49 protein-coding genes, 3 tRNA genes, 2 pseudogenes and 2 riboswitches are annotated in these 49,836 nt (G+C 67.1%); of the genes and pseudogenes, 35 read left to right on the top strand and 19 right to left on the bottom strand.

Going from position 1 to position 49,836, the window contains the following annotated elements:
• Positions 1-717: pseudogene (locus ASG79_RS08155) on the bottom strand (DUF222 domain-containing protein); the annotation flags it as partial.
• 189 nt (positions 718-906) lie between these two features.
• Entirely contained in the window at positions 907-1,545 is a 639-nt protein-coding gene (locus ASG79_RS08150) for a VOC family protein (protein WP_026266126.1), read from the bottom strand.
• 219 nt (positions 1,546-1,764) lie between these two features.
• Positions 1,765-1,879, top strand: a riboswitch (SAM riboswitch).
• Positions 1,880-1,922: 43 nt separating this feature from the next.
• Here ASG79_RS08150 and ASG79_RS08145 point away from each other — a divergent pair.
• From ASG79_RS08145 to ASG79_RS08130, 4 genes are all read left to right on the top strand, one after another.
• The gene (locus ASG79_RS08145) at positions 1,923-3,245 is read left to right on the top strand and encodes a bifunctional o-acetylhomoserine/o-acetylserine sulfhydrylase (protein ID WP_056390026.1); all 1,323 of its coding nucleotides are present in this window, start codon (positions 1,923-1,925) and stop codon (positions 3,243-3,245) included.
• A gap of 100 nt (positions 3,246-3,345) precedes the next feature.
• A riboswitch (SAM riboswitch) is annotated at positions 3,346-3,461 on the top strand.
• A 12-nt stretch (positions 3,462-3,473) separates the two neighbouring features.
• Positions 3,474-4,589, top strand: coding sequence for a homoserine O-acetyltransferase MetX (gene metX / locus ASG79_RS08140; protein ID WP_056390024.1), 1,116 nt, complete (start codon positions 3,474-3,476; stop codon positions 4,587-4,589).
• Positions 4,590-4,755: 166 nt separating this feature from the next.
• A complete protein-coding gene (locus ASG79_RS08135) occupies positions 4,756-6,138 on the top strand; it encodes an MFS transporter (protein ID WP_018771618.1) in 1,383 nt (460 codons plus the stop codon).
• 8 nt (positions 6,139-6,146) lie between these two features.
• The gene (locus ASG79_RS08130; protein ID WP_056390021.1) at positions 6,147-7,292 is read left to right on the top strand and encodes a zinc-binding dehydrogenase; all 1,146 of its coding nucleotides are present in this window, start codon (positions 6,147-6,149) and stop codon (positions 7,290-7,292) included.
• 34 nt (positions 7,293-7,326) lie between these two features.
• Here ASG79_RS08130 and ASG79_RS08125 read toward each other — a convergent pair whose 3' ends face one another.
• Positions 7,327-8,229: a LysR family transcriptional regulator gene (locus tag ASG79_RS08125; protein WP_026266127.1), complete on the bottom strand. Its 903-nt coding sequence runs from the start codon at positions 8,227-8,229 to the stop codon at positions 7,327-7,329.
• A gap of 141 nt (positions 8,230-8,370) precedes the next feature.
• Here ASG79_RS08125 and mmsB point away from each other — a divergent pair, with 141 nt between their 5' ends.
• A complete protein-coding gene (mmsB, locus tag ASG79_RS08120) occupies positions 8,371-9,291 on the top strand; it encodes a 3-hydroxyisobutyrate dehydrogenase (RefSeq protein ID WP_056390018.1) in 921 nt (306 codons plus the stop codon).
• Between the two features lie 34 nt (positions 9,292-9,325).
• The gene (locus ASG79_RS08115; protein ID WP_018771622.1) at positions 9,326-10,810 is read left to right on the top strand and encodes a CoA-acylating methylmalonate-semialdehyde dehydrogenase; all 1,485 of its coding nucleotides are present in this window, start codon (positions 9,326-9,328) and stop codon (positions 10,808-10,810) included.
• A gap of 64 nt (positions 10,811-10,874) precedes the next feature.
• On the opposite strand, the gene ASG79_RS08110 is transcribed toward ASG79_RS08115, so the two are convergent.
• Both ASG79_RS08110 and ASG79_RS08105 read right to left on the bottom strand, forming a co-directional pair.
• On the bottom strand, positions 10,875-11,480 hold the full coding sequence (locus ASG79_RS08110) for a hypothetical protein (RefSeq protein WP_056390012.1): 606 nt from the start codon (positions 11,478-11,480) through the stop codon (positions 10,875-10,877).
• Between the two features lie 49 nt (positions 11,481-11,529).
• On the bottom strand, positions 11,530-12,399 hold the full coding sequence (locus ASG79_RS08105) for an SGNH/GDSL hydrolase family protein (RefSeq protein ID WP_018771624.1): 870 nt from the start codon (positions 12,397-12,399) through the stop codon (positions 11,530-11,532).
• Positions 12,400-12,477: 78 nt separating this feature from the next.
• Between ASG79_RS08105 and ASG79_RS08100 the strand changes: the two genes are divergently transcribed.
• Positions 12,478-13,128 carry an alpha/beta hydrolase gene (locus ASG79_RS08100; RefSeq protein WP_056390009.1) on the top strand — a complete coding sequence of 217 codons (651 nt, stop codon included), beginning with the start codon at positions 12,478-12,480 and terminating at the stop codon, positions 13,126-13,128.
• An 84-nt stretch (positions 13,129-13,212) separates the two neighbouring features.
• Here ASG79_RS08100 and ASG79_RS08095 read toward each other — a convergent pair whose 3' ends face one another.
• Positions 13,213-13,446 (bottom strand): RNA-binding S4 domain-containing protein, encoded by a 234-nt coding sequence (locus ASG79_RS08095; RefSeq protein ID WP_056390008.1) that lies wholly within the window; start codon positions 13,444-13,446, stop codon positions 13,213-13,215.
• Between the two features lie 32 nt (positions 13,447-13,478).
• On the opposite strand from ASG79_RS08095, the gene ASG79_RS08090 reads away from it, so the two are divergent.
• From ASG79_RS08090 to ASG79_RS08080, 3 genes are all read left to right on the top strand, one after another.
• Entirely contained in the window at positions 13,479-14,477 is a 999-nt protein-coding gene (locus tag ASG79_RS08090; protein WP_018771627.1) for a DMT family transporter, read from the top strand.
• A 132-nt stretch (positions 14,478-14,609) separates the two neighbouring features.
• Positions 14,610-15,995, top strand: a complete 1,386-nt coding sequence (locus ASG79_RS08085; RefSeq protein ID WP_018771628.1) for a glycine--tRNA ligase — start codon at positions 14,610-14,612, stop codon at positions 15,993-15,995.
• A 2-nt stretch (positions 15,996-15,997) separates the two neighbouring features.
• Positions 15,998-17,038 carry a GNAT family N-acetyltransferase gene (locus tag ASG79_RS08080; protein ID WP_018771629.1) on the top strand — a complete coding sequence of 347 codons (1,041 nt, stop codon included), beginning with the start codon at positions 15,998-16,000 and terminating at the stop codon, positions 17,036-17,038.
• A 69-nt stretch (positions 17,039-17,107) separates the two neighbouring features.
• Here ASG79_RS08080 and ASG79_RS08075 read toward each other — a convergent pair whose 3' ends face one another.
• From ASG79_RS08075 to ASG79_RS24080, 3 genes are read right to left on the bottom strand one after another with little or no spacing between them, the layout of a single operon-like run.
• Positions 17,108-17,965: a lysophospholipid acyltransferase family protein gene (locus ASG79_RS08075; RefSeq protein ID WP_018771630.1), complete on the bottom strand. Its 858-nt coding sequence runs from the start codon at positions 17,963-17,965 to the stop codon at positions 17,108-17,110.
• A gap of 10 nt (positions 17,966-17,975) precedes the next feature.
• Positions 17,976-18,701, bottom strand: a complete 726-nt coding sequence (locus ASG79_RS08070) for an alpha/beta hydrolase (protein WP_018771631.1) — start codon at positions 18,699-18,701, stop codon at positions 17,976-17,978.
• Complete coding sequence (locus tag ASG79_RS24080) at positions 18,653-18,871, bottom strand: hypothetical protein (RefSeq protein ID WP_056390007.1); 219 nt, start codon at positions 18,869-18,871, stop codon at positions 18,653-18,655. Before ASG79_RS24080 ends, ASG79_RS08070 begins: the two co-directional genes overlap by 49 nt.
• Here ASG79_RS24080 and ASG79_RS08060 point away from each other — a divergent pair.
• The 11 genes from ASG79_RS08060 (at position 18,857) to ASG79_RS08010 (ending at position 29,110) form a co-directional block, all read left to right on the top strand.
• On the top strand, positions 18,857-20,410 hold the full coding sequence (locus tag ASG79_RS08060; RefSeq protein WP_235509763.1) for a YibE/F family protein: 1,554 nt from the start codon (positions 18,857-18,859) through the stop codon (positions 20,408-20,410). The two genes, ASG79_RS24080 and ASG79_RS08060, sit on opposite strands and share 15 nt — an antisense overlap.
• A gap of 154 nt (positions 20,411-20,564) precedes the next feature.
• Positions 20,565-21,743, top strand: coding sequence for a tRNA dihydrouridine synthase DusB (dusB, locus tag ASG79_RS08055; protein ID WP_018771634.1), 1,179 nt, complete (start codon positions 20,565-20,567; stop codon positions 21,741-21,743).
• Positions 21,727-23,040 carry a deoxyguanosinetriphosphate triphosphohydrolase gene (locus ASG79_RS08050; protein WP_051081449.1) on the top strand — a complete coding sequence of 438 codons (1,314 nt, stop codon included), beginning with the start codon at positions 21,727-21,729 and terminating at the stop codon, positions 23,038-23,040. Before dusB ends, ASG79_RS08050 begins: the two co-directional genes overlap by 17 nt.
• Before the next feature lie 118 nt (positions 23,041-23,158).
• Positions 23,159-23,512 (top strand): hypothetical protein, encoded by a 354-nt coding sequence (locus tag ASG79_RS08045; RefSeq protein ID WP_056390000.1) that lies wholly within the window; start codon positions 23,159-23,161, stop codon positions 23,510-23,512.
• A gap of 1 nt (position 23,513) precedes the next feature.
• Positions 23,514-24,650, top strand: a complete 1,137-nt coding sequence (locus ASG79_RS08040) for an FAD:protein FMN transferase (RefSeq protein ID WP_056389998.1) — start codon at positions 23,514-23,516, stop codon at positions 24,648-24,650.
• Complete coding sequence (locus ASG79_RS08035) at positions 24,643-25,200, top strand: ferric reductase-like transmembrane domain-containing protein (protein WP_223994590.1); 558 nt, start codon at positions 24,643-24,645, stop codon at positions 25,198-25,200. The genes ASG79_RS08040 and ASG79_RS08035 overlap by 8 nt, the downstream gene beginning before the upstream one ends.
• On the top strand, positions 25,197-26,519 hold the full coding sequence (locus tag ASG79_RS08030; protein WP_056389996.1) for an NADH-ubiquinone oxidoreductase-F iron-sulfur binding region domain-containing protein: 1,323 nt from the start codon (positions 25,197-25,199) through the stop codon (positions 26,517-26,519). Before ASG79_RS08035 ends, ASG79_RS08030 begins: the two co-directional genes overlap by 4 nt.
• Positions 26,516-26,776, top strand: coding sequence for a ferredoxin (locus ASG79_RS08025; RefSeq protein WP_018771640.1), 261 nt, complete (start codon positions 26,516-26,518; stop codon positions 26,774-26,776). The genes ASG79_RS08030 and ASG79_RS08025 overlap by 4 nt, the downstream gene beginning before the upstream one ends.
• A gap of 28 nt (positions 26,777-26,804) precedes the next feature.
• Positions 26,805-28,751, top strand: a complete 1,947-nt coding sequence (gene dnaG / locus ASG79_RS08020) for a DNA primase (protein ID WP_056389994.1) — start codon at positions 26,805-26,807, stop codon at positions 28,749-28,751.
• Positions 28,752-28,840: 89 nt separating this feature from the next.
• Positions 28,841-28,913 (top strand) — tRNA-Asn (locus tag ASG79_RS08015).
• Positions 28,914-29,037: 124 nt separating this feature from the next.
• A tRNA-Asn gene (locus ASG79_RS08010) sits at positions 29,038-29,110 on the top strand.
• A gap of 72 nt (positions 29,111-29,182) precedes the next feature.
• On the opposite strand, the gene ASG79_RS08005 is transcribed toward ASG79_RS08010, so the two are convergent.
• The 3 genes from ASG79_RS08005 to ASG79_RS07995 form a co-directional block, all read right to left on the bottom strand.
• Positions 29,183-29,590, bottom strand: a complete 408-nt coding sequence (locus ASG79_RS08005) for a hypothetical protein (RefSeq protein WP_018771642.1) — start codon at positions 29,588-29,590, stop codon at positions 29,183-29,185.
• A gap of 65 nt (positions 29,591-29,655) precedes the next feature.
• Complete coding sequence (locus ASG79_RS08000; RefSeq protein WP_056389991.1) at positions 29,656-29,880, bottom strand: hypothetical protein; 225 nt, start codon at positions 29,878-29,880, stop codon at positions 29,656-29,658.
• Positions 29,881-29,982: 102 nt separating this feature from the next.
• Complete coding sequence (locus ASG79_RS07995) at positions 29,983-31,206, bottom strand: multidrug effflux MFS transporter (protein WP_056389990.1); 1,224 nt, start codon at positions 31,204-31,206, stop codon at positions 29,983-29,985.
• 181 nt (positions 31,207-31,387) lie between these two features.
• Between ASG79_RS07995 and ASG79_RS07990 the strand changes: the two genes are divergently transcribed.
• The 6 genes from ASG79_RS07990 (at position 31,388) to ASG79_RS07965 (ending at position 36,629) form a co-directional block, all read left to right on the top strand.
• Complete coding sequence (locus tag ASG79_RS07990) at positions 31,388-32,239, top strand: phage holin family protein (RefSeq protein WP_056389987.1); 852 nt, start codon at positions 31,388-31,390, stop codon at positions 32,237-32,239.
• A 66-nt stretch (positions 32,240-32,305) separates the two neighbouring features.
• Positions 32,306-32,929 carry a CDP-alcohol phosphatidyltransferase family protein gene (locus tag ASG79_RS07985; protein ID WP_056389985.1) on the top strand — a complete coding sequence of 208 codons (624 nt, stop codon included), beginning with the start codon at positions 32,306-32,308 and terminating at the stop codon, positions 32,927-32,929.
• Positions 32,929-33,837, top strand: coding sequence for a DMT family transporter (locus ASG79_RS07980; protein ID WP_018771647.1), 909 nt, complete (start codon positions 32,929-32,931; stop codon positions 33,835-33,837). The genes ASG79_RS07985 and ASG79_RS07980 overlap by 1 nt, the downstream gene beginning before the upstream one ends.
• A gap of 112 nt (positions 33,838-33,949) precedes the next feature.
• On the top strand, positions 33,950-35,146 hold the full coding sequence (locus ASG79_RS07975; protein ID WP_018771648.1) for a glycosyltransferase: 1,197 nt from the start codon (positions 33,950-33,952) through the stop codon (positions 35,144-35,146).
• Positions 35,147-35,220: 74 nt separating this feature from the next.
• Positions 35,221-35,294 (top strand) — tRNA-Ile (locus ASG79_RS07970).
• Between the two features lie 144 nt (positions 35,295-35,438).
• A complete protein-coding gene (locus ASG79_RS07965; protein ID WP_056389982.1) occupies positions 35,439-36,629 on the top strand; it encodes an acyl-CoA dehydrogenase family protein in 1,191 nt (396 codons plus the stop codon).
• A gap of 119 nt (positions 36,630-36,748) precedes the next feature.
• Here the strand turns inward: ASG79_RS07965 and ASG79_RS07960 are convergent, their stop codons facing one another.
• A complete protein-coding gene (locus ASG79_RS07960) occupies positions 36,749-37,360 on the bottom strand; it encodes a M23 family metallopeptidase (RefSeq protein ID WP_018771650.1) in 612 nt (203 codons plus the stop codon).
• Between the two features lie 458 nt (positions 37,361-37,818).
• Here ASG79_RS07960 and rpsB point away from each other — a divergent pair, with 458 nt between their 5' ends.
• The 6 genes from rpsB to ASG79_RS07930 all read left to right on the top strand — a co-directional run bounded on the left by rpsB (position 37,819) and on the right by ASG79_RS07930 (position 42,824).
• Positions 37,819-38,676 carry a 30S ribosomal protein S2 gene (rpsB, locus tag ASG79_RS07955; RefSeq protein WP_056389980.1) on the top strand — a complete coding sequence of 286 codons (858 nt, stop codon included), beginning with the start codon at positions 37,819-37,821 and terminating at the stop codon, positions 38,674-38,676.
• Positions 38,677-38,804: 128 nt separating this feature from the next.
• The gene (gene tsf / locus ASG79_RS07950; protein ID WP_018771652.1) at positions 38,805-39,641 is read left to right on the top strand and encodes a translation elongation factor Ts; all 837 of its coding nucleotides are present in this window, start codon (positions 38,805-38,807) and stop codon (positions 39,639-39,641) included.
• 134 nt (positions 39,642-39,775) lie between these two features.
• Positions 39,776-40,513: a UMP kinase gene (gene pyrH, locus ASG79_RS07945; RefSeq protein ID WP_018771653.1), complete on the top strand. Its 738-nt coding sequence runs from the start codon at positions 39,776-39,778 to the stop codon at positions 40,511-40,513.
• Positions 40,514-40,642: 129 nt separating this feature from the next.
• On the top strand, positions 40,643-41,200 hold the full coding sequence (gene frr / locus ASG79_RS07940) for a ribosome recycling factor (RefSeq protein ID WP_056389976.1): 558 nt from the start codon (positions 40,643-40,645) through the stop codon (positions 41,198-41,200).
• Positions 41,200-42,120: a phosphatidate cytidylyltransferase gene (locus ASG79_RS07935; protein ID WP_018771655.1), complete on the top strand. Its 921-nt coding sequence runs from the start codon at positions 41,200-41,202 to the stop codon at positions 42,118-42,120. The genes frr and ASG79_RS07935 overlap by 1 nt, the downstream gene beginning before the upstream one ends.
• A gap of 119 nt (positions 42,121-42,239) precedes the next feature.
• The gene (locus tag ASG79_RS07930) at positions 42,240-42,824 is read left to right on the top strand and encodes a DivIVA domain-containing protein (protein WP_056389973.1); all 585 of its coding nucleotides are present in this window, start codon (positions 42,240-42,242) and stop codon (positions 42,822-42,824) included.
• Positions 42,825-42,844: 20 nt separating this feature from the next.
• On the opposite strand, the gene ASG79_RS07925 is transcribed toward ASG79_RS07930, so the two are convergent.
• Genes ASG79_RS07925 through ASG79_RS07905 form a run of 5 tightly spaced genes read right to left on the bottom strand, consistent with a single transcriptional unit; the run spans position 42,845 to position 47,357 of the window.
• Positions 42,845-43,537, bottom strand: coding sequence for a hypothetical protein (locus ASG79_RS07925; RefSeq protein WP_056389971.1), 693 nt, complete (start codon positions 43,535-43,537; stop codon positions 42,845-42,847).
• A gap of 4 nt (positions 43,538-43,541) precedes the next feature.
• Complete coding sequence (locus ASG79_RS07920; protein ID WP_414730910.1) at positions 43,542-45,005, bottom strand: cation acetate symporter; 1,464 nt, start codon at positions 45,003-45,005, stop codon at positions 43,542-43,544.
• A gap of 52 nt (positions 45,006-45,057) precedes the next feature.
• On the bottom strand, positions 45,058-45,429 hold the full coding sequence (locus ASG79_RS07915; protein WP_018771659.1) for a membrane protein: 372 nt from the start codon (positions 45,427-45,429) through the stop codon (positions 45,058-45,060).
• A complete protein-coding gene (locus ASG79_RS07910; RefSeq protein ID WP_018771660.1) occupies positions 45,426-46,142 on the bottom strand; it encodes a LytR/AlgR family response regulator transcription factor in 717 nt (238 codons plus the stop codon). Before ASG79_RS07910 ends, ASG79_RS07915 begins: the two co-directional genes overlap by 4 nt.
• 33 nt (positions 46,143-46,175) lie before the next feature.
• Complete coding sequence (locus ASG79_RS07905) at positions 46,176-47,357, bottom strand: sensor histidine kinase (protein WP_056390028.1); 1,182 nt, start codon at positions 47,355-47,357, stop codon at positions 46,176-46,178.
• Between the two features lie 232 nt (positions 47,358-47,589).
• Here ASG79_RS07905 and ASG79_RS07900 point away from each other — a divergent pair, with 232 nt between their 5' ends.
• Together ASG79_RS07900 and ASG79_RS07895 are read left to right on the top strand one after the other, a co-directional pair.
• Complete coding sequence (locus tag ASG79_RS07900) at positions 47,590-47,970, top strand: DUF485 domain-containing protein (protein WP_056389964.1); 381 nt, start codon at positions 47,590-47,592, stop codon at positions 47,968-47,970.
• Positions 47,967-49,583: a cation acetate symporter gene (locus ASG79_RS07895; RefSeq protein ID WP_018771663.1), complete on the top strand. Its 1,617-nt coding sequence runs from the start codon at positions 47,967-47,969 to the stop codon at positions 49,581-49,583. The genes ASG79_RS07900 and ASG79_RS07895 overlap by 4 nt, the downstream gene beginning before the upstream one ends.
• 120 nt (positions 49,584-49,703) lie before the next feature.
• Here ASG79_RS07895 and ASG79_RS23040 read toward each other — a convergent pair.
• Positions 49,704-49,802: pseudogene (locus ASG79_RS23040) on the bottom strand (IS3 family transposase); the annotation flags it as partial.
• Positions 49,803-49,836: the final 34 nt, after the last annotated feature.

Raw genomic sequence — 49,836 nt, 5'->3', positions numbered from 1 at the left:
GGCGGTGTCGCCGGGGAGGTAGAGCGAGAGCCAGGCCATGCCGTCGCGGTCGGGGGTGTATTCCATCCGCCGGTCCGCGACGCCTTTGGCGTGGCGTTTKKCGAGGGTTTCGGGGTGGTGGCGTTCCCGCCAGGCGCGGACCTTGGCGCGGAACCGGGCAGGGACGAGTTCACCGGGCGCGGCGCCGCGGGCGGGGTTGGGCGCGTCGGGGTCGAAGAAGTGCGCCACCAAGGCAGCAGCCCCGTCCGGGGTGAGCCCTTCGGTTTCGTCGGCGACAATCCTGGCATGCTGCCACGACAGGTCACCGGCTGACAGGGCGCCCAGGAGCGGCGGCAGGGAACACACCCGCCGGGATTGTTCCACCAAAGCACCTGCGGCCGCGGAACTGATGCTCAGGACACCGGCGATCTCCTCCACCGTTGACATCTCCGAAAACATGCGCTCATCCACCGGGGCGTCGGGGGCAAGCAGTGCCTGCTGGATCTCGACCGCTTCTGCCGCGTCACGGGCCTTCACCGCCGCGAGCTGAGCCTCGACCCGGGAGACTGCCTCCAGCCGTTCCAGCCGGAGCTCATACCGCCGCTGCAGCACATCGACATCAGCGCCAACACCGGACCCGGCGGCAAGGAAATGATCCTCACGGTCCAGCGCATCGAGGGCAGCAACAGAGGCAGAAACACCCTCCAAAACCACCCCAACATCCGTGCCGATTCCCATACCCACATCATCCAGCGAGGCACCGACATTCAGACCTGGATCGCCGCGATGTAGGAAGCAGCCACTTAAATGAATTCGGCCGCCATCGGGTAGTGACGCCGTTGTCACCACCTGATGGCGGCCGAAGCTGATCCGGGTACTGGCCCGGCGAACCCCCTCCCGGACATTCCGGGAGGCTGGGGTGGAGCGTCAGATGGTGACGGCTCCGTTGGCGGTTTCAAACGTGACCGACAGGATGCCCGGAGTTCCATGCGGGGCGACCCACTCCACCGCAACGTCCTCAAGCGGCTTCTCCACCGGTTCACCCAGCCACTCGGTCACGCGGGACGCGGAGCCGGCGATGGTCAGGCAGCTCATCTTAAGATTGCTGGGGTAGGCGTTGGACGGGTGCAGTGCCGGGTCGCCTTCCCACTTGAGCATGTATGGCACCTGGGGATCTGCGATAAGGCCAAGGATGCCAATCTGTTTCCAGACCAGCTCCCGGCCGTCCGGGAACTTGCGGTTGCCGTTCACCGCGGCGCGGCCAAGGCGTGCCTCGAACGGGGCGAGGTCGTCCACTTCGACACACCAGCCCATCCAGCCACCACCGGCCGCGGAACGGGCACGCACTGCCTGTCCGAACGGTGCCTTGTCCGAAGCCGGGTGGTCCAGGACCTCTACGACTTCCAGGTACTTGTGCCCGGCGAGCGGGATGATCATATTCCGGGTTCCGAACCGGGGGTGCACCCCGCCCTTCACTGCCTCAACGCCGAGGGCAGATGAAATACGTTCGGTAGTGGCCGCGAGGCCATCTTGTTCACAGGCGTAAGAGACGTGATCCATGCGCATGGCAACATCTTGGCACTTTGTGATGCGGCTCTCAGCTAAGGGTACCCTTACTGGAAAGGCGGCCGGGAAAAGGGCCGGGAACATGGGCACGAAGGACGACGGCGGCGTCCCCGGCCGGGTGCGGGGCGGCCCACCTGTGGCGGCTCGAAAGCCATGCAGGGCGACCTTGTTCGTCACAATGCTGTCCACGGCGACTACCCCGTTCCTAGACTGGGCGCAGGTCATGAGCGCCAGCGCCAAGCCCCGGCTCGCTGGCCGGCAACCCTCCACCCGCGGTGGGGTGCCCCGGGTGAGGACCTGGCTGTCCGGCAAGAGCCGGAAGCAAGCGCGGCCCGTACTGCCCCACGCATTCCGGGCCCACGTCAAAGGAGATTTGGATGTCCAACGGATGGTCTTTCGAAACCCGCCAGATCCATGCCGGCCAGGAGCCCGACAGTGCCACAGGAGCCCGCGCGCTCCCCATTTACCAGACCACGTCCTTCGTGTTCCCCAGCGCCGAAAGCGCAGCCAACCGCTTTGCCCTCGCCGAACTTGCACCCATCTACACCCGGATCGGCAACCCCACCCAGGATGCCGTCGAACAGCGGATCGCCAGCCTTGAGGGGGGCCTGGCCGCATTGCTGCTGAGCTCTGGCCAGGCCGCCGAGACGTTCGCGGTGCTGAACATTGCGGAGGCGGGGGACCATATTGTGGCGAGCCCCAGCCTTTACGGCGGAACGTACAACCTGTTCGCCCACACCCTGAAGAAGTTCGGCATCTCGGTCACGTTCGTCCAGGATCCCGACAACCTGGACCAGTGGCGCGACGCCGTCCAGCCGAACACCAAGCTCTTTTTCGGTGAAGTGGTGTCCAATCCCCGCCAGGACGTCCTGGACATCGAAGGCATCTCCGAGGTGGCCCACCAGGCAGGCGTGCCACTGATCGTGGACAACACCCTGTCCACGCCCTACCTGATCCGCCCACTGGAGTGGGGTGCGGACATCGTGATCCACTCCGCCACCAAATACCTGGGCGGCCACGGCTCCGCAATTGCCGGCGTGATCGTGGACTCCGGCAAATTCGACTTCGGCAAGGACCCTGAACGGTTCCCCGGCTTCAACACCCCGGACCCCACCTACAACGGCCTGGTCTACGCCCGCGACCTAGGCGCCGACGGTGCGCTGGGTGCCAACCTCTCCTACATCCTCAAGGCCCGCGTCCAGCTGCTGCGCGACCTTGGCTCGGCGGTTTCCCCCTTCAACGCCTTCCTGATCTCCCAGGGCCTGGAGACGCTGAGCCTGCGGGTGGAACGCCACGTTGCCAACGCCACGGAAGTGGCGCGCTGGCTGGAAGGAAGGGACGACGTCGAATCCGTCGCCTACGCCGGGCTGCCCTCCAGCCCCTGGTACGAGCGTGGCCGCAAGTACGGGCCCAAGGGAACGGGCGCCGTCGTGGCCTTCAACCTTGCCGGCGGAGCGGAGGCGGGCAAGCGCTTCGTCGACGCCCTGGAGCTGCACTCCCACGTGGCCAACATCGGCGACGTCCGCTCCCTGGTCATCCACCCGGCGTCGACCACCCACAGCCAGCTCTCGCCGGAGCAGCAAGCGGTGGCCGGGGTGAATCCGGGACTGGTCCGGCTCTCTGTTGGCCTGGAGCACATCGATGACATCCTGGCCGACCTGGAAGCGGGTTTCCGCGCTGCCAAAGGCGCCCAGAGCTAAAAGCGCGCCAGGGCTGACGCCGGGAGGGCCGGCAAGCGGGGAAGTCACAACCAGTCACACTCTTGGCCTGGAGCGGGGGGTGTTTCGTACACTCAAACCAGGTCATGAGTGCCAGTGACAGCCCCGGCTTGCTGGCCGGCAACCCTCCATCCGCGGTGGGGTGCCCCGGGTGAGGACCTGGCCTGCCGGTCAGACGACGGCAGGCAAGCGCGTAGAAGAGGTCTTGCCATGACGGTTACCGTCGCCCGAACCACCATCCCCGAACACGGAATTGTCCGCTACGCCTCCATCGGAGGGCTGGAACTCGAAGCCGGGGGATACCTCCCGGACGTCACGCTGGCCTACGAAACCTGGGGCACGCTCAACGCCGACGCCAGCAACGCCATCCTGATCGAGCACGCCCTGACCGGCAGCACCCACGTGACCCGCGGCGACACGGACGAAGAAGGCTGGTGGGAACAATTGGCCGGTCCCGGCGCTCCCGTGGACACGGACAAGTTCTTCGTGGTGTCCGTCAACATCGTGGGCGGCTGCTACGGGTCCACGGGCCCGTCGTCGGCCGCCCCGGACGGAGCCCCCTGGGGCTCCCGCTTCCCCCTGGTCACCCTGCGGGACAGCACGCTGGCAGAGGCCCGGCTGGCTGACCAGCTGGGCATCAGCAGCTGGTTCGCTGTCCTGGGCGGATCCATGGGCGGCGCCCGCGCCCTTGAATGGGCAGTGACCTACCCGGAGAGGGTGCAGCGCTGCGCCGTCATCTCCGTGGGCGCCGCGAGCACGGCGGAACAGATCGCCTTCGCGCAGGCCCAGACCCTGGCCATCCGGCAGGACCCACACTTCAACGGCGGCGACTACTACGGCGGCCCCTGCCCGGAAGCCGGGCTGGCACTTGCCCGGCGCATCGCCCACATCACCTACCGGTCCGCGGCTGAACTGGAAGGCCGCTTCGGCCGGGAACCCCAGGCGCCGGAGTCGCCCCTGAAGGGTGAGGCTCTGGCCGCCCGCGGCCGCTACCAGGTGGAAAGCTACCTGGACCACCAGGGCAGCAAGCTCGTGAAGCGCTTCGACGCCAACAGCTATATCGCCCTCACCGAGGCGCTGATGAGCCATGACATCTGCCGGGGCCGCGGAACCCTGGCCGAAACCCTGGCCAGGTCCACCGCCAGGTTCTTCGTGGCCGCCGTGGATTCGGACCGGCTGTATTTCCCGTCGCAGTCCCGTGAGCTGGCCCAGGCCCTGCCGGGGGACGTGGACGTCCACGTCATCCAGGCGCCGATCGGGCACGACGGGTTCCTGACAGAGATCGGGCAGCTGGGCAGCCAGCTCCGGAGCAGCTTCCTGGCCTAGCGCCCCGCATGTGCATTCCTGCAGATGCCTTCTGCACTAATCGGCGTTGAGGTTGCACCGCAGGCAGACCATACTCAATCGAATCCGGTGCGTTCGTGGTGTGCATCACACCCGGCCGCCATTGATTGGTCCCCGTGGTGTCGACGACGACGCCGAAGGAGTTCGCATGAGTACGGAAAGCTCCGCCGCAAGGCGCACAGAGGAAACCGACGTCAAGGCTTCAGGCCTTAAGAAAGTGGTTACGGCCTCCATGGCCGGAACCGTTGTTGAGTGGTACGAGTTCTTCCTCTACGCCTCGGCTGCCACCCTGGTGTTCGGAAAGGCCTTCTTCCCCAACGCCGGCACAGAACTGGATGGCATCATCGCCGCCTTCCTCACTTATGCCGTCGGTTTCGTGGCGCGCCCCATCGGCGGCATCGTCTTTGGCCACTTCGGCGACAAGTTCGGACGCAAGAAGCTGCTGCAGCTGAGCATCATCCTGGTAGGCGTCTCCACCTTCCTCATGGGCTGCCTGCCCACGTTCCAGCAGATCGGCTACTGGGCTCCCGCACTGCTGGTGGTCCTCCGGTTCGCCCAGGGCTTTGCCGTTGGCGGCGAGTGGGGCGGCGCCGTCCTCCTCGTGGCCGAACACAGCCCCAGCAAATCCCGCGGTTTCTGGGCCAGCTGGCCACAGTCGGCAGTGCCGCTGGGAAACCTGCTTGCCACCGCCGTCTTGTTCACCCTGTCCTCCACGTTGACCCAGGACGCCTTCCTGGGGTGGGGCTGGCGCGTAGCGTTCTGGCTGTCCGCGGTGATCGTCCTGATCGGTTACTACATCCGCACCAAGGTCAATGACGCACCGATCTTCCTCGAAGCCCGCAAAGAGGTCGAAGCCGGCCACAAGGGCTACGGCGTCGCTGAGGTATTCCGGCGCTACCCCCGCGGCGTCTTCACCGCCATGGGCCTGCGCCTGGCGGAAAACATCCTGTACTACCTCGTGGTCACGTTCTCCATCACCTACCTGAAAACCGTGGTCCAGGCCGACACCACCCGCATCCTCCTCCTGCTGCTCCTTGCCCACGCCCTGCACTTCGCCGTCGTGCCCATGGTCGGCAAGCTGTCGGACCGGTTTGGCCGCAGGCCCGTCTACATGGCCGGCGCCATCATGGGGGCCACCTGGGGCTTCTTCGCCTTCCCCATGATGGACACCAAGAACGATGCCATCATCCTGGCCGCCATCATGATCGGCCTGGTGTTCCACGCCTTCATGTACGCCGGGCAGCCTGCCATCATGGCGGAAATGTTCCCCACCCGGATGCGCTACTCCGGGGTTTCCCTGGGCTACCAGGTGACGTCGATCGTTGCAGGATCCCTGGCCCCGATCATCGCCGCCTCGCTCCTGGGCGCCTACAAGTCCTCCGTCCCCGTGGCGGTCTACCTGCTGATCGCCTGCGCCATTACCGCCGTCGCGGTCTACTTCCTGAAGGAAACCCGCGGCATCTCGCTGCACGACGTGGACGCCGCCGACGCCCAGGGCACCGCCGACCTCCTTGCCGCCCGCAAGAAGTAGCAGGATCCGTGAAAGCCGCCGTCCTGTACTCCACCGTTCCCGCCGCCCCCACCACGGGGGCCGGCAACGGGAAGCAGACCTACTCCGAGGCCGCTCCGCTGCTGGTGCAGGAACTGGAGCAGCCGGAGCCCCGCGCCGGTGAGCTTGGTGTTGCCATCACGTACTCCAGCCTCTGCCACTCGGACCTCTCGGTGGTGGACGGTTCCCGCGTCCGGCCGCTGCCCATGGCCTTGGGCCACGAGGCGGTGGGTCGGGTGGTGTCCGTGGGGGCCGGCGTGTTCGACGTGTCCGTCGGCGACCATGTGGTGCTGGTCTTCGTGCCGAGCTGTGGCGGGTGCCGTGCGTGCCTGGCCGGCCGGCCGGCCCTCTGCCACCGTGCAGCAGAGGTCAATGGCTCCGGCGACCTGCTGCGCGGGCCGGCACTGCTGCGGACTCCGGCAGGGGAACGGATCAACCACCACCTTGGCGTCTCGGCCTTCGCCGATTACGCAGTGGTGGCAAGGGAATCGGTGGTGGTGATCGACGACGACGTCCCGGACACGGTTGCCGCGATGTTTGGTTGCGCCGTGCTCACCGGAATGGGTGCAGTGTTGAATACCGCGGCTGTCAGTCCGGGGCAGTCCGTAGCGGTGTTCGGCCTCGGAGCCGTGGGCCTGTCAGCCGTCATGGCAGCGCGCCTCGCTGGAGCCGCCGACGTCATTGCCATCGATCCAAACCAAGGCAAGCACCAGCTGGCCCGCGACGCCGGCGCCACATCGGTGGGAACGCCGGAGGACGCGGCACGGCTGATCGCGGAAGCGTCCGGGGACGGTGTGGACGTTGCCATTGAAGCAGTGGGATCAGCAGGCGTTATCGCCTCCTGCCTGGAGCAGGTGACGCGGGGAGGCGCCGTGGTGTCGGTGGGCCTGCCCCATCCGTCCGCCCAGTTGACGGTGCCGGCCCTGCAGTTTGCCGGGGCGGGAAAACGGCTGCTGGGCTCCTACATGGGGGATGCCGTGCCGGCGCGCGACATTCCGCAGTACCTGGCGTTCTGGCGCGAAGGCAGGCTGCCGGTTGAGCTGCTGCATACTGACACCCGGCCGCTCAGCGAGATCAATGAGGGCCTGGATGCGCTGGCATCCGGGCAGGTGGTAAGGCGGCTGTTCCAGGCCTGACTTGTGCGGGGGCCTGGGTCCGCAAGAACAGCGCTTACCCCGCCAGCACCCCGGAGCGCTCCTTCATTTCCGCCTTGAGTGCCGCAATCACTGCCTGGACCGGTGCGGACCGGAGCGACTCCGGGCGGGCAACGGCCCAGATGGGGAGCTGGCGCTCAAAGTCGGCCGCCAGGACGGGCACGAAGTCCCCGCAGCCCGCCACCATGAAGTTGGGCAGCAGCCCAATGCCTGCACCCTGCCGTACCGCCTCCACCTGGGCGAACACGCTGGTGGCCTGGAAGCTCGTCCTGGGCAGCGGAAGCTGCGAGGACCAGCGCGGCCCCAGCTCCGCCACCTGGAGTGCGGACTCGACGTAGGACACAAACCCGTGCTGCCCCACGTCGTCGAGCGTTTCCGGCAGGCCATGCCGGGCGGCATACGCTGAGCTTGCGTAGAGGCGCAGGTAGTAGTTGCTCAGGAAGATTGTCTGCGCGGTGGTGACGTCCGCCCGGCCCACCACGATCTCCAGGTCCACGCCCGACCGGTTCTGGCTGACTTTCCGGGTGGCGCTGAGCATTTCGATGTTCAGCTGCGGGTTTTGCTGCTGGAGCCGCACCAGCGACGGGGTGACGAACACTGCCCCCACGCCGTCCGTCGTGGCGACGCGGACCAGGCCGGCGAGGGTGCTTTGGTCCTGGCTGATCAGGCCGGACAGCGAGCCAAGGGTACCTTCGATCGCCTCTGCCGCTTCCACGGCCGCGGCACCGAGCTGCGTCAGCTCCCAACCCTGCGGGCTGCGTTCCAAAGTCCGGCCGCCCAGTTGCCTGTCCAGGGCGAGGATGCGGCGGGAGATGGTGGTGTGGGTTGTTCCCAGCGTCTCGGCTACCGCGTTGAACCGGCCCAGGCGGGCAACGGTGAGCAGGATGAGCAGGTCGTCGGGGCTTGGCAACCGTCTCAGGTCCACTCCGGTCCTTCCTTCGATGTGCAGCAATGCACATGGCCTCTGTGATTTTTCCCCTTGATTGCACTCTAGCAGGGTGTGATCGTTGACACAGACATGCCGGCAGTACGGCTGGAATGGAAGCAAAGGAGCTTACTCGTGGCAGTTATCGGTTGGATTGGCCTGGGCAACATGGGCGGCCACATGTCCGTAAACCTGGCGAAAGCCGGGCATGATGTGCGCGGTTTCGACCTCAACCCGGCAGCCCTGGCAGCCGCTGAAGCAGGCGGCGTCAAGCGGACCGCCAGCATCGCCGAAGCGGTGGATGGTGCGGACGCCGTGTTCACCATGCTGCCCAAGGGCGAACATGCCCGTGCGGTGTATCTCGGCGGGGACGGCGTGCTGGCGCACGCGGACACCCGGACGCTGCTGATTGACTCCTCGACTATCGACGTCGCCTCCGCCCAGGAACTGCACGACGCCGCTGCTGCCGCTGGCTTCCGCTTCGTGGACGCGCCAGTGTCGGGTGGAATGAGCGGGGCGGAAGCGGGAACGCTTACTTTCATGGTTGGCGGCGAAGAGGGGGCCGTGGCGGACGCCACGGGCTACATCGGCCCCATGGCCGCCAACATCATCCCCACGGGCGGCCCCACCACGGGGCAGGCGGCCAAGATCTGCAACAACCTGATGCTTTTCATCAACCTGGCCTCCACCGCGGAGGGCGCTGTGCTCGCCGACCGGCTGGGCCTGGACAAGCAGGTCTTCTGGAACATTGCCTCTGTCTCCTCGGGCGACTCGTGGGCACTGCGGACCTGGTACCCGGTGCCCGGCGTGGTTCCTACCGCAGCCTCGAACAACGGCTTCGCGCCCACCTTCACCACAGAGCTGGCGAACAAGGACATTGGGCTGGCCATCAGCGCAGCCGAGGATACCGGCACGCCCCTGGAGATCGGCAGGCACGTCCAGCAGCTGTTCCAGCGGCTTATTGACGCCGGTGACGCCGGCAAGGACTGCTCCATGATCATCAAGCTCGTGGACGGCTCACTCGAACCCGCCAACCCGGCGCCGTCCGCCAACTAGCCCGCACCACGCAACGCAGGAAAAGAGACTCCCCGTGGAAACCATCCCGCACTACATCAACGGCACCCGCGTCAGCGACGCAGACCGCTTCGGCCCAGTGTTCAATCCCGCCACCGGTGAACAGGAGAAGCAGGTGGCGCTTGCCTCGGCGGCACGGACAGAGGAAGCCATCGCGGCTGCCCGTTCCGCGCTGCCGGCCTGGCGGGCCACCAGCCTGGCCCGGCGGACCGGCATCTTCTTCCGGGTCCGCGAAATCCTGACCCAGCGGAAGCCAGAGCTCGCAGCCATCCTCACCAGCGAGCACGGGAAGGTCCTCTCCGACGCAGAGGGCGAAATCGCCCGCGGCCTGGAGAACATCGATTTCGCCACCGGCCTGTCCCACATGCTCAAGGGCGAGCGGTCCGAGCAGGTCTCCACCGGGGTGGACGTGCACTCCGTCCGCCAGCCGGTGGGCGTCGTAGCCTGCATTACGCCGTTCAACTTTCCGGCCATGGTGCCGCTGTGGATGATCGGCAGTGCCCTGGCCTGCGGCAACACCGTGCTGCTGAAGCCCAGCGAGAAGGACCCGTCGGCCGCCGTCTTCATCGCGGAGGCCTTCGCCGAAGCGGGCCTGCCGGCCGGGGTGCTGAACGTGGTCCACGGTGACAAGGAAGCCGTGGATGTCCTGCTGGAGCACCCGGACGTCAAAGCCGTGAGTTTTGTCGGCTCCACTCCCGTTGCCCAGTCGATCTACAAGCGGGCGGCAGAACACGGCAAGCGGGTGCAGGCACTGGGCGGTGCCAAGAACCACATGGTGGTGCTTCCCGACGCCGACCTGGACATGGCTGCCGACGCTGCGGTTTCGGCCGCCTACGGGTCAGCCGGCGAACGCTGCATGGCCGTCAGCGTCCTGGTGGCCGTGGGCAACATCGCGGACGACCTGGTGAAGGCAATCTCCAGCCGCATGGCGGGTTTGAAGATCGGCCCGGGAACGGACCCCGCGTCCCAGATGGGCCCCTTGATCACCGCGGAGCACCGGGACCGCGTGGCCTCCTATGTGGCGGGGGCCGAAAATGAAGGCGCATCCGTGGTTGTGGACGGGCGCTCGCAGCAGTTCGATTCAAACGGATTCTTCATCGGCGTCAGCCTGGTGGACCACGTCAAGCCGGGCATGAAGGTGTACGACGACGAGATCTTCGGCCCGGTCCTGTCCGTGGTCCGCGTCGATACCTACGGCGACGCCGTGAAGCTGGTCAACGACAACGAGTTCGGCAACGGCACGGCCATCTTCACCCGTGACGGCGGGGCGGCCCGGCAGTTCGAGTTCGACGTCGAGGCAGGCATGGTGGGCGTCAACGTGCCAATTCCGGTGCCGGTAGGCACGTTCTCGTTCGGCGGCTGGAAGAACTCGCTGTTCGGCGACACCCACATGTACGGCCCGGACAGCATCCGGTTCTACACCCGGGGCAAGGTGGTGACCACGCGCTGGCCGGATCCCTCCACCTCGGTGATTGACCTGGGCTTCCCGCAGGTCCACTGAGCTTGACAGGAGCACTGAACGCATAAAGGAGCGCCACCGGGCAGGCCCGGTGGCGCTCCTGTTACTAGCCGTTCATGATGTCGCTGCGCCGCTTCATGTAGTCCTCCATGGACAGCTCACCGTTGGTGTACTGCTGGTCCAGTTCCGCGAGCTTGCGGGCGCGGTACCCTTGCGGTGCCGCCGGCGGCGGGGGAGTGGCCGGCGCTGGGGACTGTCCCGGCGTCGGCTCTCCGGGACGCGGCTGCTGAGACCCCTGCTGATCAAAGCCGGGCCGGCCAAAGCCTGGCTGACCAAACCCCTGTCCCTGCGGGGGACCGTAGCCGGGGTCCGGCAGAGGCTGCTGGCCGTACTGGTGGGGCAACGGCTGCGGGTCGCCCAGGGGCTGCGGCCGCTGGATACTGCGGAAGCCGCCGGAGAAGTAGTCCTGCTGGGTATAGCCGTCGCGGGGCTGGTTGCTCTGCGGCCCGGCCGAGCCTGGATACTGGCCCGGTCCCGGGTACTGGCCGGGGCCGGGATACCCGTCTTGTCCGTATTGCCCCGGGAACTGTTCAGGGAAGCGCCCGGGCAACGACTGGTCCCGGTCCCGCCGTGCCACGGACCGCCGGTACATCCGCATGGCCATGGGGACGACGAAGGACAGGACGATAATCCAGAAAAACAAGCTGCTCACGGTGCCGCGCCTCTCGAGTGTTGTCCTTCCAGCCTAACCCCGGGCGGCCTTACCGGCGGCTGGGCTCCGACGTTCCCAACGGGCCCTCACCGGCACCCAAGGGAACGCCCGGACCGAAGACGGGGCCCGGCGTCGGCCGCTTTGCCGTGATGCCGTCCCCGGAGGACTGGCGGCGCAACCGCCGCAGCACCCACGGCACGAAGTATTCGCGCGCCCACACCAGGTCCCCGCTCCTGGCCTCGCGCCAGGTCCGGGGCGGCAGGGGCTTGGGCTGCAGCGGCTCCAGGGAATGCTCAACGTTGAGCGCGTCCAGCACCATGGCCGCTATGGTGTGGTGCCCCAGCGGGGAGAAGTGCAGCCGGTCCTGGTCCCACATCTGCGGATCGCTCAACTGCCGCAGCGACCACATGTCCGCGATGATGGCGTCGTGCCGCGTTGCCACCGTCCGCAGGTTCTCGTTGTAGATGGCCACCTTGCTGCGGATCCTGCCGAGCACTGACGAGCCGGTGTCAGGTCCGTTGAACAGGACCACCGTGGCACCACCCAGGGACAGGATCTGGACCACGGAATCGAGCTTTTCGGCCAGCACGTCCGGGTCGCCGCCCGGGCGGATGAGGTCGTTGCCGCCCGCCGACAGGGTGACCAGGTCCGGCTTCAGCTCCAGGGCAGGCGCCAGCTGCTGGTCAACGATCTGCTGCAGCAGGCGGCCGCGGACGGCCAGGTTGGCGTAGGCGAAGTCAGGCTGGGTCCTGCCCAGCTCCTCGGCCACCCTGTCGGCCCAGCCGCGGTGGCCGCCGGGGCTCGCGGGTTCGGGGTCGCCGATGCCCTCGGTGAAGGAATCGCCCATCGCCACGTAACGGGTCCACGGGTGGGATCCCGGGTGCGCGGACGGGGCCTTGATGTCACTTGCGTCAGTCACGGTCCTATCCTGCCTTCCGTTTCACTGCCTACGCGAACGTAGGTTGTTACTTGTGGGTAACTGATATGAATGGAAACCATGACTGACGCCGAAGTATTTCCTGCCCCCGTTGTCCTGTGGTCCCATCCGGAGGACCAGCGCGACGGCAAGCCGCTGCTGGTGCTCCTCCACGGCTACGGCGCCAATGAGCGGGACCTGCTCAGCCTGGCCGACCTGCTGCCCGGGGACTTCGCCGTCGCGTCCGTGCGTGCGCCGATCGCCACGGGCCCCGGCTACACCTGGTTCCCGCTCACGGCCTCCATCGAGTACTCGCTGGAGCGGGTCAAGAAGGCCTCGGCATACGTACTGGAGTGGATCGACACCATCCGGGTGGGGCATCCGTCGGTGACCCTGCTCGGCTTCTCTATGGGCATGGCCATGGCAACCACGCTCCTGCGGCAGCGGCCCACGGACTTCGCTGCCGTCGTCGGACTGTCCGGTTTCGTGGTGGACGCAGCCGGCGACCCTTCGTTCAGGGACGATGAGCTGGACGGCACCGTGCCCATGTTCTGGGGCCGGGACCAGCAGGATCCGGTGATCACCCAGGACAAGATCGAGTACACCATGGGCTGGGTCCGCAAGCACGTCAAGCTCACCAAGGTGCTCTACACCGGCATGTGGCACGGGATCAACCAGCAGGAGATCGGGCACGTGGGGGAGTTCCTCACTCACGAGGTGCTGAACAAGTAGGCGTACGACGGCGGCCGGCAGTCCCGGCGGACGTCACGTCACGCGGCCTGCACGTCCTCCGCCGGGCAGTGCGCCTGCGTTGCGTCAGTCCGTTTCGGGCGCCACTACCCGGACACTCTGTCCGTTCACCGTGACAACGTCGCCGTTGTGCAGCTGGCGGCCGCGGCGGTCGTCGATTTCGCCGTTGACCTTGACCAGCCCGTTCTTGATGAGCTCCGCCGCCTCCACGCCGTCCTCCACGAGGTTGGCGAGCTTCAGCAGCTGGCCCAGCCGGATCATGCTGTCGCGGATGGGGACGTCGTCAATGGGGTTGCTCATAGAGCAATAATGCCTGAACTAAGGTGGATTCAATGACCTCCCCTTCCCGCCTGCCGGTGCTCGCAGGCCTGCCCCTGGCCGTGGGTTCCGGCCTTGCCATCCCAGTCCAGGGGCGCATCAACGGGGCCCTGGGCGCCCGCCTCGGTGACGGCATCGCCGCGGCGGCCGTGAGTTTCAGCACAGGCCTGCTGGTCATGATCGTGATTTCGCTGGTCCTGCCGCGCGGGCGGGCGGGGCTGGCCGGCATCCTTCCCGCGGTCCGCAAACGCGCCTTTCCACGTATCTACGTGGTGGCCGGTGCCATCGGCGCGCTGTTCGTTTTTGCCCAGTCGTTCACGGTGGGCATCCTGGGCGTGGCACTCTTCACCGTGGCCACGGTCACCGGGCAGACCGTGAGCGGCCTGCTGGTGGACCGCCTGGGAATCGGGCCGGCCGGGAAGAAATCCGTCACCGGCATCCGCATCATTGGCTGCGTCCTCACTATCGCCGCCGTCGCCTGGGCGGTTTCGCCCCGGTTCAGCGGCGCGGAGGCCGGCGGAACCGACGGTGGTCCGTCCTCCCTGCTGCTTCCCATCCTGCTGCCCGTGGCGGCTGGCTTCCTGATGAGCTTCCAGCAGGCCATGAACGGCACCGCCACCGTCCACTACGGCACACCGATCGCGGCCACCCTGGTCAACTTCGTGGCCGGCTGCATCGTGCTCTGGACAGCGCTGGCGGTGAAGCTGGCGGTGGCCGGCCCAGCCAACCCGCTGCCGTCCGAATGGTGGTACTACCTGGGCGGTCCCATGGGCTGCGTCTTCATTGGGCTCGGCGCCCTCCTGGTCCGCAGCCTTGGCGTACTGGTCACCGGGCTGGGCATGATTGCCGGCCAGCTGCTCGGCTCGCTGGCCCTGGACCTGGCGCTGCCCGCCCCGGGCACCGTCGTCGCCCCGGCCACCGTCCTCGGGACCCTGCTGACCCTCGCCGCGATCATCCTGGCAACTCTGCCGTGGCCGCGGGGCGCGCTCCGCAGGCAGCGGCCGGTACGCTAGGACACGAGCTTTTCAACGATCTTCCTTCATTCGCCCCGGCACCCTGCCCACTGTGCCTCCAGGCATACGGCGGCCGGGGCCTGACAACCCGCGGACCGCACCCAGCGGCCCTGTAGAAATTGGAGTTACCCCATGGCAGCAAAGTCCGTCCTCGACCAGGTCATTTCCCTCTCCAAGCGGAGGGGCTTCGTGTTCCAGGCCGGTGAGATCTACGGCGGCTCGCGCTCGGCCTGGGACTACGGCCCCCTGGGCGCGGAGCTGAAGGAAAACATCAAGCGCCAGTGGTGGCAGTCCATGGTCCGCGGCCGCGAAGACGTGGTGGGTCTGGACTCATCCGTCATCCTGCCCCGCCAGGTATGGGAAGCCTCCGGCCACGTAGAGGTCTTCTCCGACCCCCTGGTGGAATGCCTCTCCTGCCACAAGCGCTACCGCGCCGACCACCTCGAGGAAGAATACGAGGAAAAGAAGGGCCGGCCGGCCGAGAACGGCCTGAAGGACATTGCCTGCGCCAACTGCGGCACCCGCGGCCAGTGGACCGAACCGCAGGAGTTCTCCGGCCTGCTCAAGACCTACCTGGGCCCGGTGGCCAGCGAGGAAGGCCTGCACTACCTCCGCCCGGAAACCGCCCAGGGCATCTTCGTGAACTTCAACAACGTCCTCACCACCTCCCGGAAGAAGCCCCCGTTCGGCATCGGCCAGATCGGCAAGTCCTTCCGCAACGAGATCACGCCCGGCAACTTCATCTTCCGCACCCGTGAATTCGAACAGATGGAAATGGAGTTCTTCGTCGAGCCCGGCACCGATGAGGAATGGCACCAGTACTGGATGAAGGAGCGCATGGCCTGGTACACCGGCCTGGGCATCCGCGAGGAAAACCTGCGCTTCTTTGAGCACCCGAAAGAGAAGCTGAGCCACTACTCCAAGGGCACCACGGACATCGAATACCGCTTTGGCTTCCAGGGCTCGGAGTGGGGCGAACTCGAAGGCATCGCCAACCGCACCGACTTCGACCTCACCACGCACTCGAAGGCCTCCGGCCAGGACCTGAGCTACTTCAACCAGGCCACCAACGAGCGCTACACCCCGTACGTGATCGAGCCTGCGGCCGGGCTCACGCGCTCCTTCATGGCCTTCCTGGTGGACGCCTACACCGAGGACGAGGCCCCCAACGCCAAGGGCGGCGTGGACGTGCGCACCGTCCTGAAGCTGGACCCGCGCCTGGCCCCGGTCAAGGCCGCCGTGCTGCCGCTGAGCCGCAACGAGGACCTGTCCCCGAAGGCCAAGGACCTCGGCGCGCAGCTGCGGAAGAACTGGAACATCGACTTCGACGACGCCGGCGCCATCGGCCGCCGCTACCGCCGCCAGGACGAGATCGGCACCCCGTTCTGCATCACCGTGGACTTCGACACGCTGGAGGACCAGGCCGTCACCATCCGCGAGCGGGACACCATGAGCCAGGAGCGGGTCTCCCTGGACAAGGTGGAGGGCTACCTGGCGGCACGGCTGATCGGGGCCTGAGCATGGCCATCGAATACCGCGAATGGCGGGACGGCGACGACCTGGCGCTCCTGGAAATCTGGGGCGACCCGGACACCGCCCAGGCCCGCCAGTTCCGCGGGGCCCTGGCCGTGTCCTCCAACGGGAGGGACGGCTCCCCGTGGCGCCGCTGCGTCGTGGCCGAGGACGTCATTGACGGCGTGGGCATTCCGGTGGCGGCCGGCGTCGTCTATGAGGCCTCCCTGCACCCGGAACGCCTCTGGTGCTACATCGAGGTGGCCCGCGACCACCGCCGCGCGGGCATCGGGGCGAGCCTCCTGACCATGCTGCGGCGCGAGGCCGAACACGCGCCGTCGGGGGTCACCAGGCTGCGCGCCAAGGTGGAGCCCGGCACCGCGGGGGCGGCCTTTGCCGAGGCGTTTGGGCTGGCACCCATCCAGCGTTCCCGCCTTGTGGTGGTGGAGCCGGGCGCCCTGCGGCTTCCGGTGTTCCCCGCCAAGGACGACGGCGGCGCGGCCAGCGGCGAGAACGCCGGCTCGGACGTGGTGATGGACCTTGCCACCGGCTCCGTGGAGCTGACCGACGTGGTGGGCCGGTACTACACCTCCATCCACGGGTGGGACTCGCCCGGCGTCCTGTCCCTGGGGCAGGTGCAGAAGCTGTTCCTGGACGAGCTCACCGGGGCCCACGGCGCCATCGTCCTGCGGGCGCAGCCGGAGTCCGCGTTCGGCTCAGGCGTGGCGCCGACCAAAAAGGGCCGCATCCGTGCCTTCGCGGTGAGCTACGCGGCCCCGGCAGACCCGGACGCCGCACCCCATGCTGACGCGGCTGCGGGCTCAGGTTCGGATACGCCCACCGACGTGTTCGTGGGGCACGAGCCTTCGCTGGACGCCAACGATGCCGCGGAGGCGGTCCGGGACATGCTTGCCCTGATCGCGTACCAGCACCCGGTCATGCTGGAACTGGACGACTCCATGGCCGCCCTGCGCGCCGCCGTCGAGCCCCTGCTGGAAAGCGGCAAGGCACGGTTGGCGGGGTCTGAAACCCTGGTGGTCTCGGACTAAGGAACTGCCTGCCTGCCCCCAGGCGGCCCCCGTTGGACGCCCACACAGGCCCTCAACGCTGCGTGCGGGTCACTTGGGGGAGCGGGCTGTCCGTTGCGGGGCCTGCCTTCGGCGGGGAGCCCGACGGCGGCCCGCGGCTGCGTCTGCCGCGTCCAGCAGCTGCCGCTCGGCGTCGGTCGGCGCGCCGCCGCCCAAATGCGCCGGCATCCACCACGCGCCGGATTCCGGTCGGAGGGGAAACCCGGCGATGCACTGGTCGATCCCTGACTGCAGTGTCCGGCGCAGTGCTTCCGTGGCCGCTTCAACGTCAACGTCAGGCGGATAGACCACCGGTTCGGCCACGTGCACCCGTACCGGCGCCCGCCAGCTGCGGCGCAGGGAAAAGCCGTGGCCGCGGGTCAACACCCGGTGGGCGCCCCAGACGGACACCGGAATCACCGGGACGCCGGCCTCCGCAGCCATCCGGACAGCCCCAGTGCGGCACTCGCGTACGGTAAAACTGCGGCTGACCCCCGCTTCCGGGAACACGGCAAGGTACTCGCCGTCGCGCAGCTTGGCCACCGCGGCGTCATAGGCGTCCGAACGGTCCGTATATCCCACCACCACGTGGCCGCTGGCGCTGATGGCGGGGCCGGCAAGCCAATGGTCTGCCGCGCCCTGGTGGACCAGGAACCGCAGCTGGGCACGGGCGTGCCGCCACAGGAGCAGCTCCAGCACGGCAAAATCCAGGTAGCCGAAATGCGTGACGGCGAACACCGCCCCCTTGCCGGGGGCCACCAGCCGCGAGGGCCCCCTGGTGGGTCCCTTTTCGGGCAGGTGTTCCAGGCCGGTTGCGTGGATGTCCAGCCGCAGCGCCCAGCGCAGGAACTGCCCGGTCCGGACGATCAGCCGGTAGAAGCGGTCGTTGGTTGGTGGACGCCAGGGCATGGGAAACTGCCTAGAGGGTGACCTGGGCGGATGAGTCCGGCAGCAGCCGGGTGAAGGCAGGCGACGGCCGGACTGCGGCGCCCGTGCTCTCGGCAAAGGACTTGATGACGAACCCGGTGGCGAGTGTCTGCCACACCCGGATCTTACGGAGCATGAAGTGCCCCACGCCTTTGAGGGCCACGTACTGCATGCTCGCGGCGTCGGCCGAGGCCCGGCGGGCGAAGGCAAGGGACTGGGAGGGGCTGGTCATGTGGTCGGTGGTGCCGTGGATGATCAGGACTTTCCTTCCGGCGACACTGGCTGCGGGAGTCTGCGGGCTCAGCCACGGGGCAAGCGCCACAACGGCCTCAACCTGGGCGTGGTCCGCTGCGCACACGGCTGTCAGGCCGCCCATGGAGTGGCCCAGCAGGAAGACCGGAACGTCGGGGTGGCGTTCGGAAATCTTCCCCAGCGCCCAGCGGGCATCCTGCAACGGCGACATGTCAGGCCCGTTCCAGCCGCGGACGCTGTTGCGCAGTGACCAGACGGCCAGCCCGTGTTTCCGGCCGGCGCGGTGCAGGTGCCTGGCGAAGGGGACCATCCTGGCCGGACTCAGGTGCCGGGCCTCCACCGGATCGCGGCTGTGGGCCTTGCCGCCGTGCAGGACCAGGACCACGCCCTTGGTGTCGCCGGATGCTTCAAGGACGCTCAGTACAGGCTGGTGGCCGGGAACCACCGGCGCCTGCCCGGCCTGCACCCCGCCGGCGTCACCTTCGCCTTGAACTCCTGCCCCTTGAACGCCTGGCCCATGCGTACCACGGTTGCCCATGCCTGGTTCCTCCCCATCCCGATGGTCCATTTATAAACCCTAAGGCGGCCCACGTAGAGTTCAACCATGAGGTTGTACTGCTGATGGGCGCCGGTCACTCCCATGCTTCCTTGGATCATTCGGAGCCGACGCCCCAGGCGATGGCTGCCCGCAGCAAGGCGAACCGTATCCTTGCCGCGGTGCTCATTCCGCTGGCGCTGCTGACCCTGGCCGGGATGGCCGCATTGTGGCCGTCGGGCAGCAGGGAAGGTGTCTCGCTCGCCAACCCGTACTCCACAGCCCCCGGGGTGACCTTCGATACGGGCACCATCCAGAACGTGGTGACCGAAAACTGCATGCAGGGCACCAGCCAGCAGGGGACGGGTCAACAGGGCACCAGCCAACAGGGGACAGGTCAACAGGGCACGGGCCAACAGGGCACCACACAGCAGCCGCCGGGACAGGGCTCGGACTGCACCTTCGCCTTCACGGAGCCGGACAAGGGCGGCAGCCCGGTGAAGGTGGTCATCAACCCGGATGTGGCCTCCTCGCACGGGGTCAAGCCCGGGGACCAGATCCGGTACCTGAATCTCTCCAAGGTCCAGGGCGCCACGGGCTCGCAGGGCTCACCGGCCTACATCTTCGTGGACTTCGTCCGCACGCTGCCGATTGTCCTGCTCGCCGTGCTCTACGCCGCGGTGGTCATCGCGGTCGCCAGGTGGCGCGGCCTCCGGGCCCTGATCGGGCTGGTGGGCGCCTATTTCGTGCTGGCCAACTTCCTGCTTCCAGGCCTGGTGGAAGGCAAACCGCCGCTGCTGCTGGCCCTGGTGGGTTCCACCGTGATCATGATCGGGGTGCTGTATTTCGCGCACGGATTCTCCGCGCGCACATCCACCGCACTCCTGGGCACCATCTTCGGCCTGGCCATCACCGCGCTGCTGGCAGCCTGGGCCACCGACGCCGCCAACCTTGCCGGAGTGGGCAGCCACGACGCCGCCACTCTGGTGAACACCTCGGCCAACATCTCCATCTCGGGGGTGATCCTTTGCGGACTCATCATCTCCGGCCTGGGTGTCCTCAACGACGTCACCATCACCCAGTCCTCCGCGGTGTGGGAGCTCTACGAACTGGCACCGGCCAGCAGTGCGCGGAAGCTGTTCACCTCCGCCATGCGGATCGGCCGCGACCACATCGCCTCCACCGTGTACACCATCGCCTTCGCCTACGCCGGCGCCGCACTGCCCATCCTCATCATCGTCATGCTCTACGACCGGCCGCTGCTGGACACCCTCACCAGCGCCGAACTGTCCGAGGAAGTCATCCGGACCCTTGTGGGATCGATCGGGCTGGTCCTGGCCATCCCCGTCACCACCCTGATCGCCGTGCTCGTAGTCAAGGCAACCGGCATCAGGGCCGCGGACGCCGCTCCTGCGGTTGCCGGGTCACAGGACACTGAGGCGCAGGACATTGCAGCAGGAGACGGAAAGAACGACGGCGGGCACAGCCCCGCGGACGGCGTTGCGGACACCGGGGCGCTCGCCGCTGCCGCGCTCGAGCAGCGCAGCCGGCGCGCCGCCGTCGAACCCCCGCACGAACAAGTGAACGAACAAGTGCACGAACCCGCCACCCGGCGGGGCCGCCGGGCCGACCGCGGCTGAACAGCCTTACGACGGACGGCCTTTCAGCGGGCTGCTTTGCTGCCGCGTGCTGCTGGGCGTCGGCCAGCCTGGAAATCCGGTTGCCCAAAACCTGCGACGGGCCACTGGCACTGGCGGGAATGGCCGATTTGCCCGGCTTTGCAACAATGGACAGGTGACTGTTGCAGCAACTCCCCCCGCCCCCAAGCTGGAACTCCCGCCCCTGAAGCTGGGACCCATCACGGTTGACACCCCGGTGATCCTGGCCCCGATGGCCGGCATCACCAACTCCGCCTTCCGCAGGCTCTGCCGTGAGTACGGCGGCGGCATGTACGTGGCGGAGATGGTCACCTCCCGCGCGCTGGTGGAGCGGACACCCGAATCCCTCCGCATCATCTCGCATGACGAGGACGAAAAGGTCCGGTCCGTCCAGCTGTACGGCGTGGACCCCGTCACCGTCGGCGCCGCCGTCCGGATGCTGGTGGAGGAAGACAGGGCGGACCACATCGACCTCAACTTTGGCTGCCCCGTTCCCAAGGTGACCCGGCGCGGCGGCGGCTCCGCCCTGCCCTGGAAGACCGACCTTTTCACCTCGATCGTGCAGACCGCCGTCAGGGAAGCCTCCAAAGGCAACGTTCCACTGACCATCAAGATGCGCAAAGGCATCGACGATGACCACCTGACGTACCTCGACGCCGGCCGCATCGCCCGCGATTCCGGCGTTGCCGCCGTCGCCCTCCACGGGCGCACCGCCGCCCAGTTCTACTCAGGCAAGGCCGACTGGTCCGCCATCGCCCGGCTCCGTGAGGCCCTGCCCGACATCCCGGTGCTGGGCAACGGCGATATCTGGTCCGCGGAGGACGCCGTCCGGATGGTCCGCGAAACCGGCGTGGACGGCGTAGTCGTGGGCCGCGGCTGCCAGGGCCGGCCGTGGCTCTTCGGCGACCTGCAGGCCGCTTTCGAAGGCAGCGACGTCCGCCACCGGCCCAACCTGCGGCAGGTGGCAGAGGGCGTCTACCGGCATGCAGAACTGATGGTGGAAACCTTCGGCGATGAAGGGAAGGCGCTGCGCGAGATCCGCAAGCACATCGCCTGGTACTTCAAGGGCTACGTGGTGGGCGGGGAACTGCGCACCCGGCTGGCCCTGGTCACCAGCCTGGAGGTACTCCGGGACACCCTGGCCGAGCTGGATCTGGATTCGCCCTATCCGGGGGTGGACGCCGAGGGCCCGCGCGGCCGCGCCGGCTCACCCAAGAGGCCTGCCCTGCCCAAGGACTGGCTGGACTCCCGGGCCCTGAACGATGATCAGTCCCGGGATATTTCCGCCGCAGAACTGGATGTTTCCGGTGGCTGAAACACCGACGGCAGGAACCCCCACCGCCGCCCTGGCGCTTCCCGGGTACGACACGCACGATTCTGCCCGCTGGTTTGAGGAGCCGCCGAAGAGCACCTACCGGTCCGACTTTGAGCGGGACCGCGCCCGGGTGCTGCATTCCTCGGCCCTGCGCAGGCTGGGCGCCAAAACCCAGGTGGTGGCACCGGACACCGACGACTTTGTCCGCACCCGCCTCACGCACAGCCTGGAAGTGGCGCAGGTAGGCCGCGAATTGGGCCGTGCCCTGGGCTGCGATCCGGACGTGGTGGACACCGCCTGCCTCAGCCACGACCTGGGCCACCCGCCCTTCGGCCACAACGGCGAATCGGCGCTGAACGAGGTGGCCCATGCCATCGGCGGTTTCGAGGGCAACGCCCAGACCCTCCGCCTGCTCACCCGGCTCGAACCCAAGGTGCTCACTGCTGACGGCCGGCCTGCCGGACTGAACCTCACCCGCGCCAGCCTTGACGCGGCGTCGAAATACCCGTGGTCCGCGCTGGAAGCGCCGGTGATCCACGGCCAGCGCACCAGCAAGTTCGGCGCGTACGAGGACGACCTGCCCATCTTCAACTGGATCCGCGAGGGCGCCCCGGAACGCCGGACCTGCCTGGAAGCCCAGGTGATGGACCTGGCCGACGACATCTCCTACTCGGTGCACGACGTGGAGGACGCGATCGTTGCCGGCCACTTCCAGCTGCGCTGGATGGACAACCCGGACCACCGCGCCCGGGTGGTGGGGTACGCCAAGCAGTGGTATCTCCCGCACAACGACCCCGCCGCCATCGACGCCGCCCTGGGACGGCTCGAAGCCACGGACGTCTGGGTCCGCGAGGCGGATGGAAGCCGCAAGTCCATGGCTGCCCTGAAGAACATGACCAGCCAGCTGATCGGCAGGTTCTGCCAGAGCGCCCTGGAAACCACCCGGGCCGTTTACGGGCCGGAGAACCTCACGCGCTACAACGCCGAACTCATGGTCCCGGACGAGACCGTCATGGAAATCGCGGTGATGAAGGGCCTTGCCACCACCTTCGTGATGACCACCGAACACCGGCAGCCCATCTATGAGCGCCAGCGCGAGGTGCTGCACGCCCTGGTGACAGCCCTCAGCGCCACGGGGGACCGGCATCTGGAGCCGATGTTCGCTGCGGACTGGCGGGCGGCGGACGACGACGGCGCCCGCCTTCGCGTGATCATCGACCAGGTGGCGTCCCTCACTGACGGGTCCGCCCTGGCCATGTACGAGCGTTTGGTGGGGAGCCTGCCCTCGCTCTGGTGAACCGTCCGTGAAGGCCGCCCCTGGACATCGGCCGGATCAACAGCTTCCTTAAAGGATCTACACAGGAATGAAGCGCACCATGGGAGGAAAGACGGGCCGCTAGGATCGGGAGCAGGTCATGAGTACTCGCAGCAGGGGCAAGCGCCTCGCCACCGGGATTACCGCGGCCGTGGGCGTTGGCAGTTTCGCCGCTGCCGGCGTGGCGGCGGCTGCCGTCTATGCTGCAACGCCGTCCGTGATAGCCAGGACCACCCACACCCAGGACAGCAGCACCCAGGACAAGAGCACGCAGGACAAGAGCACCCAGGGGAGCACGCCCAAATCCGGTTCTTCCCGCTCTGACGGCGACGACTACGGAACCCGCAAAGACAACAGCACGCGCCGCTCCAAGAGCTATGGCAATAACGGCAGCACCAGTCCGGTCCAGCCCGGGAACGGCGGCACCGTCCATGGCAGGTCCTCGGGGTCCTGACGTGGACAGCGTAGATGTTTCCGGTACCGGGGTTGCTGGTTCCACCACCACCGGCGGCGCAGCAGCCTCCGTCGACACCATAACTCCGGAAGCCACTGCAACTCCGGAAAGCACAGCGCAATCCAGCTGGACAGTCTGGCAGTTGGACGCATCCGTGACCGTTACCGATCCCGGCAAGCTTGCCGCGGCGGAAGCCATTGTCCGCGGCGTGGTGGCCGCCGTCGACCTCGCCTGCAGCCGTTTCCGCGGCGATTCTGAACTGGTGCGGCTCCAGCCGCGAATGGCGTCGGGCGTCAGCGTAAGCCCACTGTTCCGGCTGCTCCTGGAACGCGCCCTGGACGTGGCGGAGATGACCGGCGGCGATGTGGATCCCACGCTCGGGGCAGACCTGGCAGCCCTGGGCCACGGCCCGGGGATGCAGGGCCGGCCCGGGCTGCACAGCGTGCCGGTGCCGGCGCTGCCCGCGCCGTCGCCGCACGTCCCGTTGCCGCCCGACCCTGCTCCCAGGCTCCCGGGATGGTCCCGGGTAACACTCGATTCGGCCAAGCTGACCGTACCGGCTGACCTGCGCCTCGACCTGGGCGCGTCAGCCAAGGCTGTCGCCGCGGATCTTGCCGCCGCCGAGGTGCACCGGAAGCTGGGCTGCGGGGTCCTCGTGGGCCTGGGCGGCGACCTTGCGTCCGCAGGGCCGGGACCCACGGTGGAAGGGAAGCCGGGCCAGTGGCAGATCCTGGTTCAGGACCTTCCCGCAGACCCAGCCCAACAAATCTCTTTGGCGCCGGGATATGCCCTGGCTACGTCCAGTACCCAAAAGCGCCGCTGGACGCACGAAGGGACGACCGTCCACCACATCCTTGACCCCCGCTTTGGCCTCCCGGCCGAAACAGTTTGGCGTTCGGTGACCGTGGCGGCCCTTACCTGCCTGCAAGCCAACGCGTTCAGTACTGCTGCCATAGTCCGCGGCTTCGCGGCCCTGGAATGGTTCCGGGCCGAAGGGATCCCGGCCCGGCTCGTGGACAGCAGAGGCAGGGTGACAACCACCGGTGGCTGGCCGGCCGGTGGCTGCCACCCTGCCGCAAACGCTGCAGGCACCAGCGCTGGAAGCTTCACGGCCGGTGGGGGTGTCCGCCATGGATGAAGCGATGTGGGCCTTTGGCCGCGTCAGTGGGTTTGTGTCCCTTGCCCTGTTCACCGGATCCGTACTGCTGGGGATCCTGAACCGGTCCGGCCGGCCGTTCATGGTGCTGCCCCGGTTTTCCATCAGCCTCCTGCACCGGAACATCTCCCTGCTCGCCACGGTCTTCCTGGGGCTGCACGTGGGCTCCCTGCTTCTTGACTCCTACGCAAAATTGAACCCGGTGGACATCGTGGTGCCGTTCCTTGGTTCTTTCCAGCCGTTCTGGCAGGGGCTGGGGACGGTGGCCCTGGACCTTGTCCTGGCTGTGGTGGTGACGGGGCTGCTGCGCCACCGGATCGGGCTGCGCAGCTTCAAGGCCGTCCACTGGCTCAGCTACGGCGTGTGGCCGGTGGCAATGGCGCACGCCCTCGGCAACGGCACCGACGCCTCAAGCGGCTGGTTCCTCCTGCTGGCTGTGGCGTCCGCGGTGGCTGTTGCCGCGGCCCTGCTGTGGCGGCTGAGCCCGTCCTTCCTCGAGACCTCGCATGCCAGGCAAGGAAACCTCCCGTGAGCCGTGACATCCACCCCCAGGTGGCCCCCGGGATCCAGCCGCAGGTGTCCCGGAAGGGCCACGATGACCCCCACAACAGCGGTCACCGGCCGGCATCCCGGGACAGCAGCCACCAGGAGCCGCGCCTCCTGGCCGCAGGCCCCGACGCAGGGTGGGCCCAGCACCTGGACACCTTCGGGCCCTGGGAGCCGCAGCCTGCCGCGGGCGGCCTGCTGGAGGCGCTGGCGGTGGCCGGACTGACTGGCCGGGGTGGAGCCGCCTTCGAAACCTGGCGCAAGGCCACGGCGGCCGTCGGCCCGGGCAGGAAGGGTTTGTTTTCCGCCAAACCTGTGGTGATCGCCAACGGCGCCGAAGGCGAACCGCTCAGCTTCAAGGACCGGACGCTCCTGGCCCATGCGCCCCATCTCGTCATTGACGGACTGTTGGTCCTGGCCGCTGCCCTGGGCGGCGCCGGCATGTACGTCTACGCGCCGGCGGCCAGTCTGCCCCGCATGCGGCAGGCGCTCAAAGAGCGCCCGGGGGCCGCGAAGATCCGCCTGGTGGAGTCACCCGAAACGTTCATCTCCGGGGAGTCAAGCGCGGTGGTCAACATGATTGCCAACGGTGCCGCCGTGCCCACGGACCAGCGCGGGCGCCTCAGCGAGTCGGGACTCAACGGCCGCCCCACCCTGGTGGCCAATGTCGAAACCCTGGCCCAGGTTGCCCTGATCGCACGCTACGGGGCGCAGTGGTTCCGCCAGGCCGGCACCGCAACGGATCCCGGCACCCGGCTGGTGTCCGTGTCCGGCCCCGCCCCGGTCCGGGATGTGGTGCTGGAGGTGCCCGGCGGCGTGCAACTTTCTGCGGTCCTGAAGGAAGCGGGGATGGATCCTGCCTCCTTGTCCGCCGTCCTGGTGGGCGGCTACCACGGCCGGTGGGTACGTCCCGGGGCACACGCCATCTCGCCCGCGGGACCGCCGGACCGGACCGCCCGGCCGGGTGCAGGAGTGATCCATGCCCTGGACCTCCAGGACTGCGGCATCCAGGCGACGGCCCGGATTGTCAGCTACCTGGCCAACCAGTCCGCCCGGCAATGCGGGCCATGCATGTTCGGCCTGCCGGCCATGGCATCCGTCCTGAACAGGATTGGCGGAGGGGAACGCAATCCCCGCTTGGCCTCCGAGCTGGACCGCCTGGGGCGGCTGGTTTCCGGCCGCGGCGCATGCCGGCATCCGGAGGGAACCACCGGACTGGTCAGCAGCGCCCTTGAGGTGTTTGCCCCGGACTTCCGGGCCCACCTTTCCGGATACTGCACGGGTCCGGGAGGCGCAGCGGCATGACGACGTACCTGCACATCGACTGGACCAGCTGTGACGGCCGGGGCCTGTGCACCGAACTTCTTCCCGGCGTGCTGGACCGGGACGACTGGGGGTATCCCGTGGCCCGCGGCAAGGCGGGCCGCGAACGCACGGACGTGCCCCTGCGGGAAGCCGACCGGGAAGCCGCCCAGGAGGCCGTCTTCCTCTGCCCCAAACTGGCACTGAGCCTGCACGGGAGGACGCCGCAGCAACCGGACCAGAAGGTGCCTGGCCGGTAGGGGCCAGGCCTGACACTAAGATTGCTGTGTGGCTGGGCTGATCAAACGTGAAGATATCGACGAAGTACGCCAGCGCACGGACATCAAGGAAGTGGTGGACGGCTACGTCACGCTCAAGGGTGCCGGGCTGGGAACCTTCAAGGGTCTGTGCCCCTTCCACGACGAGCGCTCGCCGTCCTTCACCGTCCGTCCCCAGGTAGGCCGCTACCACTGCTTCGGCTGCGGCGAGGACGGTGACGTCATTGCCTTCGTGCAAAAGCAGGACCACAGTTCCTTCCAGGAAGCCGTGGAAAAGCTTGCCGCCCGGATCGGCTACGAACTCCGCTACGAGGACGGCGGGACCGGGCCCAACCGCGAGGAGGTGGGCCGCCGCCAGCGGCTCCTGGACGCGCACAAGATCGCGGACGAGTTCTTCCGCGCCCAGCTGCTCACCCCCGGCGCCGCCGAGGCCAGGAATTTCCTGTTTGGCCGGGGCTTTGACAGGGCAGCGGCGGAACACTTTGGCTGCGGGTACGCCCCGCAAGGGTGGGATGCCCTCCTGAAGCATCTCCGCGGCCGCGGTTTCACCGATGCCGAGCTCAAGCTCACCGGGATGTTCAGCGAGGGCAACCGGGGAATTTACGACCGTTTCCGTGGCCGCCTCATCTGGCCCATCAAGGACATGGCCGGCGACACCATCGGCTTCGGCGCGCGCAAGCTCTACGAGGACGATCAGGGCCCCAAGTACCTGAACACCCCGGAAACCACCCTCTACAAGAAGTCACAGGTCCTGTACGGCATCGACCTCGCCAAGCGCAGCATCGCCAAGGACCGCCAGCTGGTGGTGGTGGAGGGCTACACCGACGTGATGGCCTGCCACCTGGCGGGAATTACGACGGCGGTGGCCACGTGTGGCACCGCGTTCGGCACCGAGCACATCAAGATAGCCCGCCGGCTGTTGTCAGACGACGGCACCGGGGGAGAGGTGGTGTTCACCTTCGACGGCGACGCCGCCGGCCAGAAGGCGGCCCTCCGGGCCTTCGAGGAGGACCAGCGGTTCACCGCGCAGACCTACGTGGCCGTGGAACCCACGGGTGCCGACCCCTGCGACCTCCGGCTCAGCCGGGGCGATGAAGCCGTGCACGCCCTGATCCAGTCCCGGCGGCCGCTGTTCGAGTTCGCCATCCGCACCACGCTGAAGCAGTTCAACCTGGACACCGTCGAGGGCCGCGTGCAGGGCCTGAAGGCATCCGTGCCCGTGGTGGCGGCCATCCGCGACGCCTCCACCCGCACCGGCTACTGCCAGGCGCTGACCGGCTGGCTGGGCATGCCGGACCCCAACGAGGTCCTGCGCCTGGTCAATGCGGCCGTAAAGCGCGGAGACACGGGGCGCCCCGCCGCACCCGGCCAACAGCAGGGGGGAGGGGCTGCCCACCCGGCCACTGCCAACTCCGCCACCGCCCAGGCCGGCGGGCCCGGCGTGGCTGCCGGGCCGTCGTCGGGCGCTGTGCCCTCCTACCACCGCCCCGACCCGCGGGACCCCGTGGCGTCCATGGAACGGCAGGCGCTGGAAGTGGCGCTGCAGCAGCCGTCGCTGCTGGCCGGTGGGGTTTGGGAGCGGTTCGCCGCCGCCAGGTTTGCCACCCCCGCCTTCCAGGCCGTCCATGACGCCATGCGCGCCACCGGCCCCGGGCTTGTGGGCGATCCCGTGCGCTGGGTGGAGCACGTCATGCACGAGGTTCCCGAGCCCCTCCGCCCCCTCGTCTCGGAGCTTGCCGTGGTGCCGCTGCCTGCCCACACGGAGGAAGCCGTGCTGAAGTACTGCCGCGACATCCTGTCCCGGCTTTTCGAACTCCAGATCACCCGCGTCAAGGCGGACAAGATGGGCCAGCTGCAGCGCCTGGACGCCGCAACGGATCCGGAAACCTACCAGCGGCTCAACCGTGAACTGATGATGCTGGAGATGGAACGCAGGGCACTGCGCGCGGAGACGTAGGCGGGAGCCTGGAGCGGGCGTGGCAGAGGTCACCGGCCGCCCGATTTCGTTTCCGCCGCAGGTGTTTGCTAGGCTAATACCCGCTTCATTCCTCCTTAGCTCAATTGGCAGAGCATTCGACTGTTAATCGAAGGGTTGCTGGTTCAAGTCCAGCAGGAGGAGCTTCCAATCCCCGTTCCGGCCTCCGGAACGGGGATTTTTTGTCTCCCATATGGGGCGTGTGGGCCCGTGAAACCGCCGATTTCCCTTGGGCCGGAATCCTTTGCTAATGTCATACCTGCTTCATTCCTCCTTAGCTCAATTGGCAGAGCATTCGACTGTTAATCGAAGGGTTGCTGGTTCAAGTCCAGCAGGAGGAGCGCTACGAAAAATCCCCGTTCCTCCACCCGGAGGAACGGGGATTTTTTCTTTCCGCGGGGCGGGAAGCCGGGCTAGACGAAGTCCATTTCCACTTGCAGGAATCTTTCGGCCTCGGCAATTGCTGCCTCGAAGGCCTCCTTCTCGGTAGGTGACTTCCGGGGCTCGCGGGGGTTCCATTCGTGCGGAGCGGAGTGGATCCTGACAAAACCGGCGTCCGGCGGGGCGTAGAAGATGCCGAACCGCTGCACGGGCCATTCCGGCGAGGTCTCCGGCGCCACCAGCAGGGCTGCATTGAAGGCGGGGTTGAACCATTGGGCGATGGGCCGGCGCCGGTCTTCGGTGAACAGCCCGGCCGCGTACAGTGCCGCCGACTGCTGGCCCGCCTGCGCGCACAGCCGCTCCCACCACAGTGGCAGGATTCGGGCGTCGCACCGTTGCCATGTGGCCGGAAGTGGCGGTTGGTTCTGCCAGCTGGACACGGGATTATTTTATCCCTGCAGGCAGCCGCAGGGGCAGGGAAGGCCGCCCCGGTGCGGCATGTCGGTCAGCGGCGGTTCCTGCGCCCGCGCTTCCCTGGTCCGTCCTTCCCCGGTCCACCCTTCCCCGGTCCAGGGTTCACGCGGTAGAGGAGAGCGGCGCCTGCCAGCATCCCCAGGACGATGCCGATGGCAGGGTTGCCAAGGGCGCGGCCGGCGAAATAGCCCACGACGGCGCCAAGCACCGCCCCGAGGAAAAGTCCCCTGCCGTTGCGGTGCGGTTTGCTGCTCATGGGCTGCCTTTCACAGGACGGCTGGAACGTGGAGTGGATTGACGGGGCTCAGTGGATCGAAGGGGCTCAGTGGATTGAAGGTACTCAGTGGATTGAAGGTACTCAGTGGATGGAAGGTACGGTGCGCGGCCGGACCACCAGCCAAAGGGCGGCGATGGCCAGCAGGATGCAGGAGGCCTGCACCGCACCCATCGGCGCGGCGCTGGTGATGCCCAGCCAGCCCACCACGGGCGAAATCAGTCCTGCCATGAGGAACGTGGCCGCACCCAGCAGCGATGCCGCAGTCCCGGCCTGGGCCGCATGGCCCGCCAGCGCCAGCACCTGCACGCAGGGGAACATGAAGCCCGTGCCCAGGATGTAGAACCACAGCGGGACCATCACGCCCCACAGCCCAAGGCCCGCCCGGTCGAACACCACGATCAGCAGGCCCATCAGGAACATCCAGGCGGTGGCCCCGGCCAGGATCCATTGCGGCGGGACGATCCTGATCAGCCGGGCACTGGTCTGCACGCCGGCCACGATGCCCAGGGAATTGATGCCGAACAGCAGCCCGTACTGCTGGGCAGAGAATCCGAACACTTCCTGGAACAGGAAGGGGGAGGCGGAGAGGTAGGTGAAGAGGCCGCCGAAGTTGAAGCCGGCCACCATCAGCAGCCCCACGAAGATCCGGTCGCTGAAGAGTGCCTTGTAGCGCTGCCGGGCCGTCATGCCGCTCTGGCCCCGCTTCTCCGGCGGAAGGGTTTCGCGCACCAGGAGGAGGGCGGCCACGATCACCAACGTCCCGTATACCGCCAGGAACACAAAGATGCCGGGCCACGGCATCACCAGGAGCAGCTGTGAGCCGATGACGGGGGCCAGGATGGGTGCCAGCCCGTTGACCAGAGACATCCGGGAGAACATCCGCACCATGGCATAGCCGGAGAACAGGTCACGCACCATGGCCATGGCCACCACGCCGCCCCCGGCCGCGCCGACCCCCATGAGCACACGGAAGACTCCCAAGGTGGCGATGTCCGTGGACAGGGCAGCACCCAGGGAGGCCGCAATGTGCACTGCCGTGGCCAGGATCAGCGGGGTCCGCCGGCCGAACCTGTCACTGAAGGGACCCACCACCAGCTGTCCAAACGCAAAACCGACCGTTGTCCCGGCCAGGGTGAGCTGGACCTGCGCCTCGTTCACCCCCAAGCTTGCCTCCAGCGCGGGAAAGGCCGGCAGGTACAGGTCGATGGTGAACGGGCCGAGGGCCGTGAGGGCGCCCAGGAGGAGGATGTACAGGAGCTTGCGGCGGCGGCTCAGCAAGTCGCCCGGATTGGGGGGATTGGTCACGGAGAACAATCCTAGGCCCGGCCACGGCAGTTTTTGCAGCGTTGTAGGCCGCGCCGCCCGGCAAGCCCCCAAGTTCGCCCTGAACCTGAATGGTAGTTTGGGTGGCGTGGACTGTGCGGCTGCACATTTCCGCAGTAGACGGAAGCAGTATGTGACCCATGAGACCAGTAAGGCGGAACCGATGAGCGGACGTCACAGCGGGCGTACCAGCCCCGGATTGCGTATCACTGCGCTGCCCGGGACGGCAAGACTCCTATTCCGGTTGGCGCCCCGCCAGCTCAATGACGAGATCGCATTCGCCAAGATCGAACTCAAGCGCAAGGGAATCCAGGTCGGCGTGGCTGCGGCCTTCTTCGCCGTGGCGCTCCTGTTCCTTGCCTTCCTGGTGGTGGGCCTGATTGTCGCAGCCATCATGGGACTGGCCACCATCATGCCCGCCTGGTTGGCAGCCCTCCTGGTGTCCGCCGCTTTCCTGCTGGTGGCCCTCATTGGCGGACTGGTTGGCCTCGCGAGGTTCAAGAAGGCCATGCCGCTGATGCCGGAGGAAACCATCCGCGGCATCAGGCACGATATCGGCGTGGCCCGCGAAGGGTCCGCCTTCAACCCGGCTGTGCTGGATCCTGAAAGCCCGGAGGGCAAGGCTGCGAAGGCCGCCAAGGCTGAAGCAGCTGCCAAGGCCAAGGCCGAGAAGGCGGCAAAGGCCGCCGAGCACGACAAGGAATTCCCGCACGCATCCGAGCCCGAGCTTGTCCGCCGGCTCAGCCAGCGGCGCCACCACATCACCGAGGTCCGTGACGAACTCGGCGTGGAGCTGGACCTCAAGACGCAGGCCCGCTACGTGCTGGCCGCCGCCCAGGTCAAAGCCCGCGAGAGCCAGGTGCTGGCGCAGCGCGGTGTGGAGGCCGCGGGGCAGAGGTTCGCGGCGTTGTCCGGATCCGCGGACCTGTCCACGCGGTGGAAGCCCCTGGCAGCTTTCGTGGCAGCCGGAACCCTCCTGGTGGTCCTCCTCCGAAAGCTGCTCCGCTCCAACTAGGCCGTTTCCGCTCAACAACTCATGACCGAAAGACCGCCACGCGGCGCAGGAAGGAGAGGGGGACGGGTGAAGTTCATTGGTGCAGGTGCCCGCCCCGGCCGTCCGCAGGTGGACCACGACCTCGTACTCACCATCCCCAACCTGCTCACCGTGGTGCGGTTCATGGGCGTTCCGCTCTTCATGTGGCTCGTCCTGGCCCAAAAGGAATATGGAGCCGGCGTGGTCGTCCTGGCAATTATGGCCGGAACGGACTGGATCGACGGCTACATTGCCCGCCGCTTCGACCAGGCCTCCAAGCTCGGCAGGGTCCTTGACCCGATCGCCGACCGGCTGGCGCTGCTCACCGTAGCGTTCACCCTGGTGATTGCAGGCGTCGTGCATTGGCTGTACCTGGCCGCGCTGGTAGTCCCCGACGCCGTCCTGCTGGTCCTGACGCTCTCCCTTTTCCGCGGGCACCCGGATCTTCCTGTCAGCGTGGTGGGCAAGGTTCGGACCGGGCTGCTGCTCCTGGGAACGCCGCTGCTGGTCCTCTCCCGCCTGGACACCGGCTTCGCCGGCCAACTCTTCATCGCCGCCTGGGTGGTGCTGGGCCTTGGCCTGGTTGGCCACTGGGTGGCCGCCTACAACTACTTCTGGGCCATCCTGCGAAAGGGCAGGGAACTGAAACAGCACGACGGCGGGAACGGCTGATGGTGTGGGTTGCCGTCGGCCTGGCGGTGCTGGGCGCCTTCTGCCTGGCCTTGGGCGCCCAGCGCCAGGGCAGCGCTGTCAAAGCCGACACCGGCGGCCTCGCCCTGAGTTCCAACGGGTTCCTGCGCCTCCTGCGCAACCCCCGGTGGATGTTCGGGCTCCTGCTGCTCTGCACCGGAATGGCCATGAACGCGGTGGCCCTGGTCTCCGCGCCGCTCACCGTGGTCCAGCCCATCGGCGCCATCGCCCTGGTGATCACCACCGTGGTCAACGCCCGGGACCAGGACCTGACCATCAACCGTGCCACCACCGTGTCCATCGCCGCATGCGTCACCGGCTCGGCGCTCTTTGTCCTCCTGGCGGTCAATGTCACCCAGGAGAGCCACCACGTCAGCCTGGCGGACGAACTCACCATCGTGCTGCTGCTCGCCCTGGCGGTGGGCCTGTTCGGCACGCTGGCCGTGATGTTCAAGCACCGCATGAACGCGTTCGTCTACATCCTCGGCGCCGGTATCCTGTTCGGCTTCGTCGCGGTCCTGACCAGGATCATCGGCAAGCACCTCCTGGACCCCAACGGCCTGTTCCTGCTGAACGTGCAGTGGTACTCGGTGGTGGCCATCGTCGCGGCCGGCGGCCTGGGGTCCTGGTTCGTCCAGAGCGCTTACTCCACCGGTCCGCCGGACCTGGTGATAGCCGGCCTCACGGTTGTCGACCCCATGGTGGGCATCGCGATCGGCATCATCATCCTGGGTGAGCTGCGTCCCGACGTCCATGCCGTCATGGCGATTGCGATGGGAACGGCCGCCTGCCTTGCTATCGTTGGGGTTATCGCCCTTTCCCGGCACCACCCGGAGGTCACCAAGCGCAAGAAGGACGCTCGGAAGGCCGCCGGCAGGCCGTCCCACTAGCCCATTCCAGCAATTCCAAGCAATCCCACGAGGCCGCGGGCCAACTGCGCCGCCGGCCAACCGTGCTGTCAGTTCCACGCTGCCCGCACCGTGACCATCAGGAGTACTCCATATGACCACGCCAGCCGACCAGCGCCCCCTGACCATCCTGATCGCGGCGGACACCTATCCGCCGGACGTGAACGGCGCGGCACAGTTTGGATACCGGCTGGCCAAGGGCATGACTGCACGGGGACACGACGTCCATGTCCTGGCGTCCCGCGACAGCAAGGGAAAGAGCTTCACCGAGTTCCGCGAGGAAGCAACCGTGCACCGGCTGCGCTCGCACAGGGCTTTCACCCACGAGACCTTCCGCCTCTGCTTCCCCTGGGAAATCAAGAAGGACATCAGCCTGCTCTTCGACCGGGTCAAGCCGGACGTGGTGCACATCCAGAGCCACTACATGATCGGCGAGCACGTGCTCTATGAGGCCGTGAAACGCGGCGTCAGGATCATCGCCACCAACCACTTCATGCCCGAAAACCTCAACCCCTTCCTGCCCTTCCCGCAGTGGTTCAAGGACATCATCGGGCGCGTCTCCTGGAAGGACATGGGCAAGGTCATGGGACAGGCAGACGTGGTGACCACCCCCACGCCCCTGGCCGCCCGGGCCATGCACGACCACGCCTTCCTGCGGAAAGTCCTCCCGCTGTCCAACGGCATCGACTCCGCGGCCTACGAACTCAAGCCGGGCGAACACATCGAGCCCCATGCCAACCCCACCGTCCTGTTTGCCGGACGCCTGGCGGAGGAAAAGCATGTGGACGTGCTCATCGAGGCCATCGGCAAGACCCCGCCGGAGCTGAACGTCCATCTGGAGATTGTGGGCGGCGGCGAAGTGCGCTCCGCCCTGGAGGACCTGGTGCGGCGTCTGGGGCTGGGAAACCGGGTGAAGTTCCTGGGCCTTGCCAGCGACGAGGACCTGCGTAAGGCCTACATCCGGGCGGACCTGTTCTGCATGCCCGGAACGGCGGAACTGCAGTCGCTGGTGACCCTGGAAGCGATGTCCGCCTCCACCCCGGTGGTCCTTGCGAACGCCATGGCGCTGCCGCACCTGGTGCGTGACGGCGAGAACGGGTATCTGTTCACGCCCAACGACAGTGACGACCTCGCCAAGAAGATCACCCAGGTCCTGGAGCTGCCCAAGGAAGAACAGCGCGCCATGGGCCGTGCCAGCCGCCACATGGTGGAGCCGCACAGTATCCAGACGACGCTGCAGACCTTCGAGGACCTCTACCGCGGCGCCACCTACGAGGACAAAGTGGTCTGAACCCTTTCCCGGGTTTGCTAGAGTGTTTCTGCCCTGCCGGAGCGTGGCGTTTGACCACGTGTCTGCGGGGGTTTGGGGCTATAGCTCAGCTGGTTAGAGCGCGGGACTCATAATCCTAAGGTCCTCGGTTCAAGTCCGAGTAGCCCTACCGCCAATCGACAACCGCGGCCGACGATCTTCGTTGGCCGCGGTTTTCTTGGTTAACCCCGCATCCTGCGGTATGTTACTGACCAGTAACATACCGTGCTCCGCTCCGCGGCATGGTCAGCGCTGATCACCAAAGAAGGTACCCATGGCCACCTCCGCAGCCGATCCCCACGAACTTCCCTGCGCCGACGGGGATTTCTTTGCCTTCGAACAGCTTCTCTCCGGCAAGGAACAGGACCGCCTCGCAGAGGTCCGCGACTTCCTGGCACGTGAGGTCAGGCCCATCGCGGTGGACTGCTGGAACCGCGGTGAGTTCCCCGCGGACCTGGTGCCTAAGCTTGCCGGCCTGGACCTGGTCAGCCCCGTCCGCCGGCAGGGGTACTCCAACCTCTTCGCCGGCATGCTGCACGCCGAGGTCACCCGTGCCGACGCCTCCATCGCCACATTCCTGGGCGTGCACGACGGGCTGTTCACCGGTTCCATCGAGTTGCTGGCGTCCCAGGAGCAGAAGGACGCGTGGCTTCCCGACATCTACTCGCTGAAGAAGATCGGTGCCTTCGGCCTGACCGAGCCGCTGGGCGGCAGCGATGTTGCTGGCGGAACGCGCACCACGGCGCGGAAAGACGGAGGCAACTGGATCCTCAACGGGGCAAAACGGTGGATCGGCAACGCCACCTTTTCCGACTGGGTGGTGGTGTACGCCCGGGACGTGGCGGACAACCAGGTCAAGGGCTTCATGGTGGACACCACGCTTGACGGGTTCAGCGCGACGAAGATCGAGAACAAGATCTCCCTGCGCACCGTCCAAAACGCCGACATTGTCCTGGCGGACGTGGTGGTCCCGGAACGCTTCAAACTGGCCAACGCCAACAGTTTCCGGGACGTCAACAAAGTACTCAAGGCCACCCGCCTGTCCGTCGCCTGGCAGGCCGTTGGTCTCCAGCTGGCCGCGTTCGACGTTGCCCGCCGGTATGCCGTGGACCGCCACCAGTTCGGCCGCCCCCTGGCTTCCTTCCAGCTCATCCAGGACCAGCTGGTCCGGATCCTGGGCAACACCGTCAGTTCGACGGGGATGATGGTCCGGTTGTCACAGCTGGAGGACGAGGGCGCGGCGAGGGACGAACAGTCGGCGCTGGCCAAGGCTTTCGCCACGGCGCGCATGCGGGACAGCGTGGCGCTGGGCCGCAGCATCCTTGGCGGCAACGGAATCGTGACCGACTTCGAGATGGCCAAGATCTTCGCCGACGCCGAGGCCATCTACTCCTACGAGGGCACAGCCGAGATCAACACGCTGGTCACCGGGCGGGCCATCACGGGCATCTCGGCCATCGTCTAGCCGGCATGCCCAAGGTGCCACCCCACCGCCTGGCCGCCACCGACCCGCCGCTCCCGACCGGCCCGCCGCTCCCGACCGGCCCTCAGGCACTGTCCGGCTGGCACCGACCGGACTGCAGGTCACGGCGGGCCTGGCAGCGGAAGCAGGATGGACGGGCGAAGGTCCAGAACGAACTGCAGCGGATTGACGTAGTCCTCTCCGTCCCGGACTCCCCAGTGCAGGCACTGCGCCGCCGGGCAGTGTCCCGGCAGCACGGCCCCCACCACCTGGCCCGCAGTTACGGTGGCCCCCACTGCCAGGGTGCTCTCCACGGGTTCGAAACTGCTCCGCAGTCCACCGCCATGGTCGATGGTGATCACGGGCCGGTCCACCACGACCCCCACGAAGCCCACCGTTCCCGCCGCGGGGGACGTGACGGGAGCCCCGGCCACGGCGAAACCCAGGTCAACGCCCCGGTGGCCGCTGAGCCAGGGCTTTGGCGGGGGATTGAAACCGCGCAGCACAGGCGGGCGCGGTGCCAGCGGCCACTGCCAGGAAGGTGCTGCACCCGCCGCGGCAGCCGCCGTCGTTCTGTCCCTGTGGATGGTTGCCGCGCGGGTGGATGCCTGGAGTGTGGATGCCTGGAGTGTGGCTGCCTGGAGTGTGCCAGCGCCGGACGGCAGGGCCGGGCCGGGCGAGGCCACGGACGCAGGCAACAGCAGGAGTGCGGCCAGGAGCACCGGTGGTTTCATGGGACCAGCCTGCCCGGCCGCGCGTGGTACCGGCAGGGCATTTTCCGCCTATGTGGACAACCACCTGGCGGCGTGCGCCGGCAGCGCCGGGTGTCCGGTGGAAGGGGACGCCTGTAGTACACTTGATGGAGCAGTTTGCTGCGCCCTCAACGCTTCCCGTCCCAGTGGTTTACCCCCGCGGTACATGCCCCTGTCCGGATTGCGTCGGCACATCTCATTCAGAAGTGTGGGGGAGCGGCGGCTGACTACGCGCATCCAGCCCTCCGGCTGCCGACGCCCCGGTGTCGTGCACGGAGGACTGCGCTTCCTGCGGTCAGGCTTTGGTCCTGATGGGAAGGGCGGTGGATGCCAGGAGCACGGCCCGCCCGGGCCACGCTAATCAACCGTCAACTATTGGCAGGGTAAGAAGCCTCCGGGTTTTCTCATGAATGACCTGCCGGAAAATAAGGAGCGTCGGAATGCCCGTCGTAACCATGCGCCAGCTGCTTGACAGCGGCGTCCACTTTGGACACCAGACCCGCCGTTGGAACCCGAAGATGAAGCGCTTCATCTTCACCGAGCGCAACGGCATCTACATCATCGACCTTCAGCAGTCGCTGTCCTACATCGACCGTGCCTACGAGTTCGTCAAGGCCACTGTTGCCCACGGCGGCACCGTGCTCTTCGTCGGCACCAAGAAGCAGGCCCAGGAAGCAATTGCCGAGCAGGCCACCCGCGTGGGCCAGCCCTACGTCAACCAGCGTTGGCTCGGCGGTATGCTGACCAACTTCCAGACCGTCGCCAAGCGCATCCAGCGCATGAAGGAACTCGAAGAGATCGACTTCGACGACGTCGCCGGCTCCGCGTACACCAAGAAGGAGCTGCTGCTCCTCAAGCGCGAGCTCACCAAGCTGGAGTCCAACCTGGGCGGTATCCGCAACCTGACCAAGGCTCCGTCCCTGCTCTGGGTCGTGGACACCAAGAAGGAACACCTTGCCGTTGACGAGGCCAAGAAGCTGAACATCCCGGTTGTGGCCATCCTGGACACCAACTGCGATCCGGACGAAGTCGACTTCCCGATCCCGGGCAACGACGACGCCATCCGCTCCGTGAACCTCCTGACCCGCGTTGTCGCCGACGCCGTTGCCGAGGGCCTGATCGCCCGCAACAACCGCGGCACGGGCGCCACCGAAGCTCCGGAAGAGCCGCTGGCTGAGTGGGAGCGCGAGCTCCTCGAAGGCAGCAAGGCCGAGGAAGCTGCTGCAGCCCCCGCTGCTCCGGCTGAAGAAACCGAAGCTCCGGCCGCCGCCGAGGCTCCCGCCGAAGACGCCAAGTAACACAACTTAAATCCGGATTTTCCGCGCTGTCCGCAGCCGGAACTGCTGACAGGATGGCAGCCCACCTTGTGGGCCGCCGTCCTGTCGGTCCGTACACCACCACACATTTTCTAGACAGAGGGGTTCACATGGCGAACTACACTGCCGCGGACATCAAGGCCCTGCGCGAGCGCACCGGCGCCGGCATGATGGACGTCAAGAAGGCTCTTGACGAAGCCAACGGTGACGCCGAGAAGGCCATCGAGATCATCCGCATCAAGGGCCTCAAGGGCGCTACCAAGCGCGAAGGCCGCTCCACCGCTGAAGGCCTCGTGGCCGCCAAGGTCAGCAATGGCGTCGGCGTCATGATCGAGGTCAACTGCGAGACCGACTTCGTTGCCAAGGCTGACAAGTTCATCCAGCTGGCCGACAAGGTCCTGGCCGTCGCCGTCGAGTCCGGCGCCGCCGACCTCGAAACCCTGCTCGCCACCGAGGTCGACGGCAAGCCGCTGTCCGAGGTCGTCATCGAAGAGGGCGCAGTCCTGGGCGAGAAGGTTGTTGTCCGCCGCATCTCCCGCATCGAGGGTGCAACGGTTGACGCTTACCTGCACAAGACCTCCAAGGACCTCCCGGCCCAGGTTGGCGTCCTGTTCGCTGTCGACGGTGAGGGCGAAGCCGCCGCCACCGCCGCCCACGACGTCGCCGTGCACATCGCGGCCATGGCTCCGAACTACCTCACCCGTGAGGACGTTCCTGCCGAACTCGTTGAGTCCGAGCGCCGCATTGCCGAGGAGACCGCCAAGGCCGAAGGCAAGCCCGAAGCTGCCCTCACCAAAATTGTGGAAGGCCGCGTGACGGGCTTCTACAAGGGCGAGGTCCTGGTTGACCAGGCATTCGCGAAGGACGCAAAGAAGTCCGTGGCACAGATCCTCGAAGAGGCCGGTGTCAAGGGAACCGCGTTCACGCGTTTCCGCGTCGGCTCCTAGTCGATTCCGCAAGGGGGTGGCCACTTCGGTGGCCGCCCCTTTTGCATGCGTGCAGTCCACATGGAGCGCGGCCGGTTCCGACCACAGGATCCGGCAGGATACCCTTTTTTCAAAGTCATCAACGGGAAGGCATCATGGAAGCCGTCAACACTGTCATCCATTCCGAGAAGAACAAGCGGCGGGTCCTCCTGAAGCTTTCCGGCGAGGTCTTCGGCGGCGGGAAACTCGGTGTCGACCCCGAGACCGTCCGCGACGTCGCCAAGCAGATTGCGGCGGCCGTCCCGCAGGTGGAAGTGGCCATCGTGGTGGGCGGCGGTAACTTCTTCCGCGGCGCCGAACTGTCCCAGAGCGGCATGGACCGATCCCGCGCCGACTACATGGGCATGCTGGGCACGGTCATGAATTGCCTTGCACTGCAGGATTTCCTGGAGCAGGCGGGCGTGGAAACCCGCGTCCAGAGTGCCATCACCATGGGCCAGGTGGCCGAGGCCTACATTCCGCGCCGTGCCATCCGCCACATGGAAAAGGGCCGCGTGGTCATCTTCGGCGCCGGCGCCGGCCTGCCCTACTTCTCCACCGACACCGTGGCAGCCCAGCGGGCCCTGGAGGTGCATGCCGACGTGGTCCTCATGGCCAAGAGCGGGGTGGACGCCGTGTACACCGCAGACCCCAAGAAGGACCCCACCGCGGAACGCCTGGAGACCCTGAGCTACGACGATGCGCTGCGCCGCGACATCCGCGTCATGGACCAGACGGCCATGACCATGTGCAAGGACAACAACCTCTCCATGGTGGTCTTCGGCATGGAGGGTGAAGGCAACGTCACCCGCGCCATCCTCGGCGAAAAGCTGGGCACGCTGGTCACTGCCTAGCTCCGGCTAGGATGATTCCAGGACAGTTCCGTCCCCGCCCCTCCCGGCGGGGACGGAAACGGCAACAAAGAACCACGTGAGTGCAGGGAACCGGCGCCCCGGACTGCACCAGAACCGTCAGGAGAGACCGTGATCGAAGATACCTTGCTTGAGGCCGAAGAGAAGATGGACAAGGCGGTTGAGGTAGCCAAGGAAGACTTCGCCTCCATCCGTACCGGTCGCGCCAATCCCGGCCTCTACAACAAGGTCCTGGTGGACTACTACGGCTCGCCCACCCCCCTGCAGCAGCTGGCCTCCTTCGCCATCCCGGACGCCCGGACCATCCTGATCACCCCGTTCGACAAGTCCGCCATGCGCGACATCGAACGCGCACTGAGCGATTCCGAGGTCGGCGCCAACCCGTCCAACGACGGCAACGTCATCCGGATCACCATCCCGGAGCTGACCAAGGAACGCCGCAAGGAATACGTCAAGATCGTCAAGACCAAGGGCGAAGACGCCAAGATCTCCATCCGCAACATCCGCCGCAAGGCAAAGGAGACCCTTGACCGCCTGGTGAAGGACGGCGAGGCCGGCGAAGACGAAGGCACCCGCGCCGAAAAGGAACTGGACAGCCTCACCAAGGCACACGTGGACGGCATCGACGACCTGCTCAAGCGCAAGGAAGCAGAGCTGCTCGAAGTCTGATGGGCCAGGCAGATCAGGCCCCCGCACCCAGGGCGCGCACACGGGGGAAGCAGCCCAGGAGCAACCCGACGCCAAAGGCCGGGCGGAACCTGCCCGCCGCCGTCGTGGTGGGCCTGGCGATGCTGCTGGCCGTCCTGGGCGGCCTGCTGTTCATCCCGCTGGCTTTCGTAGCCATCGTCGCGGCCTTCGCCGTTTTTGGCGTGTGGGAGATCTACCGGGCGTTGGAGCACAACGGGACCAGGATGCCCATCGTGCCGGTCATGACCGGCACGGTGGCCTTGCCTTTCGCCGCCTACTTCGGCGGCATCGAGAGCCAACTGTTTGCCCTGCTCCTCAGCGCCGTGGCAGTCCTGCTGTGGCGGTCGATCGAAAGCGCCGCCGGATCGGCCAACAGCATTTTCGCCGGTGTCTTCACGCTGGGCTGGGTACCGTTCTTCATCAGCTTCGCGGCACTGCCGCTGCATGCCGCCGGTACCACGCCGCTGGGGCTTTGGCCCGGCGGCGCCGCCCCCATCGGTGCGTGGGAGATTGCCGTCATGCTGCTGCTGGTGGTCTCCAACGACACGTTCGGCTACCTCGTGGGCGCGTCCATCGGCAAGCACCCCATGGCGCCGAAGATCAGCCCCAAGAAATCCTGGGAGGGATTCGCAGGGTCCGCGGCGGGCGCCATGCTGATCGGCGTGCTGGCGGCCATCTTCGTGCTGGACAAGCCCTGGTGGGTAGGGGTGGTGCTGGCGGTGGGAACCGTTGCCGCGGCCACCGCCGGTGACCTTGGCGAATCCATGGTCAAGCGTGAACTGGGCGTCAAGGACATGAGCAGCATCCTGCCCGGACACGGGGGAGTCATGGACAGGCTGGACTCCATCGTCTTCGCCTCGCCCGTGGCCTTCATCCTGTACGGGCTCGTGGCCGGCGCATAACCCATCAGTCCCGGCACAACCGGGCGTCCGACATAAAAAGGGCCCGGGCGGCTGAAGCAACCCCGGCATCCTAGACTGGTGCGGAAGCACTACGGCTGAAGAGCATTGAAGGAATCGAAGTGGCATTGGACATTAATCGGCAGATCCCTGCGTCCTTTGAGCGCGTGCAGCGCAGTGAGTACGGGTACAACGCCAAGCAGGTGGACGAGTTCCTGCAGCGGGCGCGGGTCTCGCTGGAAACACCCCATGCCGCCACCGACCCCGTCACCAGCGCCGATGTCAGGGCCGTGTCCTTCGACCCCGTCAAGGGCGGCTACTCCGCGGCCGTCGTGGACGCCGCACTGGACCGGCTGGAGGACGCCTTCGCCCGCCGGGAACGGGATGAGCTCATCGCGGCCCAGGGCGAGGAAGCCTGGCTGCGCGAGATCGGAAGCCTCTCCGGCATCCTCCGGGGACGGCTGCACCGGCCGGACGGTGACCGCTTCCGCAGGCCCACCAAGAAGAAGGCCCGCAGTTACAACACGGCCGACGTCGACCGGCTGTGCCACGAACTTGTCGCCTACCTCGAACAGGACAAGCCGTTGAGCGTGGACAGCGTGCGCCGCGCAGTCTTCCGCCCGGCGGTTGGCCAGGATGGCTACGAGGAATCCCAGGTGGATGCCTTCCTGGACCGCGTCGTCGAACTGATGGCTGCCATCGACTGACGGGCCACGCCACGCAGCCGCTATTCCCGGTCCCGCGGCGGAGTGGGGGAGAGCGGCGCAAAACGACGCCATACATCGCGATAGCCCCTGTACCCCTTCACGGCGGCCACGCCGAGGAACCCTGCACCGCATGCGGCGCCCGCCACAATGGCTGCCGTCATACCCGCTCCGGCCAGAGTCACCAGCAGGCCCGAAAGGATGGCAATCAAGGCGGCGTTCGTCGTCGCCATGAAGATCATGCTGCTGCCCGCCACATGGCTGAAGCTGCCCCTGCCCCCAAAGAAGTAGTACGTCTGCCGGGAGCCTGCCTCGTCGTCGTGGTGCGCAGCCATCAGGTATGGTGCCACTCCCGGATCAAGGTCCACGTAGGCAGCCCGCAACCTGTTCATGGCCGTGACGTACATGAGGTCCTCGTGCGCCACGTTCATGACCCGGAGCTGGGTCAGGAGCCCGATCGCCACGTCGATGAAGAGAATAACCACGGCCAGCAGGACAAAGGCATCCGAAAACCCCGTGGCCTGCCCCACCAGCGCCACGCTGACCAGGCTTGCCGACGTAAAGGTGAGGAACATGCTGATGCGGGTCAGTACCTCGCCTTGGGCCGTGCTGCGGGATGCCAGCAGGCCCCAGTGTTCCGTGGCGAGCAGCTGCGCACGCACGGAGGCCGGAACTGCACCATGCTGGTCGGACGTACCGCCGTCCTGGGTGGACATGGCGTTATTGTCCTCCCGGCCCCCGTTCGGTGGCCAGCGGCCGCTCCGGGGTATGGAGGCGGGTCATGATCCGCGGCATCGTGGCGGGAACCCGGTGGGAGGTGGCCCGGGACACGATGACCATGACGGCGAAGGCGGCAGGCACGCTCCACGCCGCAGGCTGCGCGAGCCACGCGGGTGTCTGCACCGAACCGGTCACGGAGCCCGCAATCATTGCCCCGCCGCACAGCACCCCGCCGGTCAGCATGCCGGCGATGGCCCCGGCGTCGGTCAGGCCGCGCCACCAGATGCCCAGCAGCAGGACCGGGCACACGGTGGAGGCGGTGAAGGCGAAGACCAGGCCCACGCTGCCAGCCAGTGCCAGGGATCCCGTCATGAAGGCAAAGCCAAGGGGGACGACGGCGGACACGACGGCGGCGAGGCGGAAACCGCGGACGCTGCCGCCCAGGACGTCCTGGCTGATGACGCCGGCAAGCGACACCACCAGGCCCGACGTGGTGGACAGGAACGCGGCGAAGGCGCCCGCCACCACCAGGGCAGAGAGCAGGTCCCCGGGCATCCCGCCGACGAGTTCACCCGGCAGTCGCAGGACCATGGCGTCCGGCTGTCCGGAACGGGCCAGGCCGGGTGCGTACATGCGGGCCACCAGGCCGTAGGCCGTGGGGAAGAGGTAGAACACGGACAGCAGGCCCAGGACGATCAGGGTGGTGCGCCGCGCCGAGTGCCCGTCCGGATTGGTGTAGAAACGCACCAGCACGTGCGGCAGCCCCAGGGTGCCGAACAGCAGGGCCACCAGCAGGGACACGTTCTGGTACAGCCCGGCGGGTGCCAGGTCCGTGGGGTTGACCGCCGGCGCGGACTGCGGCTGGGCCCCGTGGCCCGCCAGCACGAAGATGATGAACAGGATGGGCACGGCCAGGGCTGTCAGCTTGAGCCAGTACTGGAACGCCTGGACAAAGGTTATGGACCGCATTCCGCCCGCCACCACCGTCAGGCAAACCACCACCACGACGGCCACGGAACCCACCCAGGACGGCAGGCCCGTGGCGATGTGGATGGTCAGGGCCGCTCCGTGGAGCTGCGGGACGATATACAGCCACCCCACCACAACCACCACCAGGCTGGTAACCCTCCGCACCGTCCTGGAAGAGAGCCGTGATTCGGTAAAGTCCGGGATGGTGTAGGCGCCCGAACGCCGCAGCGGCGCGGCGACGAAGAGCAGCAGCATCAGGTAGCCGGCGGTGTATCCCACCGGGAACCAAAGCGCGTCGGTCCCGGACTGCAGGATGAGCCCGGCCACGCCCAGGAAGCTGGCGGCGGACAGGTACTCGCCGCCGATCGCCGACGCGTTCCACCACGGCCGCACGGTGCGCGAGGCAACGTAGAAGTCCCCCGTGGTGCGTGAGATCCGCAGCCCGTAGAAACCAATAATGGCCGTGGCAAGGGACACCACCGCCACGGCTGCCATGGCGACGCCGGCATTCACCCGTACCTCACCGGGTTGTGGTGCGAACGCGTGTTCATGGTTCGCCGGCCAGGTCCCGGTAGCGGGCCTCGTTGCGCGCCGCAGTCCTGACGTACAGCCAGGCGCTCAACCCGATCACCGGGTAGATCCCAACCCCCAGCAGGAGCCAGCCGAACGGGAGGCCGCCGATCCGGGTTTCGGCCAGGCCGGGAACCACCACAAGGATCAACGGGAAAGCGGCAAGGATCAGCAGGAAGCCGCCCGCCACCACCAGGGCCAGCCGCAGCTGGGACCTGATGAGGGAGCGGACGAACACCTGACCCACCTCGGAATCCTGTGCGGCTTCACGCGATTCGAGCGAACGCCGCCCGCCCTGCGCCGGGGACCTGGGGAAAGCGTGCGGTGCGGTGACCCGGACGCGGCTCATGCGTGCGGCCTGATCCTGGTGGCCTCCAGCCTTTCCCGCACGGTGGGCAGGTGCCGCCTGCTGATGGGGAGGCCCGCGCCCGCCACCGTGACGCGCGGCCCGTCGGCCGCCAGCTTCATTGAGGACACATGCTTCAGTGCCACCAGGTAGGAGCGGTGGGTGCGGATGAAGCCGGCGTCCGCCCATTGCTGTTCAAGGTCGGCCAGCGGCACCCGGATGAGGTAGCTGGCATCGGCGGTGTGCAGCCGCGCGTAGTCCCCCTGCGCCTGGACGTAGGTGACGTCGTCGCGGCGGATCATCCTGGTGGTCCCGCCCTGGTCAACCGTGATCATCTCCGGTGCCGCGCCGCCGTCGCGCAGTTCACTGATCCGCCCCACGGAGCGGGCCAGGCGCTCGGCACGCACCGGCTTGAGCAGGTAGTCCACGGCGGCGAGTTCGAACGCCGCCAAGGCGTGCTCCTCGTCGGCGGTGACAAACACAACGGCCGGGGGATTGCTGCTCCGGGCGATGGCGCCGGCGATGTCCAGGCCGGACACGGCGGGCATATGGATGTCCAGGAAGACGGCGTCGATGCTCCCGGCGGACAGGGCCGTGAGTGCTTCAGCGCCGGACGTCGCCCGCAGCACCTTGCCGATGCGTTCGTCCCTGCCCAGCAGGAACGCCAGTTCCTCAACGGCGGGCAGCTCATCATCAACGACGAGGACGTTAATCATTCTCCTAGGGTACTTCCAGCTGCAGCGGCCGCCTCACGCGTCGTGCCCGGGCTGGGACTTTGGCACCCGCATGGTGATCAGCGTTCCCTCACCGGGCGCGGTTTCCACCACCAGTCCATGGTCGTTGCCGTACACCTGCCGGAGGCGGGCATCGACGTTCCGCAGCCCCACGTGGTCCCCGTCCGCATGCCCCGCCAGCACCGACCGGAGCTGCTCCGGGTCCATTCCCACGCCATCGTCCTCAATGGTGACTTCCGCGAATGCGCCGGCGTCCTCGGCGGTGATGCTGATATGACCGGGTCCCGCCTTGGCCTCGAGCCCGTGCCGGACGGCGTTCTCGACCAGTGGTTGGAGGCTGAGGAAGGGGATGACGGTGCTGAGCACTTCGGGGGCGATGCGCAGGCTGACCTGCACGCGCTCACCAAACCGGGCCCGTTCCAGCAGCAGGTAGCGGTCGATGCAGCGAAGCTCCTCTGCGAGGGTGGTGAAGTCGCCGTGCCGGCGGAAGGAGTAGCGGGTGAAGTCCGCGAACTCCACCACCAGCTCCCTGGCCCGTTCAGGGTCCGTATTGATGAACGATGCGATGGCGTTCAGTGAGTTGTAGATGAAGTGCGGGCTGATCTGGGCACGCAGCGCCCGCACTTCCGCCTCCATCAGCAGGGTGCGGGACGCGTCCAGTTCCGCGAGCTCCACCTGCACCGCCACCCAGTCGGCCACTTCCCCCGTCGCCCTGACCAGGCCCGCCCCGGCGGAAGGAGCGAAGGCGGCCACGGCGCCGACTATACGGGTGCCGGCCCGCACCGGGGCGACGACGCCGGCAAGGCGGCCGCCGGTTCCGTCCACGCCTGCGGAGAGGACTGCGGTCCGGCCCGACGAAAGGACCCCTGCGGCGAGTTCCATCAGGTGCGGCCGGATGTCCTCGGCGCCGCCGTCCCAGGCCAGCACGCCGGACGTGTCCGTGATAGCCAGGGCGTCGCAGCCCAGGAGGGTGCGCAGCTGGCGGCTGGCTTTGGCAGCGCCGGCCGGGTTCAGGCCGCGGCGCAGGTGCTGCCCGGCCTGGGATGCCGCGTGGAGCGTGTGGTAGGTGGCGCGCTCGGCGTCAGTGCCAAGGTCCCTGAAGGAGCGGAGCACCTTCAGGCCCACGCCGACGACGACGGCAATGGCCATGGCGATCACCGCAACGGCCGCAGCAGTGAGGAGGGGGGAGTCCGGCATGGTGCCCAGCGTAGCGGCGGGTGCCGTTTGCCGCAGCATCGCAACCGTTGAGCGACCGTGGGCGGCGAAGTTCTGGAACGGGCCGGCCGGCAGCGGCAGAGTGATTGGTGTCACATCTGCGGTGTTCCTGTGCAGTGCCTCTGCGCAGTGTCCCTGTCCGAAGCCCCAGTCCGGGGCCTTCGTCCCAGGGCCTGCCGCCCGGTGTGTACCGGCATCTCAATGAGGAGGAATCATGGGTAATGATGCCCATACTCCGGACGCAGCGGCGTCCGTGGACTTCGAGCAGGTCCAGTCGACGGGGCAGTTCCAGGAATTGCGCAGGCGTCACCGCAGCTTTGTCTTCCCCATGGCAGTGGCCTTCCTGCTGTGGTACTTCGCCTATGTCCTGCTCGCCGACTACGCGGTGGGGTTCATGTCCACCAAGGTCTGGGGCAACATCAACGTGGGCCTGATCCTGGGCCTGCTCCAGTTCATCTCGACCTTTGCCATCACCGGCTGGTACGTCCACTACTCGAACCGGAAACTGGACCCCATCGCCTCGGAAATCAGGCATGAGATCGAGGGCCACGAATTCGATAAGAATGGAAACCGAGTGGGCGGAGCCAACAAATGATCGCAATCCCAGCCGCGGTGGACGTTGCCGCCCTCAAGGAAACCACCCTTTTGAACATGGGCATCTTCGGCCTGTTCGTGGCCGTGACCATGGTGATCGTGTTCCGCGCCAGCCGCAACAACAAAACTGCCGCCGACTACTACGCTGCCGGGCGTTCGTTCACGGGCTCGCAGAACGGCACCGCCATCGCCGGCGACTACCTGTCGGCAGCATCCTTCCTGGGCATCACCGGTGCCATCGCCATCAACGGCTATGACGGCTTCATGTACTCCATCGGCTTCCTGGTGGCCTGGCTGGTGGCGCTGCTGCTGGTGGCCGAACTGCTGCGCAACACCGGCAAGTTCACCATGGCCGATGTGCTCTCCTTCCGGCTGAAGCAGCGCCCGGTGCGGATCGCGGCCGCCATCTCCACCCTGGCCGTCTGCTTCTTCTACCTGCTGGCCCAGATGGCCGGTGCGGGAAGCCTGATTTCGCTCCTGCTGGGCATCAGCGACTGGGGCGGCCAGGCCCTGGTGATCGTCGTCGTCGGCGCCCTCATGATCATGTACGTCCTGATCGGCGGCATGAAGGGCACCACCTGGGTCCAGATCATCAAAGCCATGCTGCTGATCGCAGGCGCCGCAGTCATGACCCTGTGGGTCCTGGCCATCTACGGCTTCAACCTTTCCGCCCTGCTGGGCGGCGCTGTGGAGACGGCCAACAACCCGGCCGTGCTCAACCCGGGCCTGCAGTACGGCAAGACCGAGACCTCCAAGCTGGACTTCATGTCCCTGGGCCTGGCGCTGGTCCTGGGCACGGCAGCCCTGCCGCACGTCCTGATGCGCTTCTACACGGTGCCCACGGCCAAGGAAGCGCGCAAGTCCGTGGTCTGGTCCATCTGGCTGATCGGCCTGTTCTACCTGTTCACCCTGGTGCTGGGCTACGGTGCTGCGGCCCTGGTGGGTCCGGACACCATCAAGGGCGCCCCGGGCGGCGTCAACGCTGCCGCCCCGCTGCTGGCCTTCCACCTGGGCGGGCCGCTGCTGCTCGGCTTCATCTCCGCTGTCGCCTTCGCCACCATCCTGGCGGTGGTGGCAGGCCTGACCATCACGGCTGCCGCATCCTTCGCGCATGACATCTACGCCAACGTCATCGCCAAGGGCAAGGCCGACGCGGCGACTGAAGTCCGGGTGGCCCGGCGCACCGTGGTGGTAATCGGCATCCTGGCCATCCTGGGCGGTATCTTCGCCAACGGCCAGAACGTTGCCTTCCTGGTGGCGCTGGCCTTCGCCGTCGCCGCTTCAGCCAACCTGCCCACCATCATCTACTCGCTGTTCTGGCGGAAGTTCACCACCCAGGGTGCCGTGTGGAGCATGTACGGCGGCCTGGCCGCGGCGATCCTGCTCATCGTGTTCTCCCCGGTGGTTTCCGGTGCGAAGACCTCAATGATCCCCGGGGCCAACTTCGCCCTCTTCCCGCTCAGCAACCCGGGCATTGTGTCCATTCCGCTGGCCTTCTTCCTGGGCTGGCTGGGCACCACCCTGGACAAGAGGACGGAAGACCCCGCGAAGCAGGCGGAAATGGAAGTCCGCTCGCTCACGGGCATCGGAGCCGAAAAGGCCGTGGACCACTGACAGCCGGACCACTGACTGGCTGGCCACTGGTGGATATGCCGGCAGCGTCGGCATGACAGCGAAGAGCCTCCAGCCGCATACTGAACTGCTCCCCGGAAGTTGGACTGACTAAATAAGAGCCTAAGCCGCGAGGGTCTGGGTCCGGTATTGCACCGGGCTCAGGCCCTTGAGCTTTGTCGAGATTCTTTCGGTGTTGTACCAGCGGATGTATTCGTGCAGCGAAGGATGTCGGTCTGCCCGCTGGTACTAACCG

The sequence above is a fragment of the Arthrobacter sp. Soil761 genome, from assembly GCF_001428325.1.
GTDB lineage: Bacteria > Actinomycetota > Actinomycetes > Actinomycetales > Micrococcaceae > Arthrobacter.
The sequence above is the reverse complement of the archived record's forward strand: the minus strand, read 5'-3'. Positions and strand labels throughout refer to the sequence as shown.

Bases quoted from the DNA above. Each gene is read 5' to 3' on its own strand.
- ASG79_RS08150 (WP_026266126.1), bottom strand. From the start codon at position 1,545: ATGCGCATGGATCACGTCTCTTACGCCTGTGAACAAGATGGCCTCGCG.
- ASG79_RS08145 (WP_056390026.1), top strand. From the start codon at position 1,923: ATGTCCAACGGATGGTCTTTCGAAACCCGCCAGATCCATGCCGGCCAG.
- metX (WP_056390024.1), top strand. From the start codon at position 3,474: ATGACGGTTACCGTCGCCCGAACCACCATCCCCGAACACGGAATTGTC.
- ASG79_RS08135 (WP_018771618.1), top strand. From the start codon at position 4,756: ATGAGTACGGAAAGCTCCGCCGCAAGGCGCACAGAGGAAACCGACGTC.
- ASG79_RS08100 (WP_056390009.1), top strand. From the start codon at position 12,478: ATGACTGACGCCGAAGTATTTCCTGCCCCCGTTGTCCTGTGGTCCCAT.
- ASG79_RS08095 (WP_056390008.1), bottom strand. From the start codon at position 13,446: ATGAGCAACCCCATTGACGACGTCCCCATCCGCGACAGCATGATCCGG.
- ASG79_RS08090 (WP_018771627.1), top strand. From the start codon at position 13,479: ATGACCTCCCCTTCCCGCCTGCCGGTGCTCGCAGGCCTGCCCCTGGCC.
- ASG79_RS08085 (WP_018771628.1), top strand. From the start codon at position 14,610: ATGGCAGCAAAGTCCGTCCTCGACCAGGTCATTTCCCTCTCCAAGCGG.
- ASG79_RS08080 (WP_018771629.1), top strand. From the start codon at position 15,998: ATGGCCATCGAATACCGCGAATGGCGGGACGGCGACGACCTGGCGCTC.
- ASG79_RS08075 (WP_018771630.1), bottom strand. From the start codon at position 17,965: ATGCCCTGGCGTCCACCAACCAACGACCGCTTCTACCGGCTGATCGTC.
- ASG79_RS08060 (WP_235509763.1), top strand. From the start codon at position 18,857: ATGGGCGCCGGTCACTCCCATGCTTCCTTGGATCATTCGGAGCCGACG.
- ASG79_RS08050 (WP_051081449.1), top strand. From the start codon at position 21,727: ATGTTTCCGGTGGCTGAAACACCGACGGCAGGAACCCCCACCGCCGCC.
- ASG79_RS08045 (WP_056390000.1), top strand. From the start codon at position 23,159: ATGAGTACTCGCAGCAGGGGCAAGCGCCTCGCCACCGGGATTACCGCG.
- ASG79_RS08035 (WP_223994590.1), top strand. From the start codon at position 24,643: ATGGATGAAGCGATGTGGGCCTTTGGCCGCGTCAGTGGGTTTGTGTCC.
- ASG79_RS08025 (WP_018771640.1), top strand. From the start codon at position 26,516: ATGACGACGTACCTGCACATCGACTGGACCAGCTGTGACGGCCGGGGC.
- ASG79_RS08000 (WP_056389991.1), bottom strand. From the start codon at position 29,880: ATGAGCAGCAAACCGCACCGCAACGGCAGGGGACTTTTCCTCGGGGCG.
- ASG79_RS07990 (WP_056389987.1), top strand. From the start codon at position 31,388: ATGAGCGGACGTCACAGCGGGCGTACCAGCCCCGGATTGCGTATCACT.
- ASG79_RS07980 (WP_018771647.1), top strand. From the start codon at position 32,929: ATGGTGTGGGTTGCCGTCGGCCTGGCGGTGCTGGGCGCCTTCTGCCTG.
- ASG79_RS07975 (WP_018771648.1), top strand. From the start codon at position 33,950: ATGACCACGCCAGCCGACCAGCGCCCCCTGACCATCCTGATCGCGGCG.
- ASG79_RS07965 (WP_056389982.1), top strand. From the start codon at position 35,439: ATGGCCACCTCCGCAGCCGATCCCCACGAACTTCCCTGCGCCGACGGG.
- ASG79_RS07960 (WP_018771650.1), bottom strand. From the start codon at position 37,360: ATGAAACCACCGGTGCTCCTGGCCGCACTCCTGCTGTTGCCTGCGTCC.
- rpsB (WP_056389980.1), top strand. From the start codon at position 37,819: ATGCCCGTCGTAACCATGCGCCAGCTGCTTGACAGCGGCGTCCACTTT.
- tsf (WP_018771652.1), top strand. From the start codon at position 38,805: ATGGCGAACTACACTGCCGCGGACATCAAGGCCCTGCGCGAGCGCACC.
- pyrH (WP_018771653.1), top strand. From the start codon at position 39,776: ATGGAAGCCGTCAACACTGTCATCCATTCCGAGAAGAACAAGCGGCGG.
- ASG79_RS07935 (WP_018771655.1), top strand. From the start codon at position 41,200: ATGGGCCAGGCAGATCAGGCCCCCGCACCCAGGGCGCGCACACGGGGG.
- ASG79_RS07925 (WP_056389971.1), bottom strand. From the start codon at position 43,537: ATGTCCACCCAGGACGGCGGTACGTCCGACCAGCATGGTGCAGTTCCG.
- ASG79_RS07920 (WP_414730910.1), bottom strand. From the start codon at position 45,005: ATGGCAGCCGTGGCGGTGGTGTCCCTTGCCACGGCCATTATTGGTTTC.
- ASG79_RS07915 (WP_018771659.1), bottom strand. From the start codon at position 45,429: ATGAGCCGCGTCCGGGTCACCGCACCGCACGCTTTCCCCAGGTCCCCG.
- ASG79_RS07910 (WP_018771660.1), bottom strand. From the start codon at position 46,142: ATGATTAACGTCCTCGTCGTTGATGATGAGCTGCCCGCCGTTGAGGAA.
- ASG79_RS07905 (WP_056390028.1), bottom strand. From the start codon at position 47,357: ATGCCGGACTCCCCCCTCCTCACTGCTGCGGCCGTTGCGGTGATCGCC.
- ASG79_RS07900 (WP_056389964.1), top strand. From the start codon at position 47,590: ATGGGTAATGATGCCCATACTCCGGACGCAGCGGCGTCCGTGGACTTC.
- ASG79_RS07895 (WP_018771663.1), top strand. From the start codon at position 47,967: ATGATCGCAATCCCAGCCGCGGTGGACGTTGCCGCCCTCAAGGAAACC.